This is a genomic window from Arthrobacter sp. zg-Y179 (assembly GCF_020907345.1).
Classification (GTDB): Bacteria; Actinomycetota; Actinomycetes; order Actinomycetales; family Micrococcaceae; genus Arthrobacter_B; species Arthrobacter_B jinronghuae.
Window position 1 is genome coordinate 1 of record NZ_JAJJOB010000013.1, and the last position, 56265, is coordinate 56265.

Below are 56265 nucleotides of genomic sequence, written 5' to 3' on the forward strand. Positions count from 1 at the left end.
CCGGCCGCCCCCCTCAACCCCCCCTGTCAACACGCCCCCCCCCCCCCCCCCCCGGGCCCCCCCCCCCCCCCCCGCTTCTGTGCTGTGGACGGCTATGGTGGTGATCCGTACCGGCATCGGGTGCGGAAGCCGACGTCGGACCGGAGCCATTTCATGGAGCAGAGCCACAACCCGTCCTCTCCCCTGCCGGAGGAGCCGCCCGCGCACGGGGCAGGTTCGGACGGACCGCGGAACACCACGGTCCGGAGCCACGGCGCGGAACTGGCGGTCTATGAGTACGGGACTCCGGATGCCGCAGTACCCAGTATCTTGCTGGTGCACGGGTACCCGGATGACCACCATGTGTTCGACGGCGTAGTGGAACGCCTGGCTGCCGATCGCCACGTCATCACGTACGACACCCGCAACGCCGGCGCCTCCCGTGTGACAGGGAACGCTGCGGACCGCGGGTCCCTGGCGCCCTACCGGCTGGAACTGCTGGTGGAGGACCTCTACGCGGTCCTCGATGCCGCCGGAACAGGAAGCGTGCATCTGGTGGGCCACGACTGGGGCTCCATCCAGGGGTGGGCGGCGATACAGGACCCGCGGGCGCAAGGCAGGATCCTCAGTTACACCAGCGTCTCGGGGCCGGATCTGGGACACTTCCGGCGCTGGTTCCGGACCCGGCTGCGCTCACCCCGCCTGTGGCCGCAGGCCCTTTTCCAGTCGTTGCGGAGCTGGTACGTTGCCGCCTTCCACGTGCCGGTCCTGCCCGACGCGGCTTGGAAGTACCTGTTGACTCCGCGCTACGAGAAGTACGCCGGCCGGAAAATCGGCGACAGCGGAGTTCGGGGCCTGCTGCTTTACCGGGCCAATATGTTCCGCTCGGGCGGCGCGGTACCCGACGGCGGCTATGCCGGCCCGGTGCAGGTGATCGTTCCGCTGAAGGACCCGTTCCTTTCGCCGAAGCTGGTCTCCGGCTTGGAAAGCCGTTTCCCCCGGGTGGAAATCCGCAAGGTGGCTGCCGGGCACTGGTGGCCGGAACACAGCAGCGGGGACTTCGCGGCGATGCTGGACCGGTGGATGGCGGAACATCCCGACGGCGCCGGATAGCCGCCCCTTAACCACCGCAGGCCGCCGGAGGATTCCGACGGCCTGCGGGGCGGTGAGTGGGACTAGTCCGGATTAGCGGCTGCGTTTGCCGCCGCTACCGCTCCCGCCTTCACCCTCCATGTCAATCTGCTCTTTGCTGACCTCTTCGGTGACGGTGGCCTCTTCTGTCACCGTTTCGGTGTCCAGCCGGACACGCTCGACCGGGACTGCTTCCTTTTCCACCACGGGCTCTTCGGCGTGGAGGGTCACCTCGTGTTCCTCCTCGCTGATGGCGGGTCCGTCCATGGCGGAGCCACGGTTGGCGTCCGTGATGGGCTCACGCTCAATCCGGGCTTCCTCGTGGCTGACCGGAACTGTCTTGGTGACGTTCTCAGTAGTGACGTACTTACGCAGGCGGGCCCTGCCGGACTCCCGGCTCTGCTTGCCAACGTGGAGCTGCTCTTCGGAGCGGGTCATGGCGTCGTCCGTAGTGGGACCGGAAGTGTCATGCCCCACCTGGCCGTGGTCCGAACCCCGGCTGCTTTCCGTCCGGCCGGAGGTTCCGCTGCCGCTTCCGCTCGACCTTCCGCTTCCGCTCCCACTGCCGCTTGAGGTTCCGCTTCCGCTTCCACTGCCGCTTGAGGTTCCGCTTCCGCTCGACAGTCCGCTTCCGCTCGAGGTTCCGACCCCGGACCCTGCAGAGCTCCGCTGGCCCGACGTACCGGACGTACCGGACGTGCCGGACGTACCGGACGTGCCAATGGAGTAGTAGCTGTACAGCTCGTCCTGCTCCTGGTCGCTGAGATGTCCGTCCTTGTCCACCCGCGGCGCGTCCTTCACCATTTCCTTGGAGTACGGCACCCGCACAACAGATCCCTCAACCGTGGCTTCCGCCAGGGGGACAAAGCTCTCCTTGGAACCGAAAAGCCCGGTCTTGGTGGTTACCCAGGCCGGCTGGCCCGACTCGTCGTCCAGGTAAATATCCCCTGCCGAGCCGATCTTTTCCCCGTTCGGTCCTTCCACGGTTCCGTGGTTCATAATCGTGTCGATCTGTTCACTGGTGATCACGTTGTTCTCCTGTTTCCGCGCCTCGTGGGCGCATGGTGCTGCCTTAGTTACCGCATCCCCCGCTTCCCCCACGACTTTTCCGCCGGTTTTCTCTGGCGCCGGCGTTCGCCTGGCCGGTCAGTCCCCCAGCCCGGCCTTGTCCACCCGGCGGTGGAAGCGCATGCCGCCGAGCCCGCCGAGGATAGCCCCGATCAGGGCCACTGCTGCGGCCACGACGGCGGCGATGATCGTTGACGCCGTTGCGTTGTCACCGAACATCGGGATCTGGGGGAATCCGTTGAGTTCAACCAGGATGTTGAACTGGTCCCCCGCGATCGCGGCCAGGATGGCTGCCACGATAGCGATGACCACTGCCCAGACCCACACAGCAATGCCCTGCTTCATTCCGTTGAAACGGGCCATTCGTCCCGCAACGTACCCGCCGCAGTAATAGGCCACGAAGAGGATCACCAGCAGAATGATGGTTCCGGTGATCGTGATGGCTGTGGAATCCGGGCTGTCGTCGTTCAACAACACTGCCGCGCCGAGCGCGGTGGCCAGGGCACTCAGCAGCACCGTGGTTCCGATGGCGGTCAGCCAGCCAAAAAACGCCGAGCCGATCTTCACTCCACCGAAGGACGCTTTCTCACGCTCGACCACTCGCCGGCGGCTGGTGTTGTCCACCCCGTCGCCCCGCGTGCCGTCCGGAGTTGGGCCCGTACCGTCTCGGTGCTCTCCGGACCCCTGGCCTGCAGCCTTTCGTCCGCGGTCCCCTGCCGCACCTGCACTTGTGCTCATGAACCTGTCCTTTGCCGTAAGAGCGGCCGGGGATTTCCCTTTTTGGCCACTGGTACAGCCAACGCTAGGCTGAACGGAGAGAAATAAACAGGGTACTTAGTATCCGTGGCCCTTGACAGCCGATCTCCACCCGTCGGCCGTGACCCCTCAAATGCGCCTTCGGGAATTGATCCGGCCCCTCCCGGGTTGTAGCCACCAATACACCGTCAAGATTCATCTAGGAGAAATCATGACAACCCAGCTCGAACCGACTTCCCCGGCCCTCACCGACTGGATCCCCGCCAAGCAGTTCATCGGCGGCGAATGGCGCGACGGCCGTTCGGAGAAGACCCTCACGGACACCAACCCCTTTGATGGTTCGCAGCTGATGACCATGCAGCAGGCCTCCCGCGAAGACCTCAATGACGCGTATGCCGCTGCAGAGGAAGCCCAGAAGGATTGGGCAGCCCGGACCCCGAATGAGCGTCGAGCCGTCATCGCGCGCGCCGCAGAAATCTTCGAGGAACGCCGCGACGAGATCATTGCCTGGCTCAACGCCGAATCCGGCAGCACCATGCTGAAGGCCAACATTGAAGTTGCCTCCGCCGCCTCGATCACCCGCGAGGCAGCCACCTTCCCGCACCGTGTGTCCGGCAAGATCATGGATTCGGATACCCCGAACAAGGAACTGCGCGTCTACCGCGCCCCGCTGGGCGTCGTCGGCGTCATCAGCCCCTGGAACTTCCCGCTTCACCTGTCCCAGCGCTCGGTCGCTCCGGCACTGGCCCTCGGTAACGCCGTCGTCCTCAAGCCTGCCAGCGACACCCCCGTCACCGGCGCCCTCATCATCGCCAAGATCTTTGAAGAGGCAGGACTGCCCGCAGGCGTGCTGAACGCCGTCGTCGGCGCCGGCTCGGAAATCGGTGATGCCTTCGTGGAGCACCCGACCCCGCGGATGATCTCCTTCACCGGCTCGACGCCGGTAGGCAAGAACATCGGCGCCCTGGCCGCGACGGGCGCCACGCTGAAGTACACGGCACTGGAGCTCGGCGGCAACAGCCCGTTCGTGGTTCTCGCCGATGCCGACGTTGACCAGGCAGTCCGCGCCGCAGCCATGGGCAAGTTCCTGCACCAGGGACAGATCTGCATGGCCGTGAACCGGATCATCGTCGAAGACGCCGTTTACGACGAATTCGTCGAGAAGTTCACGGCGCACGTGAAGACGCTGAACGCCGGCGATCCGACCGACCCGAAGAACGTCGTGGGCCCGATCATCAACGCCAAGCAGCTCGAGGGCCTGTTGACCAAGATCGAGACCGCGAAGTCCGAGGGCGCCCGCCTCATGATCGAAGGCGAAATCAACGGCCAGGTACTTTCCCCGACCGTCTTCGCCGACGTCACCAAGGACATGGAGCTGGCCCGCGAGGAGATCTTCGGCCCGATCGCCGGGATCATGCGCGCCAAGGACGCCGAGGATGCGCTGGCTCTGGCCAACGACACCGATCTCGGCCTCTCCAGCGCCGTCTTCACGTCCAACCTGGAAGAGGGCGTCAAGTTTGCCCGCCGCATCAAGGCAGGCATGACGCACGTCAATGACTTCCCGGTGCAGGACGAGGCGCACATCGCCTTCGGCGGCGAGAAGAACTCCGGTCTCGGCCGGTTCAACGGCGAGTGGGCCATCGATGAATTCACCACGGACCACACCATCAGCGTCCAGCACGCTCCGCGGGAATACCCGTTCTAATCCGGTAACGGATACCGGCAGGTAAACGACGACGGCGGCCCGCACCAAATGGTGCGGGCCCCCCTCCTCTTAAGGCTTGGCGAACCGTCACCCCCCCACGCCCCCGGGCGTCTGGCGCACTGTTAGTCTCCCTCCCACAGGCCCGGAAACTCCGCGCCGAACTACTGGGGGAATTGATTGGATTGACCGCTTCTTTTTTCCGCCGAGGCCGCATGTGCGCCTTGGTTCTCGCGTCCGCTGTTTTACTGACTGCCTGCGGCGCGGAGACGTCCTACGAGCCGGCGGCCTCGAAGAGCGCGACGGCCACGCCGTCTGCTTCGGCAACACCATCGGCGGCGGCACCTTCCGCGACACCGTCAGCGACGCCGGTGTCCACGGAAACGCCCGTTCCTGAACCGGCAGCACCGGTCACCGTCACCACCCCCAACGGGCTGCACAGCTTCACCCTTCCGGCCGGATGGTCGGCCGTTCCGACGGAACCGCTGCCCATGCTTGCCCATAGCGTCGGTCTGTCACCGGCGGCCTTCAATATTCTGGACTCAAGCGGGAACCCGGTAGCCAAGTTTGAGAGTGGAGCCGACCTCCACGGGTCCGTAGTACCCAGCCCGGGGCACGTCGTGTACGACGCGCAGGAATTGCCGGGTTACACGAACAAGATTGGCATGCCTGTCTATTTCCAGTTTGAATCCCGTCCGGGCTTCGGAGAAACAGCATCGGGATCTATAGCAGCTACCGGCCGCAAGTACGCTGTCCAGCTTGATGACGACGGCATGCCGGACGCCACCGGCATGGATACCGGAACGGCCCACGGGACGGTTTCCATGTCTGACGGCGACATCAGGTTCGAAGCCCTCATTGATCCCGGAGCCTTCGCGGACGACGCCGCAGCCCAGGCATGGATACAGACGGACATCTACCAGCAACTGAAAGCTATGATGCTTTCGCTGACCTACAACGGCTAGGGACAGAACGACGGCGGCTGCGCACCCTCCAAGGTGCGCAGCTGCCGTCGTCGTTAACGGTTATTCGCCGAACCGGGCCACCAAGCGCCCCAGCACCTGGTTGTTCTTGAGCCGCTCGACTAGGTCTGTGCCGGCTCCGTCTCGGCGGAGGGTATCCGGGAGCCGGGAACCGCCGGGGACGCGGCAGCGGACAGCACCGCAGCGGCAATCGCGTCGGCGTCCTGCAGCGTCCGCGAGCCTTCCGCTGCCGGAGCGCCGGCCTCGGCGGCAATCGCCGTTCCCCACTGGACCGAGGACAGCTGCAGGCCCAGCACAAACAGGTTCTCCACCGGTTCGCCGCTGACACCCACCGCCCGGTAAGGCGGCAAGGTAACGTCCAGCCCGGGAGTCAGCACGGGGGTACCGTCTGCGGACATCATGACTTTCGGCCGGGCCAGGCCGTCGCGGATCAGTCCTGCCAGCAGCGGTGAGACGCTGCGGTCCACCCGGTTGGGTGGCATCATGGCCTCCATCAGGGTGGAGGCGGCATACTCGGTGCCCACCCACGGTGAGGAGGCGGTGAACACGCCGCGGGCCTCGTCCACGTCGAAACGGGGATCGGGGCCGACAAAGTGCACCAGGCCGGCGCGGACCAGTGCGGCGAGCTGTTCGATCCTCTCCGGCGGCGGACCGCTGGCCAGGCCTTCGACGAGCGGTTCGAACCAGCCCCGCAGTTCGCTGAGCCAGGATGCTTCGGCCAGGCCGCCGTCGGCCACCACCGCTTTCAGGAGGCTGCGTCCGGCGTTCAGGGCTCCGATTGCCATCTTCAACGGGTCGTCTTCCCCGGCGGCAGATCCTGCTGCGTCATCCTCCAGATAGGCCAGGACGGCGTTGTCCGCATCCTCGGCCCCGTTGAACGGCCGACGTCCCAGCGGCTGGGCCAGGGCTTCAAGATTGGTGCGGCGATTGGACGGAACGTAGGTATCCAGCACCGCTTCCTTCGCGGCGTCCCACTCCGGTCCCGGAAGGTTCAGTGCCGCTTCCAGCTGGTCAGAGAATTCCGCTGAGGTGCCGTTCAGCTCGGCGGGGGCCACCCGGGCGAGCGTGCTGTAATACGCCCAGACCGCATCACGGTGCAGCAAGGGCCAGAGATCATGGTCGAAACCGGGCAACAGGCCGTCCGCCCGGAGGGCGAGCGCCCGGTCGCGGGTCAGCCAGCGGAGGTGGACTCCGCGGGGAACGTAGGAGTCCAGTTTCGCCTTGGCCCGGTAGGGCGTGCCGCGGCGCGACGCGGCGATCAGCTGCGGTTCCCGGCCCGAGGGTTCGTAGCGCAGGGCGCGGCCGGCAGGCTGCCCGGTGGGCACGTACCGCCCGCCGCGGCCAACGGTGGCCGCAGCCATCACGTCAAAGAAATTCAGGCCCAGACCACGCACCAGCACCGGTTCCCCGGCGGGCAGGCGGGAGAAGTCGACGTCGGCCGGCACTGCCGGCGGAAGGTAGGTCAGGCCGTGGCGTTGGGCGGCGTCCTGCAGCCGCGCCTGTTCCGGGGAAAGCAGTGCGGGCAGGTGCCCCAGGGCCAGCACCACGGCGTCCGTCGCCAGAACCTGCTGGCCTTCCAGCTCGACGATCAGCCGGCCGGCCGCTTCGCGGGAGATGCCCAGCGCTTCGGTGCGGCGGTGTACGAGCTCCACGCCGTCGTCGGCCGCCGTTTTCCGCAGCTGATCGTAAGTCCACTCCAGATACCGCCCGTACAACGGACGGCTGGGGAAATCCGCGGGACCAAGCGCGGCCAGCTCTTGTCGGTCGCCGGCGGAGAGGCTGTCCGCCGCACTGGTACCGGCGCCCATGAGCTCGCGCCACTGGTTGAAGGAGAGTCCTGCAGGCGAGGGCAGCAGGTCACGGACCGTATCCCCCGCCGGGACCACGGTGGGAAACAGCGCCGGGGTGTTCATCAGGAACAGCCGCGACTGATTGGTCCGCCAGACGTGCCCCGGACCCGGGCGAAACGGGTCAATCAGTTCAATGCGCAGGGGCCGGCGCTGCGCAGAAGCACGCCGATTGGTCAGCAGCCGGTCCACTACGGAGAGGCCGCGGGGTCCTGCGCCAATGACAGCTACCCGGAAACTCTGCGTGTGATCCATCCATCTAGAATATCCGGAGCCGGAGCGGCCAGGGTTCGGGCAGGCGGGAACAGTCCGCCGGGCACCCCCGGAAAGCGGCGGTGGCTAGGATGGGCGAATGACATCCCCCAACCTCGACGCCGCCGATTCAGCCCCTACCGACGAGTTCCTCTGGCTGGAGGACATCTACGGAGAGAAGCAGCTGGACTGGGTCCGCTCGGAGAACGCCGTGACCGAAAACCTGCTCTCGCGCACCGGATTCGAGCAGACGGAGGAACGCCTGCTCGAGGTCCTGGATTCCACGGACCGCATCCCCATGGTCGCCAAGCGCGGGGAGCACTATTACAACTTCTGGCGCGACGCGGAGCATCCCAAGGGCCTGTGGCGCCGCACCACGTGGGAGAGCTACACGTCCGCGGACACCGCGTGGGAGGTGCTGCTGGACCTGGACGCGCTCAGCGCCGCCGAAGGGACCGCATGGGTCTGGGGCGGGTCCATGTTCCTGCGCCCCGCCGACGGCGTCTCCTACCGCCGTGCACTGGTGGCCCTCTCCCCCGACGGCGGCGACGCGGCCCGCTACCGGGAGTTCGACGTCGTCGACCGCGCCTTCGTGTCCGGCGGGTTCGACATTCCCGCGGCCAAGAGCCGGATCAGCTGGGCCGGTGAGGACAGCCTGTATGTGGGGACGGACTTCGGCCCGGGTTCCATGACCACCTCCTCCTACCCGCGCACCAGCCGCATCCTGCGCCGCGGGCAGGACCTGTTGGACGCCGAACCCTTCTTCGAAGTTCCTGAAGACCACATGATGGCCGTGGTGCAGCGGGACCAGACGCCCGGCTTCGAACGGGACCTGGCCGTGGACATCATCGATTTCTACAACACCCGCACCTTCCTGCGGGAAGGCAGCGACTGGGTACAGCTCGATGTCCCGCTGGACGTGAACGTGGACGTGCACCGCCAGTGGCTGCTGCTGCGTCCGCGTACCGACTGGGAGCTCGACGGCGTCACCCACCCCGCCGGTTCCCTGCTGGCCGCGTCGCTGGAAGATTTCACCGCCGGAAACCGGAGCGTCCACCGCCTCTTCACCCCGGATGCGTCCACGTCGCTGCAGTCCTGGAGCTGGACCCGGGACCGGCTGCTGCTGAACCTGCTGCGCGATGTCAGCTCCGAAATCCTGGTCCTCACCCCCGAAGACGGCTGGCGGGCGGACATCCTGGACGCCTGCCCGCCGCTGCACTCGGTGGACGCGTACGCCGTGGATGACGAGGATGAGGACGCCGGCAACGACTACTGGTTGATCAGCACCGGGTTCCTCACGCCCTCCACGCTGTCCCGCGGCACCCTCGCCGGTCCCGGCTCCCGGGACGGCCGCCGGGCCGAGGCGGTCAAGACCTCACCCACCATGTTCGACGCTGCGGGGCTGACGGTCGAACAGCACTTCGCCGTGTCCGCGGACGGCACGAAGGTTCCCTACTTCCAGGTGGGCCCGCAGGACTTGGTGCTCGACGGCGGCAACCCCACCCTGCTCAACGGGTACGGCGGATTCGAAGCCTCCCTGACCCCTGCGTACAGCGGGGTCGTGGGCCGCGGCTGGCTGGAGCGGCGCACCACGGATGCCGACGGCGTCGAACGGCACGGCGTCTACGTGCTGGCCAACATCCGCGGCGGCGGGGAATACGGACCCGAATGGCACCGTGCCGCTCTGCAGGAAAACCGGCACCGGGCCTATGAGGACTTCGCCGCCGTGGCGGAGGATCTGGTGGCCCGCGGCGTCACGTCCCGGGAGCATCTGGGCTGCACCGGGCGCAGCAACGGCGGACTGCTGGTGGGCAACATGCTCACCACCTATCCGCATCTGTTCGGTGCTGTTTCCTGCGGGGTGCCGCTGCTGGACATGCGCCGCTACACGAAGCTCTCCGCCGGTTATTCCTGGATTGCCGAATACGGTGATCCGGACGATCCCGCCCAGTGGGAGTTCGTTCAGACGTTCTCCCCCTACCACCTGATCAAGGAAGATGTTTCCTATCCGCCCACGCTGATCTGGACGGCCACCAGCGATGACCGGGTGGGGCCGGTGCAGGCCCGCAAGATGGCTGCCCGGATGAAGGCCATGGGTGCGGACAAGGTCTGGTTCCACGAGGCGCTGGAGGGCGGGCACGCCGGTGCGGCGGACAACCGGCAGTCGGCCCGGATGCACGCCATGTCCTACGAATTCCTCTGGGAAGCGCTCACCGGAAGACTCGGCTGAGGCGTTTTGCCCTAATCGGCAAGTTGCCGGTAGTCTTGTCAGGCTGGCAGCGGAAGTTGCCGGCGTTGCAAGTTGGAGACGTGCCAGAGCGGCCGAATGGGCTTCACTGCTAATGAAGTGTGGGCCTAAAGCCCACCGGGGGTTCAAATCCCCCCGTCTCCGCGCTGAAACCCCCGGGAAACCGGGGGTTTTTTTGCGTCTACCCTAGATTCACCACCGAATCGCTTCAGAAGGGTCTGCGCGTCCATGGAACATGAGAGCATCCGGCTTCACGGATTGCGCGTCACGCTGCGGGATTTCCGGGCCGACGACGTCGACGCCGTGCACGCGTTCGCCTCCAATCCGGTGGTCACGCAGTGGTCAACGTGGGGGCCGAACACCTTGGCCGATACGCAGTCCTTCATCACGGATGCCGCCGCCGAACCTGCCTCCTCAGCGAGGACCCGGTTCACGCTGGCCGTGCTGTTCCAGGGCCGTCTGGTGGGGACGGCGGCTGTGTGGACCACCAGCGCGTCCGACCGCAACGGGGAACTGGGTTACACCCTTGCCCGCGACGTCTGGGGACTGGGCCTCGCCACCGAAGCCGCAGCACTCCTGCTCGGCCATGCCTTTGGTCCGATGGGGCTGATGCGTGTGGAGGCCACCTGCCATCCCGAGAACGCGGGTTCGGTCCGGGTGCTGGAAAAGAACGGCTTCGCCTTCGAAGGCCGGCTCCGGGAGCACCGGCTGGTTGGCGGGAAGCGGCGGGATTCCCTGTTGTTCGCCGCCCTGCTTTCAGACCGGGAGCTTTCAGACCCCGACCTCTCCTACCGGGAGCTTTCAGAGCCCGCGGCGGATAAGCTGACAGCCGGTTCACCAGCTTCCCTACCGTGAAGGAAACATCCATGGAAATGCGACTGCTCGGCAACAGTGGAACCTCGGTCAGCAACTACGCGCTGGGCACCATGACCTTCGGCAACGAATCCGACGAGCGCGCCTCGCACGCCATCCTCGACGATTACGTGCGTGCCGGCGGAAACTTCGTGGACACCGCGGATGTTTACACAACCGGTGCGTCCGAAGAAATCATCGGCCGCTGGCTGCACACCCATCCCACGGAAGCGGCCGACGTCGTCCTGGCCACCAAGGGGCGCTTCCCGATGGGCGCCGGGGCCAACGATCTGGGCACTTCCCGCCGGCACCTGCGCCGCGCGCTGGACGACTCCCTGATGCGGCTGGGCGTGGACCACATAGACCTGTACCAGCTGCATGCCTGGGATCCCTGCACTCCGCTCGAGGAGAGCCTGGGCTTCCTCAACGACGCGATTACCGCGGGAAAGATCAGCTATTACGGGCTTTCCAACTTCACCGGCTGGCAGCTGACCAAGGCCGTCTACGTGGCCCGGGAACACGGCTGGGCACTGCCGGTCACACTCCAGCCGCAGTACAACCTGCTTGAGCGGGAGATCGAATCCGAGATTGTTCCCGCAGCGCTCGACGCCGGACTAGGGTTGCTGCCCTGGTCGCCGCTCGCCGGGGGCTGGCTCACCGGCAAGTATGACCGCGAGACGGTTCCCGCCGGAAACACACGCGTGGGCGACAACCCGACTCGGAAGTTCCAAGGGTGGGACCTGCGCAGCCACAACGAGCGGACCTGGCGGATCCTCGACGAACTGCGGACCGTGGCTGCTGCACACTCCGCCACTCCGGCACAGGTGGCGCTGGCCTGGCTGGCGGACCGTCCCGGAGTGACCTCGGTAATCCTCGGTGCGCGCACCACGGACCAGCTTGCGGACAACCTGGGAGCGGCGTTCCTGGTGCTAACCGATGAGGAAAAGCAGCGCTTGACGGAGTTGAGCGTCCCGCAGGTCGGCAACTACCCGTACGGCCCGGACGGCCGGAACCAGCGGGAGCGCCTGCTTGAGGGCGGCCGGGCCGGGCGGTAACACCTGCTGGGCCCACTGCCCCGGCGGGATCCGGGGCGAAGTAAAGGCCGGGCCGCGCCGGCCCGGCCTTTGGTCTCCTTTAAGGTGCCCCTACGGCTTCAGGAAGTCCTCGGGCCGCAGCTGCTGGGCCCACTTGCTGATTTCTTCTTCCCGGACCGCTTCTGATTCTGCGCCTGCTGCGGGCTTGGCCGCGTCCGGCTTGGCGTCGTCGCGGTTGGCGTCCGGCTTGGCGGCGGACCCGGGATCCGGAATGGGCCGTACATACGGCTGCGGGTGCGCCGCCATGTTCGTGATGGCAGCCCCCGATGCCCGGATGCCGGCGCCGGTGAACATCGCGTAGAGCTTCAGCGCCTTTACCGGCTGGCCCTGTCCGAGGGCGGCATATATCTGCCGGTGCTGATCTGCGCTCAGCAGCGCAGCAGCATCCCTGGCGGCCTGCGGCGACGTGCCGGTTGCCGCGGGCGCGGGACGGGGACGTGCAGGCCGTGCCGGCCGCGCACCGGCCGAACCATCGGCACCGCTGGAAGCGCCTGCCGCCGGCTTGGGGTTGGCGGCGCGGCGCTTCTCAAACCTGCCCCAGAGCGCACTCAAAACAGCGATGGATAGGACGAAGAGAATGATAACCGCAAGCTCCATACCTTGATCCTAGCTTTGCTTTCTTCGGGCCTTAAAACGACAGGTATATTGACGTCCAGCACAATGACGCCCAAATCAACGGAGATGCCATGACGTCCAGCGCCACTTCACTGCCTTCCCTGAAATCCCTGAGTGTCGAAATTCATGACGGCGTGGCCGAAGTGCAGTTGATTGGACCCTCCAAAGGCAACGCCATGGGCCCGGATTTCTGGGCCGAGCTGCCCGCCGTGTTTGACGCGCTCAGCACCGACGACGCCGTCCGGTCCGTCCTGCTCTACGGCTCCGGCGGGAATTTCAGCTACGGCCTGGACCTGCCCGCCATGGCTCCCGTGTTCGCCCCGCTGCTCGCCGCCGGCGGCATGGATGCCAAGCTGCGCGAGGGCTTCCGCCGGCAGATCAAGGACCTCCAGGACGCCGTCACTTCACTGGCCCGCTGCACGAAGCCGGTCATTGCAGCGGTAGATGGTTGGTGCATCGGCGGAGCCATTGACGTTATTGCCGCAGCGGACATCCGCATTTCCTCCCGCACCGCGCGCTTCAGCGTCCGTGAGGTTCGGGTAGCCATCGTGGCGGACCTCGGCTCGCTGCAGCGGTTGCCCGCCATCATCGGTGAAGGCGCCACCCGTCAGCTGGCCCTGACCGGAGAGGATTTCGACGCCGACCGCGCCGCGTCCCTCGGCCTGGTCACGGAATTGGCGGACGACGTCGTCGCGCGCGGACGAGAGCTGGCCGTCCGGATAGCCGCGAATCCCCCGTTGGTGGTGCAGGGCGTCAAGCAGGTTCTGAACCGGCGGACGCAGGGGCAGGTCCAGGACGGGCTGGACTATGTGCAGGTCTGGAACTCCGCGTTCCTGGCCAGCCACGATTTCGGCGAGGCTACCGCTGCCTTCGCTGAACGCCGTCCACCGGTTTACCGCGGCCAGTAGGGACTCCGCAAGGTTGGGGTCTGCTGCCCGGCCGCACCGCGACCGAGAGGGCGGCAACGGCCACCAGCCCCAGCATCACCGGCGCCCCGGGCAGGTCAGGAAACACCGCGAGCGCCACCGCGGCAGCCAGCGCCATGAATCCCATCGCCGCGGTCCTCAGGTCCCGGGTCCGGACCGCAAGCAGCAGCACGGCGGTCCCGAAAACCGGACTGAAGACCAGATCCGGGGTGAAGGGAACGCTGAACATTGCAAGTCCTGCGAGCGCTGCCAGGGCTCCCCGCTGCTGCCGGATCCCCCGCCGGGCCTCGTGCCGCGCAGTGAGCGCCCAGGCGACTGCAAGCAGCGCCGCGGCCAGGATCCCTGAGCCGAAACCGACAAGCAGGGAGCCGAACCAGTTCTGCGGAAGGAAAAGCAGGTTGCCGGCGCCGGCGAGGTGCCAGACCGCGCCCAGCACTGCTCCGGCACCTGTCGCAGCCGACAACCAGCCAGCAGCGATGCGGTCCGCTGCACGTGTTTCTTGTCCGTCCCGCCCCATGGCGATTCCCCATTTCCCAGCAGTAGTCACCGCTTCAGGATCGAGTCTGCAGCATTTACCGTTTTACTGCCCGAGAACGGTAATTTCTGCAGACTCGATTCCGGGGATGAGGTCCACCCGATTGCTTCACCGCCGCCCAGAGTTCCACGGCGTGCACGCTTACCGAATGGCGTCCCTTCTCTTAGCATCTTCCTCGCAGCGGGAACGGCCGTTCCCGCCCGATCCGTGAGGGGAACTCCTGATGGGCTACATCGAAGTTGGCACCGAGAACAGCACTGCCATTCACCTCTACTACGAAGACCAGGGAGCCGGCCAGCCGGTAGTCCTGATCCACGGCTATCCCCTGGACGGCCACAGCTGGGAGCGCCAGACCCGCGAGCTGCTCGCTTCCGGTTACCGTGTCATCACCTACGACCGGCGCGGCTTCGGGCAGTCCAGCAAGGTCGGTTCCGGCTACGACTACAACACCTTCGCGGCGGACCTGAACACAGTGCTGGAGACACTTGATCTGCGGGACGTCATCCTGGTCGGTTTCTCCATGGGCACCGGGGAACTCGCCCGCTACGTCGGCCGGCACGGCCACGAGCGCATAGCCAAGCTCGCGTTCCTCGCCTCACTCGAGCCCTACCTGGTGGCACGGGACGACAACCCCGACGGCGTGCCGCAGGAGGTGTTCGACGGCATCGAAGCCGCCGCCCGGGAAGACCGCTACGCCTGGTACACCAACTTCTACTCCAATTTCTACAACCTGGAGGAGAACCTGGGCAGCCGCGTCAGCCAGGAGGCCGTCACCGCCAGCTGGAACGTGGCCATCTCCAGCGCGCCGGTCGCGGCCTACGCCGTGGTGCCCACCTGGATTGAAGACTTCAGGGCCGACGTCGATGCGGTCCGCGAAAGCGGCAAGCCCGTGATGATCCTGCACGGCACGGCGGACAACGTCCTGCCGATCGACGCCACCGCCCGCCGCTTCCGGAAGTTGGTCCCCGCAGCGGACTACGTGGAGGTCGACGGCGCACCCCACGGCCTGTTGTGGACGCACACCGCCGAGGTCAACAAGGCGCTGCTGGAATTCGCCGCCAAATAACAGGTGGGAAAACAGTGGCGGGACGGGCCGAGACCTGTCCCGCTGCTGTTGTACCGCAGGGCGGCGTCAGGCCTTCAGCGCCAGCACAAACGGCAGCACCGCCTGGGCACCGGCTTCCCTCAGCACGCGTCCGGCTTCGGTGAGGGTCCAGCGACTGTCGGCGAAATCGTCCACCAGCAGCACCGGGCCCGGGTTCGCGGCGAACCAGGCAGCCCCTTCCGGGGGAACCGCGAACTGGTCCCAGACGGAGGCCAGCCGGAAGGCGCTGTTGCCGCCGGGGCCGCCCGTGGGCCCGCCGTGCGGCAGTTGGAGCGTCCCCAGATACGGAATCCGGCCAAGCTCGGAGAGCCCGCTCGCGAGCGAGTCCACCAGCTGCGGCCGGGACCGGGACGGAATGGACACAATGGCCACCGGGCGTTCGGCCCAGCCCCACTGCGCCAGCACCTGCACGCAGCCACGAAGCAGCGCCGGGTCCACGGGCATGTCCTGGGCGCCCGGAGCAAAGATTTCACGCAGCCGTCCGCCCCAGCCCAGGTCGGTCAGCCGAGCCAGGGCCCGCCCGTCGGAAACGGTCCGTTCCGGCTTGATCTTGCCCTTGACCGGCACACCCAGCCGGTCCATGCCCGAGGGATACATTCCACGCGGATCCACCTCCACGCCAACCTTGTCCAGCGCCTGCGCCGCGTTGTCGGTGGCCTCAGCCGCGACGTCGTCGCCGAACCAGCGGCCGGCACAGTTGTCGCAGCGCCCGCAGGGTGCGGCTGCCGGATCGTCGAGCTGCTGGGACAGGAACTGCATGCGGCAGCCGGTGGTGCTCTCGTAATCGAGCATCGCCTGCTGTTCCTTCACCCGGGCAGCGGCAATCCGTTCATAGCGTTCCCGGTCGTAATGCCACGGCTGCCCGGTGCCCCGCCAGCCGCCGGACACCTTTTCGACGGCGCCGTCCACGGACAGGACCTTCAACAGCAGTTCCAGCGGCGAGCGCTTCAGGTTGACCCGGGTCTCCAGGACACCGACGGACAGGACTTCGCCGGAAGCCAGCTCGGAGAGCACCGCGGTGGCCGGTCCTTCCTCCGGCATGGAGGACGTGGCGAAGTACTGCCAGATGTCACGGTCCTCCGCGCCCGGCAGCAGCAGCACATCTGCGTTCGGGGTGCCGCGGCCGGCACGCCCCACCTGCTGGTAGTAGGCCACCGGTGAAGACGGCGCACCCAGGTGGATCACGAAGCCCAGATCAGGTTTGTCGAAGCCCATCCCCAGCGCGCTGGTGGCCACCAGCGCCTTGACCCGGTTCTCCTTCAGGGCGGCTTCGGCCTCTTCCCGGTCCGCGGGGTCGGTGCGCCCGGTGTACGCGAGGACCGGATGTCCGGCCTTCTGCAGCAGCCGGGCGGTGTCTTCGGCGCCGGAGACGGTCAGGGCGTAGATGATGCCGCTGCCGGGCAGGTCGTCCAGGTGCGTCAGCAGCCAGGCCAGCCGAGCCTTGGGGTTGGGCAGCCGCAGGACGCCGAGCCGCAGGGACTTGCGGGCCAGCGGGCCTCGGATGGTGAAGACGTCCTCGCCGCCGGCGGCGAGCTGTTCCTCAATGTCCTTCACCACGCGGCTGTTGGCCGTGGCAGTGGTGGCCAGCACCGGAACCGTCGACGGCAGCCGCTCGATCAGGTGGCGGATGCGGCGGTAGTCCGGACGGAAGTCGTGGCCCCAGTCGGAGATGCAGTGCGCTTCGTCGATCACCAGCAGCCCGGAACGCCGGATCAGCTCGGGCAGGTGCTGTTCGCGGAACCCGGGATTGTTCAACCGTTCCGGGGAAACCAGCAGCACATCCACCTCGTCGGCCTCGAGCTTCGCGGAAATGTCCTGCCACTCCAGCTGGTTGGCGGAGTTGATGGCTACGGCCCGGACCCCGGCCCGCGCGGCGGCGGCCACCTGGTCCCGCATCAGCGCCAGCAGCGGGGAAACAATCAGCGTGGGACCTGCGCCCCGTGCCCGCAGCAGCAGGCTGGCGACGAAGTACACCGCTGACTTGCCCCAGCCGGTGCGCTGGACCACCAGGGCGCGCCGTCCGCCGGCCACCAGGGCCTCAATGGCTTCGAACTGGTCCTGGTGGAACTCCGCGGAGTCATTGCCCACCAGGGCCCGCAGCAGCTCCACCGCCTCGCCGTGCAGCGGACGGGTTGTTTCAGGAGTCATAGAAACAGTCCCAGAAACAGTGCCTTGCGTATCAGTGCTTTCCATACCATCCACTATCCCAGCCCCCTGGAACTGTCCCTGCATCGGATTGGAACTGTGGACAAAAGACCGCCCCGGCGGGCGCCCCTATAGACTGGCCAACGTGAACAATGCATTCGACCTCTCCGCGTCCTTCAAGGCCTACGACGTCCGCGGCGTCGTGGGCGAGACCATCACCCCGCAGATCGTCGAGGCCGTAGGGGCCGCGTTTGTAGACGTCCAGGGCCTGTCCGGACAGACGGTACTGGTTGGCGGTGACATGCGTCCGTCCTCTCCCGAGTTCATCCGCGACTTCGCGCGCGGCGCCACCTCCCGCGGCGCCGATGTGCTCCTGCTGGACCTGATTTCCACCGATGAGCTCTACTACGCCTGCGGAGTGCTGAATGCCGCCGGCGTGACCTTCACCGCCAGCCACAACCCGGCGCAGTACAACGGGATCAAGATGGCCAAGGCCGGCGCCGTGCCCATCTCCTCCGAGACCGGTCTCAAGGAGATCCAGGCCCTCGCCGAGCAGTACCTGAATGACGGCGTCATTCCGGCGGCGGCCGCCAAGGGTTCCATCTCCGTCCGGGACGTCCTGGCCGACTACTCCAAGTACCTGCGCAACCTGGTGGACCTGTCCGGAATCCGGCCGCTGAAGGTAGTGGTGGATGCGGGCAACGGCATGGCGGGCATGACCACCCCCGCAGTGCTCGGCGACAGCATCCTGCCCGGGCTGCCCCTGGACATTGTTCCCCTCTACTTTGAATTGGACGGGTCCTTCCCGAACCACCCGGCCAACCCGCTGGAGCCGGAGAACCTGCGGGACCTGCAGGCCGCCGTCGTCGAACACGGTGCCGACATCGGCCTGGCGTTCGACGGCGACGCCGACCGCTGCTTCGTCATCGACGAAAAGGGCGAGCCGGTCAGCCCGTCCGCCGTCACTGCCCTGGTCGCACGCCGCGAGATTGCCCGCGCCAAGGCTGCCGGCGAAGAGACGCCCGTGATCATCCACAACCTGATCACCTCCCGCGCCGTGCCCGAACTGGTGGCGCACGACGGCGGCCGTGCCGTCCGCACGCGGGTGGGCCACTCCTTCATCAAGGCAGTGATGGCCAGCGAAGGTGCCGTCTTCGGCGGCGAGCACTCCGCGCACTACTACTTCCGCGACTTCTACAACGCCGACACCGGCATGCTCGCCGCGATGCACGTACTCGCTGCCCTGGGCGAGCAGACCCGCAGCCTCTCGGATCTGGCCCGCGAATACGAGCCGTACTTCTCCTCCGGCGAGGTGAACTCCCGGGTCGAGGACGTGCCGGCCGCCGTAGCCCGCGTCCGCGCCGAGTTCGAGCGCGACGGTGTCACGGTCGATACCCTCGACGGCCTGACGTTTACCTCCGACGACGGCGCGTGGTGGTTCAACCTCCGCGCGTCCAACACCGAACCCTTCCTGCGGCTGAACGCTGAAGCAGAGGATCTGCCCACCATGGAGCGGGTCCGCGACCACGTATTGAAACTAGTAAGGAAATAACAAATGGCTGATGTAGAACTGAACGGATCAGAGCCCTCCGCCGAGGTCCAGGAGGACCTGAACTCCCTGCTGGGTACCGCCCTCGGTGTGACGCAGGAGCAGCTTGAGGCGCAGGGTGCGTTCCTGCCGGCCGCGCTCGTGGTGCAGAACGACGGCGAGCTGCGGATGATCGCCGTCGCCCCCGAGGACAGCGACGAGGACCTGGACGCGGACTCGATGATCGATGACCTTTACACGGTGCTGACGGAGCAGAAGGGTGAGAACCGCGCGGTTGCCGTGTTCTCTGACATCCACCTGCCGGAGGAAAACACCGACGCCATCCACATCGTCACCGAGCACTCCGAAGGCGTCTGCATCTCCGCGATCCAGACCTACTCGGAGCAGGACGGCGAGTGGACGTTCAACGAACCCATCTGGGAGGGCGGCGAGCCCATCGTCTGGGCCGACGCTGAGTAACCAGCCCTAGCACTGCAAAAGAGAAGCCCCGCCGGAATTCCGGCGGGGCTTCCCTTTTATCTGCAGGTCAGGCGGTGGCGAAGCGGTCCTTCAGCTCGGCCAGCCGGTCCTTCAGCTCCTGCGGCAGCGTGGGACCGAAGCGGTGGTACCACTCGTCAATGCCGTCCAGCTCGGTGGCCCACTCCTGCGGATCCACGCGGACGGCCTGCTCCACGTCCTCGGGGGTCATGTCCAGGCCGGTGAGGTCAATGGAATCCCCCGTGGGCACAAACCCGATCGGGGTTTCCACCGCGTCCGCCGTGCCTTCGAGGCGTTCAATGACCCACTTGAGCACCCGGGCGTTGTCGCCGAAGCCCGGCCAGGCGAATCCGCCGTCGGCCGTGCGTCGGAACCAGTTCACCAGGAAGATCTTGGGCAGCTTCTCCTGGTTGGCCTTGCCGCTGAGTTCGATCCAGTGCCGCAGGTAGTCCCCGGCGTCGTAGCCCATGAACGGAAGCATGGCCATCGGATCGCGCCGGACCACACCCACCTGTCCGGCGGCGGCTGCGGTGGTTTCGGAGGACAGCGTGGACCCCATGAAGATGCCGCTGGCCCAGTCGCGGGCCTCCGTCACGAGGGGAACGGTGGTCTTGCGGCGCCCGCCGAACAGGATAGCCGAGACCGGAACCCCGTTCGGGGAGTGGTATTCGTCTGCCAGCATGTCGATCTGGTCGATCGGCGTGCAGAAGCGCGAGTTCGGATGTGCTGCCGGGCGGCCGGCGTCGGGCGTCCATTCCTGCCCGAGCCAGTCGATGAGGTGCGCGGGCGCCTCATCCGTCATGCCCTCCCACCAGACACCGCCGTCGTCCGTCAGTGCCACGTTGGTGAAGATGGAGTTGCCCTTGGCGATGGCACGCATGGCATTGGGGTTGGTGCTCCATCCGGTGCCGGGAGCGACGCCGAACAGGCCGGCCTCCGGGTTTACCGCACGCAGTTCACCCTCCTTGCCGAACCGCATCCAGGTGATGTCGTCCCCGAGGGTTTCGACCTTCCAGCCCTCGATGGTCGGATCCAGGAGCGCCAGGTTGGTCTTGCCGCAGGCGGACGGGAAGGCGGCGGAAACGAAGTAGTCCTTCTTCTCCGGGCTGGTGAGCTTGAGGATGAGCATGTGCTCGGCCAGCCAGCCTTCGTCCCGGGCCATGATGGAGGCAATGCGCAGGGCGTAGCACTTCTTGCCCAGCAGGGCGTTGCCGCCGTAGCCCGAACCGTAGGACCAGATGGAGCGGTCCTCGGGGAAGTGCACAATCCATTTCTCGTCGCTGCACGGCCAGGGCACATCGGCTTCGCCTTCGGCCAGCGGGAAGCCGACGGAGTGGAGTGCCGGAACGAAGAACGCGTCCAGCTCCTCCATCTTGCGCAGCACGTCGGTGCCGATGTTGGCCATGATCCGCATGGAGGCGACCACGTACGCACTGTCGGTGATTTCGACGCCGAACTTCGGGTCTTCCGCTGCCAGGTGGCCCATAACGAAGGGCACCACGTACATGGTGCGTCCGCGCATGGAACCGGCGAAGAGCCCGTTGAGCTTGGCACGCATCTCGCCCGGGTCCATCCAGTTGTTGGTGAAGCCGGCGTCTTCGCGCTTTTCGGAGCAGATGAAGGTCTGCTCTTCGACCCGGGCCACGTCCTTGGGATCCGAGAAGGCTGCAAAGGAATTCGGGAAGGTCTCGGGGTTCAGGCGCACCAGGGTGCCGGCGTCCACGAGTTCGTCTGTGAGGGACCGGTTTTCTTCTTCGGAACCGTCGACCCAGTACACGCGGTCAGGCTGCGTCAGCTCGGCTACTTCTTTTACCCACGCAAGGAGGGCCTGGTGGGTGGTGGGTGCAGCAGTACCTCCGGTAGTGCTGTCCAGCGGCTGGCTTGCAGCATTCTCGCCGTTCTCATCGAGAACTAGCTGACGCGCGTCATCGCCCATGACTCTTCCCTTCGTTGGGTCAGTGGTGTGTTTTGATGCTAGTTGTGCCTTTCGGAACGCTTTGCCGGAAAAGATCGCACCTTTACTGCCGCATTCGTGATCGGTCCCACAAATCCAAGAGAATCAGGACCTCCAGCCTACTCCAATGTGACCAACGTCACGTAGACCGGTCTAGTGACGCAGTCGACATGCTTCTCGATTGGTGTTGCCCCCAAAAGCCCGCTATAGTTATCTACGGCCAAACAGCCACGGAAGAACTTGAAAGAAACCGATGAGAATCGGTTTTGATACAATAGTTCTTATGCGTGCGTAGCTCAACGGATAGAGCATCTGACTACGGATCAGAAGGTTGGGGGTTCGAATCCCTTCGCGCGCACCACTCAGACCCGGTCTGATCAGGACAACTGATCGGACCGGGTTTTTTGTTGTCTCTGGCTACCCGTTCCTGCTCTGCGTAGTGTGGTCGGTAAGCAACCGGACCGGCAGTCTGCGCCGGAAGGCCTTTCCCGCAGCGGCCGGCCCCGGAAGGGAGCAGCGGCATGGCGAGTCCAAATTCCACCCAGCTGCCCGGCGTACTCATAGAGCTCGTACTGGAGAGCCCGGACGTCCAGGATTTCCTGAACAGGTCGGCGGTACTGGCCGCCCGCGAATTCTCCGGCCCCGATAGTCCCGTCTCCTGCGCCGTGACGCTCCTGTATAAATCCCGGCCCCGTGTCGTGGCCAGCAGCAGTGAGGAGGCCACGCGCATGGATGAAATCCAGTACTCCTACGGCGATGGACCCTGCCTTACAGCTGCTCACAGCGGGGAGACGGTCCTTGTGGCGGACCTGGCCGCCGAGAACCGCTGGCCGGACTACACGAGCGAGGTTTCCCGTCACGGCCTGGGCTCCCTCCTTGCCGTGCCCATCGTCCTGTCCGGCGACTACCTCAGTGCCCTGAACCTGTACGCAGATCGGGAAAACGCCTTCCCCGAGCCCACGGTGCAGGCGGCTGAGAGTTTTGCCCGGCATGCTGCGGCAGCCGTACGGCTGGCCATCCGGATTACCGACACTGCCTCAAGGGCAGAGGACCTTGTGGCCGCCATGCGTTCCCGCACGACCATCGATATTGCCATCGGCATCATCATGGGACAGAGCCGCTGCTCCCAGCAGCAGGCCTTCGATGTACTGCGTGCGGCCTCCAGCCACCGGAACATGAAGCTGCGCGAGGTGGCTGAAACCGTGGTGGCCTCTGTGAACGGACGCCCGGCGGAAACGCATTTCGAGGGGTAGGACAAGCTACCCGGTTGCCGCGCTCCCGCCGCGGTGCAAGGCTCATGTCCATGACTGAGACTCTGCAGACTGACGTAGTGGTGATTGGCGCAGGTGCCATGGGAGAGAATGCGGCAGACCGCATTGTCCGCGGCGGGTTAAGCGCCGTCCTGGTGGAAGCGGCCCTGGTCGGCGGCGAATGCTCCTACTGGGCCTGCATGCCTTCCAAGGCGCTCCTGCGGCCCGGCACAGCATTGAAAGAGGCACAGTCGCTGGCAGGTTCCCGCGAGGCGGTCACCGGCACGCTGGACGCCGCCGCCGTCCTGGAGCGCCGGAATTCGTTCACCTCCAACTGGGATGATGCAGGCCAGGCCGAGTGGGTCGCCGGCGCCGGCATCGAACTGGTCCGCGGCCGGGCACGGCTCACCGGAGAACGCGAGGTGGAAGTGGCCACCACTGACGGCCGGACCCTGCGTATTTCCGCGCAGCACGCCGTCGTCCTCGCCACCGGCTCCACCCCTTCCGTTCCGCCGATCGAGGGCCTGGACACCACCGATTACTGGGGCACCCGGGATGCCACCTCCGCCACCGGGATCCCCGGCCGCCTTGTCGTGATCGGCGGCGGAGTGTCCGGCGTCGAACTGGCGCAGGCCTACGCGCGTCTGGGCTCGAAGGTAACGCTGCTGGCCCGGCACGACATTCTGGGCTCCTTCCCCGAACCGGTACGTGCGCTGGTGCGGGAAGGACTCGAGGCCGACGGCGTCGACGTGCGCACCTCCGCCTCCCCCGCATCCGTGCGGAAGTCCGACGACGGCGGCGTGGAAGTATCGCTCGAGGGCGGCGACACCGTGAGCGGAGATCGGCTGCTGGTTTCCACCGGCCGCCGTCCTGCCCTGGACGGGCTGGGTCTTGAGGAAATCGGACTGGCCCCGAAGACACTGGACACCGATGATTCCGGCCGGGCGGTGGGCGTCGACGGCGGCTGGCTGTACGTGGTGGGGGACGCTGCGGGGAAAGTGCTGCTCACCCATCAGGGAAAATACGAGGCGCGGGCAACCGGCGACGCGATTGCGGCGCGGGCAAAGCAGGAACCCGGCAGCGCGGAACCGGCTGCCTGGAGCCGGTACACGGCAACTGCAGACCGTTACGCCGTCCCGCAGGTGGTGTTTACCGACCCGGAGGCGGCAATGGTCGGGCGGACTCTCGAGCAGGCCCGGGCCGACGGCGTCAACGCCTCCGAGACATCTCTGGAAATCGCCGTCGCCGGCTCCTCGCTGTATGCGGATAACTACCGCGGCTGGGCACAGATGGTGGTGGACGAGGACCGGAAAGTGCTGGTCGGGGTGACCTTCGTCGGGCCGGGTGTCTCGGAACTGCTGCACGCGGCAACGATTGCCATCACCGGCGAGGTCCCGCTGGACCGGCTCTGGCATGCCGTGCCCGCCTACCCCACCATCAGCGAGGTGTGGCTGCGGCTGTTGGAAAAGTACGGGCTCTAACTTCCGCCCGGTCCTGGTGTGGCAGACCTCTCCGCACCACCATTTGAACTGACCAGTCAGTTTCCCGTAGGTTTGCAGATGCGCCAGCCATGCGTGCCAGGCGCACAGCGACCCTAAGGACCCAAGGCGAAGACCATGCTCAGTGCGGAAACCCTCTATGTGAGGGGGCGCCACAGCGCCCTCCTTCCTCCGACCTCCCTTGAGGCGAATGCCGGAGGGCTGCTCCTGGTCTCCGGCGATGACCAGTCCACCCGTACCGCCCTCGCCCTGGTGCTCGCGGGCAGGATGCGGCCCACCTCCGGCACCCTCGTCTGGGGGCACAGCGCACAGACGGGGCATCTGCGTCGGCACGCGGCACTGATCGATTCGCCGGAGGTCAACGCACCCGAACAGCATTTCCGCGTCCGGGACCTGGTGGCCGAAGACCTTGCGCTGATCCCCCGCCGGAACCGGCCGCGGGGAAATGCTGCGGACTGGCTGTCCGACGAAGGCCTCTCGAATCTGGGTCCCCGGTGGATTGAGGAGCTCGAGCCGGCCGTACGGCTGGATCTGCTGACCCGGCTGGCACTGGCTGATGTCGACGTGGAGCTGCTGGTCTTTGATTCCCCCGACCGCCACGGCGCCGATCCGGAGGCCTGGCTGCCCGCAGTGACCGGCAGCGTGTCCCTACCCTCGCACCTGGTGACGGCCGTTGCGGTGGTGGCGCAGATCCCGCCGGACTGGACCGGTCCCGCCGCCGCTGCGGGGGCCACCGCCGGTATCGCTGAAAAGGTGCCCGCATGACCGCGTTCCGGCTGGCACTCAGCGAACTTCGCCGCATGACCAGCGGCACCCTGCCTAAGCTGGCTATCCTCGCACTCTCCCTGGTCCCCCTGCTTTACGGCGCCGTGTACCTGTACGCCAACTGGGATCCGTACGGAAACCTCGACGGCGTCAAGGCCGCCCTGGTGGTCGACGACGACGGCACCGACACCGCAGACGGCCGGCTCGATGTCGGCGCCACCGTCCGTGGGAACCTGCTGGAGGACGGCACCTTCGACTGGGAGCTGGTGGACAGCGCCGCTGCCGCTGAGCGCGGCGTGAAGGACGGCACGTATGAATTTGCCCTGACCATTCCCGGGGACTTCTCCGCGAACCTGGCCTCGGCGTCGGATCCGGCCACCGCCCGGAAGGCGAACCTGCATGTCACCACCAATGATGCGAACAACTACCTGCTCAGCAGCATCGTGGACAAACTGACCTCGTCCGTCCACGACACCGTGGCGGCCGAAGTCGGCGAGGAAACCGCCAGCCGGCTGCTGACGGGCTTCAGCACAGTGCACGGCCAGCTGGAACGGGCCGCCGACGGCGCCGGGCAGCTCGCCGAGGGTGCAGCGTCCGCGGATTCCGGGGCCGCCGAGCTCGTCACCGGGCTGGAAACCCTGTCCTCCGGGGCGCAGGAATTGGTCTCCGGGCAGGAACAGCTGGCCGCCGGAGCCAACCAGCTGTCAACGGGCGCCGGCGAGCTGTCCGCGGGGGCGGATCAATTGTCCTCAGGTGCCGTCGAGCTTTCCTCGGGTCTGGGCCAGCTCTCCTCCGCCACGGCACAGCTGCCGCAGCAGACACAGCAGCTGGCAGACGGCGCCCGACAGGTGGCCGCCGGGACGGCCGGCCTGGAATCCGCCGTAACCGCTTCGACCGACGCCGCCCGGCAGGGTGTCACCGATGCGGTGACACGGCTGGTGCAGCAGGGCGTCCTGACGCAGGAGCAGGCGGCAGCACTGCAGCACGAGCTGGCCGGAACCCCGGCCGGCAGCGGCGGGCTCGAGCAATTGAAGGCACTCTCGGACGGAGCTGCAGCCGTGTCGGCGGGTGCGGACCAACTGGCGGGCAGCGCCCCGCAGCTCACCTCGGGCATCAGCGCTGCGAACGACGGCGCGTCCAGCCTTTCCGCCGGCGCGGCAGACCTGTCCACCGGAGCGGCCGAACTTTCCTCCGGCGCGGCAGACCTGTCCACCGGAGCACAACAGGCACTGGACGGCACCCGGCAGCTGGCGGCAGGAGCCGACGCCGCCGCCGCCGGTGCGGGCAGCCTCCAGGACGGGGTCGGCGAGCTGCGCGACGGGTCTGCCGAGCTGGCCCGGCAGCTGACAGACGGTGCCGGCGAAATCCCCAACCCAAACGATGAGGAGCGGGCCAACGCCTCAGCGGTAATCGCCGATCCGCTGACCGTCCGAACCGTGGACCAGGCCGAGGCAGGCAGCTACGGCGCCGGGCTGGCACCCTATTTCCTGACGCTGGCCATGTGGGTGGGTATCTTCATGCTCTCGCAGGCCATGCGTCCCATCAGCCGCCGGGCCTTGGCTTCCAATGCCCCGGGCTGGAAGATTGCCCTGGGCGGCTGGCTGCCGTTCCTGGCCGTCTCACTGGTCCAGGCGACCCTGCTGTATGCGGCGGTGCGGTTCGGGCTGGGACTGGACGCCGTCCACCCGATGAGAGCCTGGGGGCTGCTGCTAATGGCTTCCATGGCGTTCTCGGCGTTGATCCAGGGCATCGTGGCGCTCTTGGGTTCAGTCGGCAAGTTCGTGGTGCTGGTGCTGCTGGTGCTGCAGCTGGTCTCCTCCGGCGGTACTTTCCCGTGGCAGACCATCCCGGCGCCCCTGCATCTGGCGCACGACATACTGCCGATGGGCTACACGGTAACCGGGCTGCGGCAACTGCTGTACGGCGGGGAACTTTCGCAGGTCACCGCCGTCGCCGTCGGACTGCTGGCGTACACCGCCGTCGGACTGCTGCTCTCCCTGCTGGCTGCCCGACGGCACCGGCTGTGGACCCTGAAGACGCTGCAGCCGGAGATCAGCATTTAGGCCCGGCGCACCACGAAGTCGGTGATGCGGGCGTCGCGGCCGTCCAGCTCGGCCCACGGCAGCGGGTGTTCCATGACAGTGAGGCCCGACGTCGGATAGCGGGTGGCCATTTCCATGACGGCTTCTTCGTCCGAGTCCGCGGAGGCAAGGCGCATGGCCAGGTCCTGGACGCCGGGAAGGTGGGCGATTACCAGCAGGCTGGTGACCGTTTCCGGAACGTGGTTGATGAGGCTGAGGATCCGCTCCGGCGTCGCCATGTAGAGACCGTCTTCGAGCTTGGCAGTGGGCGCCTTATCCCCGAGTTCCTTGCAGACCCAGGTGCATGTCTGCCGCGCGCGCAGGGCTGACGAGCAGAGGATGAAGTCGGGAATGCTGCCGTGCTCGCGCATCCATTGCCCGGCCAGGGGTGCGTCCCGGTGTCCGCGCCCGGAGAGCGGGCGCTCATGGTCTGCAACGTCGCGGGGCCAGTCCGCCTTGGCATGGCGAAGGAGCTGGAGTTTCTTGAGGTGGTGGCCGGTCATTTGCCAAGTTTAGCCGCGGACGGAGCCCCCGCTCCGTCCGCGGCTGCGGTCCAGGGACCGCGGCTGGCCGCTAGATGCTGTATTCCGGTGCGGCCCAGACAACAACCTCGGGGTGCTCGTAGAAGCGGTACCCCTGCCCGCGGACGGTGCGGACGGTGTTGGCCAGCCGGCCCAGCTTGGACCGCAGCCGCCGGATGTGGACGTCGATGGTGCGTTCGTTCGGCACCTCTTCGGCATTGCGCCACAGGCCTGCCAAAAGCTCTTCACGCCCAACGGTCCTGCTGGCGTTCTCCACCAGGTAGTTCAGGAGCTCGAATTCCTTGAAGGTCAGGTTCAGCGTGTCCCCGTCGAGGTGCACCTCGCGGCGGGACAGGTCGATCAGGACCCCGGAGGGCCGGATAGCTGCCGGAACCGGGGGTGCCGGAACCTGCTGCGGGGCCGGCTGACGCCGGACCGTGGGGTCCCCGAGGGCCTGCCGGACGACGTCGATATCCGAGCCGGTGGCTCCGGCAGGGGCAAGCGCCACGGCTGCATGGCTTTGGGCGCCTGGCACCAGGGCCTGTACGTAGGACCGGATTTCCTGCGCCAGCTTGCTCAGGGACGTGCCGTTGGCCGCGGCGGTTTCTTCATCGAGGCCTACATAAATAACGAATCCACGGGCAGCCGTGTCATTACTGACCGGCTGCGGCCCGGGAATACCGTTCGGGGTGACCACCGGCATGGGGGCGGTCATAGGGCTGGCATCCTGGCCCGGGACGGCGCGTAGCGGACGGGCTCCGGTGCTATTGGAGGCCGGGACGCTATAGGACTGGTTCCCAAACGGCTGCGCGCCGTAGGAGCTGGGGAAACCGCCGACGGCGGTCTGGCGCTGGGAACCTGATCCGGCGCGGTTCTGCGCATTGCGCAGGGAGATGTGGACGTAACCGGATGCTACTGACATGTGGGACCTCATCGTGACTTGACGTCATCACGGCTCGATTGCTGGGGGTGTGCCCGGTCGAGACGGCGCCTATTGTGCCCATAGTTGGGCCTGAGTCTTACCTCGGGATAGGGGTGGTTCCAGAGGTATGCATTCGACAACAGCCAGTCTCCTTCGCGGCCCGGAGACCGCCCGGGAAGACTGCGACTGCTGCTGCCGTGTTGGTGTTCACACTCCGGATTATTGCATGTCACAAAGGGATTCGCGCAAGTAACAAAGGGTCGGTTGTCTCACATAGTGGACGTTATGGGTCGTTTTGTGACGTAGTTCACAAAAAGACACAATGAATAGCTATGCGTAAATATGTATAAGACCTAAATCTATTTCGCTCCACTGCGCGCGCATTGTTCCGCTTTATCGAACGGTGTTTAAAAAAAGGCACCCACTCCGTAAGTGAGCTTACGGAGCAGGTGCCGTCAAGCATGGAAGCTGTTGTCCACATAGTGGACAACAGTTCAGAGCTCTTTTATTGGCGGGGAGCCGGCCTTACAGGCCGCTCCTTCGGACGAGGTGGTTAGACGACGCCGTAAAGCCGGTCGCCGGCATCGCCTAGGCCGGGAACAATGTAGGCGTGCTCGTCGAGGCGCTCGTCGATCGAGGCCAGGACGATGGTGACGTTCGCGTCCTGGAGTTCCTCCTGAAGCACCGAGAGGCCTTCCGGGGCTGCCAGCAGGCAGATGCAGATGACCTCTGCGGCGCCGCGCTGGAACATGAACTTGATCGCTTCGCGCAGCGTTCCGCCGGTGGCCAGCATCGGGTCCAGGACGAAGACCTGGCGGCCGGTGAGGTCATCCGGAAGGCGCTCGGCGTAGGTGATGGCTTCCAGTGTTTCTTCGTTCCGGGCCATACCCAGGAATCCAACCTCGGCCGTGGGGACCAGGCGGGTCATACCTTCGAGCATGCCGAGGCCGGCGCGCAGGATGGGAACCACCAGCGGGGTCGGCTTGACCAGGCCCGTGCCGACGGCGGAGGTGACGGGAGTCTCGATCGGAACCGGCTCCACGCGGACAGTTCGGGTGGCTTCATAGGCCAGCAGGGTGACCAGTTCTTCCGTCAGCTGACGGAAGTTCGGTGACGGGGTGTCCTTGTCGCGGAGAACGGTGAGTTTGTGGGCAACGAGGGGGTGATCCACTACAAGTACGCGCATGCTTCAAAACTACCATTGCCCCCTGCCTCTCTCCGCGTTCGCCCGTGCGCGCGCGGATGGGAGACGATGGCAGGCATGGAGTCCCTTTCCCGAACACACGAAACCTGGATGGGCCTTGCCCTGGCCGAAGCCCGCAAGGCGCTGGAGACAGGCGATGTGCCGATCGGCGCCGTCGTGCTGGGCCCCGACGGCGAGGTGCTGGGAACCGGGCGCAACGAGCGTGAGGCGACAGGGGACCCGACAGGCCACGCCGAGGTGCTGGCCATCCGGAAGGCGGCTGCCGCAGTCGGGGAATGGCGGCTGGAAGGCTGCACCCTGGTGGTGACGCTCGAACCGTGTGCCATGTGCGCCGGCGCGATTGTCCTGGCCCGGGTGCCGAAAGTGGTGTTCGGCGCCTGGGATGAGAAGGCCGGAGCCTCCGGTTCTGTGTTCGACATCCTGCGTGAGCGTCGCCTGAATCACTGGGTTGAGGTGTTTCCCGGCGTGCGCGAGGAGGAATCGGCGCGCCTGCTGCGGGACTTCTTCGGCTCAAAGCGCAACTCCTAGCGTTCCGCGCGGTTCGGTTTGTACGTAGGCTTACTAATCCCGGAACGCTACAACTAAGGAGTTTCCGTTATGGGATCAGAGCAGGATGGACGGGACACCGTCGTCAAGATTCTTGAAAAGGCTCGAATTGCCACGGTGACCACCGTGGATCTGCAGGGAAACCTGGTCAGCCGGCCGTTGCAGCTGCAGGAGGCGGATTCGGACGGCAACCTGTGGTTCTTCACTCCGGACCCCTCCCCCAAGGCCGACGAGGTCCGTGCGAACCCGCACGTGAACGTGGCCATCAGTGATTCCGAGGGCTTCCTGTCCATCAGCGGTACGGCCACGCTGACGAAGGACCAGGGCAAGATTTCCTCCCTGTGGAAGACCTCGGTGGAGGGCTGGTTCGAGCAGGGCCGCGAAGACCCGTCTGTCGCGCTGCTGAAGGTGGACTCGGACACCGCCGAATACTGGGCCTCGGATGAACCGAAGCTCGTCAGCCTGTTCAAGATCGGCAAAGCTGCCGCCACCGGCGGAACTCCCAATATCGGCAAGAACGACGTCGTCGACCTCTAGTTCCAACTGGTCCCCCAGGTCTTGACGGGGCAGCTTTTGGGAGTTGGGCCTTCAACCCGGTAAGGTTGACGCGTTGGTGACGTGTCCGAGCGGCCGAAGGTGCAACACTCGAAATGTTGTTTGGTGTAAAAGCCAACGTGGGTTCAAATCCCACCGTCACCGCCACTGAAAACCCCCGGGAAACCGGGGGTTTTCTGCATTTTCAGGGTCTTCGTGGTGCATCTATCAGGTGTAGAAGAATCGCACGGCGTGAAAGAAGACCGGTGCCGCAAAGCAGAGCGAGTCCAGCCGGTCCATGATGCCGCCGTGACCGGGGATGATGGAGCCGAAGTCCTTGATGCCGCGGTCCCGCTTGATGGCAGACATCACCAGCCCTCCGGCGAAACCCATCACGCAGGAGATGAATGCCAGGAGCGCGGCCATCAACGGGGTGAACGGCGTGACCCACCATAGGGCAGCCCCCAGGGCGGTGGCCGAAAGCACTCCCCCGATGAACCCTTCCCAAGTCTTGTTGGGACTCACGCTCGGCGCGATCGGGTGCTTCCCGAGCGTCTTGCCCCACACGTACTGCAGCACATCGGAGCCCTGCACCACGATCAGCAGGAACAGCAGCAGATGCGCGCCGGTGGCCCCACCAGTCCCAGGCGCCGAGCCTTCAGCCGCATCTCGGCCTGCCTCCATGGCAAACGGAAGCTGCAGCAGCGCCGGGGCGTAACTGATGGCGTAGACGCATACCATCAGCGCCCACTGAATGGCCGCGGTTCGCTGCAGGAACCCGGTGGTCTGCCCGGCGAGTGCATTGCGCGCAGGCAGGAAGAGGAAGGCGTACACCGGGATGAACACACTGAACATGCCGTACCAGTGCTCCCACACAAACCAGTAGTGCACCGCGGGGATGATGAACACCAGCCACACGAGCACTTTGTGATCTCCGCGCCCGGTCGGTGAGATGGTGATGAACTCGCGCAGTGCCAGAAATGACAGCAGCAGAAACAGCACAATGGTCACTGTCTCGCCGGCTGCCAGGACAGCGCCTATCAGTGCGACCATCAACCACCAGGCGTTGATGCGCTGCTTCAGGTTCACGATGGTGCTCGTGATGCCCAAGCGGCGGCCCAGAACCCACGCGACCACGGTCGCTAAAACTAGGACACCGACGACGCCGCCGAGGAGTTTCAGCGACGACGAGTCCAACAAACCCAGTTCCCAGCCGCTCACGGGTTGTCCTGCCGGTCCTGGCTGCGAGGGGCCGAGACGCCGTCGTCCTCTCCAGGGGGAGATTGCGGGCCTTGATGCTTGGCGAGGGCTTCCACGAGAACCTCCCGGGCGCGGGTCAGGAACGTCTGCCTGTCCTCATCGGGATCTAGATGGAGGGGCTCGCAGAAGATGAGAGTCGAGAGGTGAGGCACCGGGATCACCTCACCTTTGGGGAGGATCCGTCCGAGGTTGGCCAGCGTCACGGGGACCACCGGTACCTCAGGGTGGAGACGAGCCAGTTTGTACAGTCCGCCGTGAAACTGGGCGATCGTATCGCCGTCGCCGCGGGTGCCTTCAGGGAAGATAATCAGCGAATCACCGGCGGCCAGCACCTCAGCCATGCCCTCCACCTGTCCCTTGGGGCTGACCCCTGAGTCCGACGTGCGCTGCCGGCGGCTGCTGGAGCCGTGGCGTTCGACCAAATAGGCGTTGAAGATCTGTTCGGCAAAGGCCTTACGCACCCCAGAGCCCCAGTAGTCCTTGGCTGCCACGGGGCGGGCGCGTTGCTGAAGCTCTGGCGGCAGTGCGGCCCAAATGGTGAGGAAGTCCAGATGGCTCGAATGGTTCGCGTAATAGATGGCCTGCCCCGGTAGATCCAGTTCGGATTCTCCGGCTGCAGTCACCACGCGCGCACCGGCGAAGGCGCTGATAAGTTTCGCGAGGCTGCGCCGGGAGGCCCTGCCGACGTTCATGATGGCAAGTCCTTGCTGCGGGCACGCAGCGCAGCGCTGACACGGCGCAGTCGGCGAGCACAGGTGAGCAGGGAGCCTACCGCGATGAGCGCCAGCGTGCCGAACAGTGCCCACCCTTCCGACCAGGGAAGCCATGGTTCGGCGATGCCCACCAGGACCCCGATCATCAGCAACCACATGCGGTGCGGTTTGGCCAAGGGACCGTCGAAGAAGTTTCCCGTGCCGAGGGCTGCTCCGAGGCAGCGGATGTAAGCGGTGAGTACGGCGAGTATCGCCGCAAGGAATCCCAGCGTCACCCCGAAATCGACTCGGTCTGCGGTCACCAGCCCGGCGGTGGCGATGCCTGCCGCCCCCAGGAACAGCACATCGGAGATCCGATCAGGCAGTTCATTGTAGATATCACCCACCGGTGAGCTCATACCCTTTTCCACGGCCAGCATTCCGTCGAGCATGTTCAACAACAAACGCAGCGGTATACAGGCAGCAGCCGCGGCCAGAAGGACAGCACGAATTATGGCGTCGTCGGTATGTGCCGACCAGATCAGCGCAGCGGCGCCCACTGCGGCGAACACCACTGAACCGACCGAAATCTGATTGGGGGTGAGTTTCGCCGCCGCAAGAATATCTGCAGATTTAGCCGCCCATTGGGTGCTGCGCTGCGGGATTTCCCGCCTGTCCGTTCCGTGGCTCATATAAAGTGTCCGTTCATTTGGCCCTTTGTTGTAGCTCATACGCTAATGCGAGCCGAGCGGCGGAAATGGCAGCAACCCGCGATCAATCCCGTGGTTCCACTTCACCATTCATTAGAGTGTAAGCATGAGGCGCAAATCACTCTCCAGGAACGCCCTGCGGGACCACGGAATCGCCGGCGCCTGGGGCTTCGCAGAAGCAACGTTCTTCTTTGTGGTCCCCGATGTGTGGACATCCTGGGTGGGGCTGCGCCGACCGAAACGCGCCCTCGGCACCACGCTCTCAGCCCTCGGCGGCGCAATGGCCGGAGGGGCAGCGACGTACTGGTGGGGCCGCAAGATAGCCGCAAACACCTCGCGTAAGGCGTTGGTGAAAGTTCCGGCGGTTACGGATGCCATGATCAGCGAGGTGGAGCAGGCGATCGCCGAGTCCGGGGCCGCATCTTTGCTGCGGGGCCCCACCCGCGGAATCCCGTACAAGCTCTACGCGCGGGCAGCCGGGCTGCAGCGGACCCCGCTCGTGACCTTTCTTGCCTGGACCGTGCCCGGCCGAATGATCCGGTTCGTGGTGGTGACAGCGGCAGTATCCGGGATTGCCGCTATGGGTCGCCGCCGGTTCCCTGGACTCTCTGAACGGAGCATCTCGACCGTGTTCTGGATCTGCTGGGGTGCGTTCTACGCGGTATTCATTCCGCTGAAGGCTCGTCGCGGGTCAGCCAGCAATCTGCCGGGACCTGATATTCAGCAGTCCCGCGATTTTGAACGCTGAGACCGGACAGCCGTTACTGCGTCTACTCCTCGAGCGCGTCTATCCGTTGATTTCCTCGAAAGACAGGACCTCGGATGCCAGGCCAAGCAGACCCGTCCATTCGCCGCACTCCTGCGTGGTGATGTACACACGCTGATACGGCCCCCGCCATTGCGGCTCCCGGATACCTGCGATCCCGCGGCTTCATCCACAGTGCATTCAATCCGCACATGGTGGCTCTCGTCATATAGGGACGCCATCCGCGGGACCACCATAGTCGCTAAAAGCAACAGCAGGATGGCGGGATATATTAATCGGGCGGAACGCCGCTTTTTCTGCGGTTGTTGTCCATTCTTCTCGGCCGGGCCACCGTCGGCTTGCTCAGGCGAGTGATTTATTTCTTTGTCCTCATCAACAGTTATCCGGAATCAGCGATGGCAGTGAAGCCGTCAGACTATTCCTTCAAACGAGAAGACTTCAGACGTCATGTGCAGACGATCTGAAAGCCAGCAAGAAAATGCCCGGACGCAAAGCGTCCGGGCATTTCTCGTTTTAATCGCAGGTGCGCAGTTACTCGCGGTTCAGCTTGTCCTGAACCGTGCCGGCAACCTTTTCCACGACGTTGGGGATGTCGGTGGTGCCGTAGTAACGGGCATCCGGACGCGTGACGTCCGGCATCGGAGCCGTGGTGGTGGGGCCTTCGTGGTAGCTGAACTCGCCCTTGCCGTCCGGCGTGGGGCCGGAAGCCCAGGAACCCTCGGAGGCGTGCTTGCCGTCGGAGAAGTTCAGGTACTGGTAGGAAACCTCGCGGTGTTCCTTCTTGATCGGGAAGTTGCTCGGAACCGGAAGCAGCTCGTGGCCCTCTTCCTGCAGTTCCTTGGCAGCGGCCGTCCACATGTTCTGGTGCATCGTGTCGCGGGCCAGGAGGAACGCGAGCATATCGCGGACGCCCTTGTCATCGGTCATGTGGTACAGGCGGGCGACGGCGAGGCGTCCCTGCATTTCGATGTTGGCGTTGGACGTGAAGTCGGCGAGCAGGTTGCCGCTGGCAGTCACGTAGCCACCGGTCCACGGGTTGCCGTTGCTGTCCACCGGACGGGCGCCGGCACCGGCAACAATGGCGTGCTGAACATCCATACCGCCGACGACTGCTGCGATCGTCGGATCCGACTGCACGGCGTCGTCGGTGATACCCAGGGGAGCCTTTTCCAGCAGCTGGGCAATCATGATGGCCAGCATTTCCACGTGGCCCATCTCTTCGGCGGCGATGCCGTAGAGCAGGTCGCGGTACTTACCGGGCAGGTGGGAATTCCACGACTGGAATCCGTACTGCATTGCTACGGTGATTTCGCCGTACTGTCCGCCAAGGACTTCCTGAAGCTTGCGGGCGAAAACAGCATCCGGCTTATCGGGTGTCGCCGAGAACTGGAGTTCCTGCTTATGGAAAAACACTATGCACCTCCGCATATCAGGCCCGACATCAGTTGGGTCGCCTCTTATGGCGACCCCGGGGGCCAGTATGTGAAACCTATCCCAACAGGCAAGTTATAAGCAAGCTTAGTAGTTTGACCGAGGCAGGACGGTTTTCCTGTTGGACCTTCTCGACGAAAAACGCCTGCACTGCCCGACTTGCCTTCACCGGGATCCGCCGTTTAGCCTAATACCCGAGGCCCAGCAGTGCGCCGCGGAACTCCTATTTTGGGAATCCTGTGGACCATAAACTGCGTGTACTCGTTCGGCTCGATGTCGACCCTTCCTCCGCCGTCCTTGAAGTGACCGGCTGCCTCACAGCCGACAGCTGGGGTTCCCTGACACCCCTGATCCGGAAAACTGCCGCTCTTGTGCGCGGACACCGGATTACCGTGGACCTGACCGCAGCCCAGCACATCGAACGTGCTGCCCTTCCCCTCCTTCGTGAAAACGTTGCCGGGCGGGACATTGACCTCAGGATCGAGTGTCCGGACATTCTCCCCGAGTGCCCGGCCCTGGTCTCGGCCGCCGGAGGGGCGAAGCAATGAGACTCTTCCGCACCCAGCACGCTTCGGCCTTGTCACTGTTTGATCTGCCGGCAGATCCCTTGGATGTCAGAGCGCTGGCCGCTCTGCCCCAGAGGACTTTGCTAAGCCTGACGGACCGTGTCTATCGGCAACTGGATTCCGAGCATCCCCCCGCCTACGCGCTGGACTGGTACAGCGCATTGGCCGGTGAATGGGCCAGACGGACGGGCGTGGGCGGCCGCCCGGAGGGTCAGACCCATCACGCCTGGACGGAAAACCATGAGGAACCGTGAGGTCAGCCGTGCCCAGTGATCTCCCTCTGGACGAACTTTCCACTCTTATGGCCCGGATGCGTGGGATGCTCCTCACCGAGGAAACCGTGGCCCACGCCGTCGACCTGCTTGCCGAGGCAATGCGGGAAAGCATTCCCGGCACCGTGGGGGCCGGTGTTTCACTGATGGATGAGCAGGGCCGCAGGACCAGCACAGGGTCCACCGACGGGCTGGTGGTCGCTGCCGACGAGCTGCAGTACCGGCTGGGAGACGGGCCTTGCCTGGAAGCCTGGGCCAGTGCTGCCCCCGTGCGGTCGGATGACCTCGCGGCGGAGATCCGCTGGCAGGGATGGAGCGTCCCGGCGGCTGAGCTGGGGTTACGCTCGGTCCTGAGTGTGCCGTTGCTCCACAAGAGGGACATCCTCGGTGCAATGAAGATCTACTCCATGGAGACCGCGGCCTTTAACGAGCACAGCGAGCATCTGCTGACGCTCTTCGCCGGCCCCGCGGCGACACTGCTTGCGAACGTCCAGTCCACCGAAGTGCCGCACCGGGCCAGCAGGGAACTGAAAGACGCCATGGCCAGCCGGGACAGCATCGCGTTGGCCCGCGGTATTCTCATGGAGCGGAACAGGCTTAATACAGAGGAGGCCATGCGTGAGCTGATCATCAGCTCACGGAGCAACGGGCATTCCCTGCGCAGCGTCTCCGAACAAGTCATAATGAGCGTTAGCAACCGAGAGCGCTACTAGGGGCAGACGATGGGTTTCGAGGCTGTTGAGCCGGAGCAACGGCAGTTGCTCAAGAAAGCGCTTGAGGACGCCCGGTTGACAGTGCCCGAAGTGTGGATGAAGTACTTCAGCATCGGAGGCGCAGCCGGCGAATACGAAATCGATGCCTATATCAACGGGTCCCTGTCCCTCCCTCCCTTCCAGCGGGACATCCTCGCCCATGCCGCGAACGAGCTCATCGACCAACTGCCCGCACGTCCGCGTGCGCCGTACAGTGCCGAGGTGACCCAACGCCGTGCAGTTGACGGACGTGAGGTGAACGGCCTGGGCGCCGAAAATGATCCCTCGCAACGGCACCGGAGAAACGCCGGCGAGGACTAGCAGCCTCCCGGCTTCGCCCGCCGTGGCAACGAGCCCGGGCAGCCTTTGTAGGATGAAGCATGGACACCAACGAATCACAGCCCACCATTGCCCAGCTGCGTGCACGGCAGACCGACCTTGTGCTCGCCCTGGCGACTGAGTCCCGCTCCGACCGCCTGCAGCAGTACAGCGATGAACTGGAGTTCCTCGTGAAGTACATCCAGGAACGCGAAGAAGCCGAGGCCGCCGCATCGCACCCCGCCTCTGCCTCCACCCCTTCCCCCGCCGGGGACACCGCTCCCCAGGCCGACGGCGTCGAGCAGCGTGAAGACGGCGTGGTGATTGAGCCTGGCTCCGATCTGGAGGCCGACGTCGACCGCGACAACCGCTAAGCCGGCACCACCCCGGATTCAGTCCTCCCAGAAGCGCCGGACGACGTCGGCAATCTCCTTCGCCTGCCGCCGGCCCGCCGCGACCGAGGGCCGGCGGGTGGAATCGAGCAGCATGTTGGTGCCAAAGGCCTGCAACGCCTGTGCGTCGGCTTCAATCAACAACGGCTTACCGTCCTTGCTGATCGTTTTCAGCGCCTGAGGGAGGGTGGGCCCGAAGGGGCTCTGCGGCGCCTCGAGTCCGCAGGAAACCACCAGCACCTTCCCAAAGCCGGCAGCGACATCGGCATTGGTACCCGAGCGCATACCCCCGTCCATGTAGACCCTCCCGTTGATGTGCACGGGCGGCCACACCGTCGGGACAGTGCAGCTGGCGGTGACCGCCAAACCAAGGTCCACGCCGGAATCGCCGTCGAACACCTTGAAGCTGCCGTCTTCGGCGTCCACCACCGTGACACCCAGCGCCTTTTCGGGCCAGGCCGGGAAAGGAACCAGTGAACGGATGCTGTTCACCCAGGCCTCCTCGGTCAGCTGCGTGTCCGCTTTGAGGGCCAACTGCCCCAGGCGTGCGCGGGCGGCTTTCTCCCCGCCGCCGCCAAAGCCGGCCGCGCCCATGATGTTCATGAACCGCTCGCCGTCGAATGCGTCCGGCTCCTGGTAATCCGCGGCGCCGGCTCCTTCCTCAGCCGTCTCCTGGGCGAGCGCCGCAGCCCGCAGCTGCCCGAAGCGAAGGGCGGTTCCCACCACCGATCCGGCCGATGTACCGACGACGAGGTCTGCCTCATTGAGGTCGATGCCCTGGTCCAGCAGTTCCGCCAGCAGGCCGATCTCCCAGGCGATGCCGGCAACTCCGCCGCCGCCCAACACCACCGCACGCGATTCCAACACGTTGTAACCTCCTGGCTTGCCGCCGTCGAAGTGCTCTTCGTTGTCCACGCAGTGTAAGCCCGGCGCCCGCCCGGTTACCGGACCTCACCGGTTCCGGGCTTGAATGGTTGCATGGCATTAAAAGTTTTGATGGTGGGCCGCAAGCACGAGGACTGGGTTGTTGACGGGATCCGCCGGTACGAAAAGCGGTTGAAGAAGCCCTTCGACCTGACCTGGGTCCCCATTCCGCATTCGGCCCGGGAAGGCGACGCCGCCCGCCGGGAGGAGTCCGAGCGGCTGCTGGCGAAGGTCGGATCCGACTACGTGATCCTGCTGGACGAGCGGGGCAAGGCCATCACCTCGCCGGCGCTGGCGCAGACCCTGCAGAGACCGCTGGATTCCTCGCGCAACGTCACTCTGATCATCGGCGGGGCCTACGGCGTGGACCAGAGTGTCCACGACCGTGCCGACTTTGTCTGGTCCCTCTCCCCCCTGGTGTTCCCCCACCAACTGGTCCGATTGATCCTCGCGGAGCAGGTGTACCGGGCCCAGGAGATCGCCGGCGGACGCCCCTACCACCACGAATAAGGCAGGGGGCGACGGCGGGACTTCCGCTCGGACCCGGTGTGCAGCCGGTGCTGCGGCTGCACGGTAAAGTAGGAGCAGTTTTTCAGCAGTCCGGCAGGCTCCGTGCCGCGGCCGGCGGGACCGGAGAGGGAAGCATGCCGCAGCGCACCGATCCCTTCCGGCTGCTACGCGCCGGAATCGCCACGGCGGTCATTTTCGCGCTGGCCACCGGTGCGCATCTGGCCGGCGGCGGGATACTCCCCGAACCGGTCCTCCTCATAGCCCTGGCCGCCTTCACCCTGGCCGGCGTCAGCATCACCGCCGGGCGCCGGTTCCGGCCCGGCAGCCTCTTCCTGGTCCTCGGCGCCGCGCAGCTCGGACTCCATGAAGCCTTTGACCTCCTGACCTCCGGCGTCCAGTGCCTGCCCGGCGCTTCCACCCACCACGGCGTTGCCGTCGTCTGTCCGGAGGCGGCGCCGCTGCCCGGTGCTGCCCTGTCCGGTTTCCACGCGCTCCAGCACGACGCCGGCCCCGCCCTGTTCCTCGCGCACCTCGCCGCCGTGGCGCTGTCCGCGCTGGTGCTCGCCCGGGGCGAGGACGCCCTGCACGCCACGGCGGCCTGGCTGCGGCCGCTGTTCACGCCGCCGGCCCCGACGAGGTTCCAACCCGTCCGGCCGCAGGCGATTTCCGGTCCCGCCGCCGGGACCCCGCGCGCCCGGTTCTGCTCCGCGCGCCCGTTGCGCGGGCCGCCGTCGTACGCATTGGCCTAATTCCTTTTCCAGTACTTCCCGCCTCCAGCGCGGTTTTTTGGCAATGCGCCACCGAAAGGCTTTTCCATGCGTACCTCCTCCTCCGTCCTCCTTGCCGCCGGCGGCACCGCCGCTCTGATGGCGCTCGGCCTGGCACCGGCAGCCGCCCACGTGCATGTCACCCCCGACACCACCGGCGCGGGCGAGTCCGCCCTGCTGACCTTCGACCTCTCGCACGGCTGCGAAGGCTCCCCGACCACCGCCCTGACCTTCACCCTCCCGGACGAACTGGCGGACGCCACCCCCACGGCCCACCCCGGCTGGGACATCAAGAAGGTCACCGAGGAGCTCGCGGAGCCGCGGACCCTGCCCAACGGGTCACAGGTCAGCTCGCGGACCAGCGAAATTGTTTACACCGCCAAGGAACCGTTGCCCGACGGCGTCCGGGACACCATTACGCTCGGCGTTGACCTGCCCGACGCCGAAGACACCACCCTGGCCTTCCCCGTGCTGCAAAGCTGCGAAAAGGGGGAAACGGACTGGTCCCAGATCCCGACCGATGGCCAGTCCGGCCACGACCTCGACTCCCCGGCGCCTGCGGTCACCATCACCGAAGCGGACGACGACGATGATCACGCCGCCGGCGACGAGCACGGCAGCGCCCACGGCACCACGCCGGAAAGCGCCGATGACCGGGACGACGACGTCGAGGCCGCCGAAGTTGCCGGCTATGTCGGCCTGGGCGCCGGACTGCTGGGCCTTGCGGCAGGCGTCACCGCCCTGATCCGCACCCGCGGGCGCAACCGGGCCTGACCCGCGGAACCTGAGCGGGCGCCGGCAGCTTGTTCCCGGCGCCCGTAACGGTTTTGCGTCATTCCGTCCTGCCGGGCGGGGCGGATTGACGCGCCCCCGCCCGGCAGGAAAGGTGAGAGCATGATCACCATGGCACCTGCCTCCCCCGTCAAAAAGTCCTTCCCGTCCCGCAAGGCGCTAGCCCTGGTGGCTTTGCTGACTCTCTCCGGTTCCGCGTTGGCCGGCTGCGGCGGCTCAGGGGACGACGGCGGCGCGTCAGTGTCCCCGTCGGCATCAGCCAGTGAGACCACACCCTCACCGTCAGCATCCAGCGAACCTGCTCCGGCTCCGGCTTCGTCGCCGGCAGCCACAGGCGGATCAGCGGCCGTTGGCCCCGTTCCCTGCACGGCCGACATGCTTGCCGGCGCTGTGGAGAATGTTCCCGGCGGCGCCGGAGCGGACGGCATCTCCCGTGTCCTGGTGCTGACCAACATCTCCACCGACGGCACCTGCACCGTGGCCGGCTACCCGGGCGTCTCCTACCTCGACGCCGCCGGACAGCAGGTGGGCGCACCGGCCGCCCGGACCGAGGCGGCGGCAGCCGTTCCCGTCACGTTGGCACCAGGCCAGGCAGCGGCCGCCGAACTGCGGGAAACCGTGGCGCAGAAGTACGGAAACTGCCAGGTGCTGGAGACTGCGTCCCTGCTGGTCTATCCGCCGGAGGACACCGCTTCCCTGACCGTCCCCTACTCCTCCACGGGTTGCACCAACGCGGATATCGAGCTGATGCAGGTAGGGATCCTGCAGGCTCGCTGATTTTCGGCCTGCAGCCGAACCCCCGGTGACAGCGGCCAAACTGTCACCGGGGTGCGGAAGAATAGTGCCATGACATCGGCATCTTCGGTGCTAGCCAAGTTCACCCCCGCCACCCGGGAATGGTTCGAGGGTGCCTTCACTGCGCCCACCCCGGCTCAGGTGGGAGCTTGGGATGCGATCTCGGAGCGGGCCAATGCACTGGTGGTCGCACCCACCGGGTCGGGCAAAACACTGGCCGCATTCCTCTGGGCGCTGGACAGCTTTATTGCCTCTGCCGCCGCTGCCGACCCCGAAGGCCTGCCGCCCGCCGAACTGCCGCTTCAGGAACTGCCTGAACCCGCTCCCAAACCGGCGGGGCGAAAGCGTACCCGGGAACCCAAACGCAAAACCAAGGTCCTCTATATCTCCCCATTGAAGGCCCTCGGCGTCGATGTGGAACGCAACCTCCGCTCGCCGTTGATCGGCATTACCCAGACCGCCAAACGGCTGGGCCTGCCGGCGCCGTCCATCACCGTGGGCGTCCGGTCCGGCGACACTCCGCAGAATGAGCGGCGCGCCCTGCTGACGCGGCCGCCGGACATCCTCATCACCACGCCCGAATCCCTGTTCCTGATGCTCACGTCTCAGGCCCGGGAAACCCTGGCCGAAGTGGAAACCGTGATCGTGGACGAGGTCCACGCCGTGGCAGGCACCAAACGCGGCGCCCACCTGGCCGTTACGCTGGCCCGGCTGGATGCCATGCTGGAAAAGCCCGTGCAGCGGATCGGGCTCTCCGCCACAGTGGAGCCGCACGAAACCGTGGCGCGTTTCCTCGGCGGCAATGCCCCGGTGCGGATCGTTGCGCCGAAGTCCCGGAAGAACTGGAACCTCACCGTCACCGTTCCGGTGGAGGACATGACGGATCTGGGCAACGCTCCCACCACCGAGGACACCGTGGAGGGCGGCTACGCTCCGCAGGCAAGCATCTGGCCGCATGTGGAAGAAAAGATTGTCGACCTCATCGAGGCGAACCGATCCACCATCGTGTTTGCCAACTCCCGGCGCCTGGCCGAGCGCATCACTGCCCGCCTGAACGAGATCCATGCCTTCCGGCTGGAGGCTGCACAGGCAGCCACCGGAACGGACGGAACCGCAGCACCCGTGCCCGTCGCCGCCCGCCCGCCGGCCCAGATCATGGCGCAGGCCGGGGTGTCCATGCTGCGGCGCGAGGACCTCGCGGTCGAAGACGACACCCCCGTACTGGCCCGGGCGCACCACGGCTCGGTGTCCCGGGACCAGCGGGCCCTGATCGAAGACGACCTGAAATCCGGCCGGCTGCGCTGCGTGGTGGCCACCAGCTCCCTGGAACTCGGCATCGACATGGGGGCCGTGGACCTGGTGGTGCAGGTCGAATCGCCGCCGTCGGTGGCCAGCGGGCTGCAGCGGGTGGGCCGGGCCGGGCACCAGGTGGGTGAAATCTCCCAGGGCGTGATGTTCCCCAAGCACCGCGGTGACCTGCTGAACTCCGCGGTCACCGCCGAGCGGATGCTGGCCGGGCAGATCGAACCCCTGGCCATTCCGGCCAACCCGCTGGACATCCTCGCCCAGCAGACCGTGGCCGCCGCCGCGCTGGGTTCCATCGATGTGGAGGAATGGTTCGACGTCGTCCGCCAATCCGCACCCTTTGCCGGGCTGCCGCGCTCCGCGTTCGACGCCACCCTCGACCTGCTTTCCGGCCGCTACCCCTCGGACGAGTTCGCCGAGCTGCGGCCCCGGATTGTCTGGGACCGCACCGAAGGCACCATTACCGGCCGGCCCGGAGCGCAGCGCCTCGCCGTCACCTCCGGCGGCACCATCCCGGACCGCGGCCTCTTCGGCGTCTACCTGGTGGGCGATTCCGAGGGCAAGAACAGTCGGCGGGTCGGTGAACTCGATGAGGAGATGGTCTACGAGTCCCGGGTCGGGGACATTTTCGCCCTGGGTGCCACGAGCTGGCGGATCGAGGACATCACCCACGACCGGGTGCTGGTCTCCCCTGCCTTCGGGCAGCCGGGCAAACTGCCGTTCTGGCGCGGGGATACCCTCGGCCGGCCGGTGGAACTGGGCCGCGCGCTGGGGGCGTTCGTCCGCGAGATGGCGGCCGCTGACGATGCAGCGGCCCGGGAACGCCTGACGGCCGTCGGGTTGGATGAGTGGGCCGCAGGGAACCTGATTACGTACCTGCGCGACCAGCAGCAGGCCACCGATGTGGTGCCGAACGATCGGTCGCTGGTGGTGGAACGCTTCCACGACGAACTCGGCGACTGGCGGGTAGTCCTGCACAGCCCGTACGGCATGCCGGTCCATGCACCCTGGGCACTCGCCGTCGGGGCGCGGCTGCACGCCCGTTACGGGCTGGACGGTTCGGCCATGGCATCGGATGACGGCATTGTGCTGCGCGTGCCGCTGATGGAGGACGAACCGCCCGGCGCCGAGCTGTTCCTGTTCGACCCGGAAGAACTGGACTCCATCGTTACCGCCGAGGTGGGCGGGTCGGCGCTGTTCGCCTCGCGGTTCCGCGAGTGTGCGGCGCGTGCGCTGCTGCTGCCGCGGCAGAACCCGTCCAAACGCACCCCGCTCTGGCAGCAGCGGCAGCGGTCGGCGCAGCTGCTGGATGTCGCTAAAAAGTACCCGACGTTCCCGATCCTGCTGGAAACGGTGCGCGAATGCCTGCAGGATGTCTACGATCTGCCCGCGTTGAAAGACATTGCGTCCGGGATTGAGCGGCGCGAGATCCGGCTCGCAGAGACCACCACGCCCTCGCCGTCGCCGTTCGCCCGCTCCATGCTCTTCGGTTACGTGGGCGCTTTCCTGTACGAGGGCGATTCGCCGCTGGCCGAGCGCAAGGCCGCCGCCCTGTCCCTGGATCCCACGCTGCTCAATGAGCTGCTGGGCCGGGCCGAACTGCGCGAACTGCTGGACGCGCGGATCATCGCCCGGATCGAGAGTGAACTCCAGCGGCTGGATCCGGACCGCCATGCCCGCGGGCTGGAAGGCGTGGCGGACCTGCTGCGGCTGCTTGGACCGTTGTCCGTTCCAGAGGTAGCCGCCCGCCTGCAGCCGGTGGAGCTTGCCGTTGACGAGACCGGGACTGCGGTGGAACCGGCTCCTTCCACAGCCACCCCGGAGGACGCCGAAGAGCTGTTGGAGCAACTGGTCCGCGCCAACCGGGCCCTGAAAATCGGCATGGCCGGCAGCACCCGGTATGCGGCCATCGAAGACGCCGCCCGGCTGCGGGACGCCCTCGGAGTTCCGTTGCCGATGGGCGTGCCGCTGGCCTTTATCGAACCCGTTGCGGATCCGCTCGGGGACCTCGTCGGCCGGTATGCACGCACCCACGGACCCTTCACCGCCGCCGAAGCCGCCGCCCGGCTGGGCCTCGGCGTCGCCGTCGTCACCGGCACCCTGCAGCGTCTGGCCGGCGAGGGACGCCTCGCCGAGGGTGAATTCCGCCCCGCTGAAACGCTGCTGCTGGACGCGGCCGCCGGCGTCGATTCCACTCCCCCGGCCACCGTCACCGTTCCCGGCTCTCCCGCCGGCACCGAATGGTGCGACGTCGAGGTGCTGCGGCGGCTGCGGCGCAGTTCGCTCGCGGCCCTGCGTTCCGAGGTGGAGCCGGTGGACCCGGCCACCTACGGTCGGTTCCTGCCGGCCTGGCAGAATGTGGGATCGTCATTGCGCGGGCTGGACGGCGTGGCCACGGTGATCGACCAGCTTTCCGGCGTGCCGATCCCGGCCTCGGCCTGGGAACCGCTGATCCTGGGCTCCCGGGTGCGCGACTACGCCCCGGCCATGCTGGATGAGCTGACCGCCACGGGCGAAGTGGTGTGGTCCGGCAGCGGCTCCCTGCCGGGCAACGACGGCTGGATTGCCCTGCACCTGGCCGAAAACGCACCGCTGACGCTCAACCCCTCCCCTGATTTCGAGCCGGGCGGCCTGCACCAGCGGCTGCTGGAGCTGCTGGGCAACGGCGGCGCGTACTTCTTCCGCCAGCTCGGCGACGGTCTCGCCGCGGACGGCATGGCCGAAACGGATGCGAACATCATTTCCGCCCTCTGGGAACTCGTCTGGGCAGGGCGGATCAGCAATGACACCTTCACCCCGGTGCGGTCCCTGCTGTCCGGCGGGAAAACGGCCCACAAGCAGCGGGCCGCCACCCCGCGTGCCCGCACTGCCCGGATGGGACGTCTTGGACGGGCACCCGGGGCGTCACTGACGGGCAGCTCCATGCGGCTGGCGGCCGGCGGCGGCGCGTCCGCCCCGGCGCTCCGCAACGCCCCGCCCCTGGTCGCCGGGCGGTGGAGCATGCTCCCCGAGGTGGAAACCGACACCACTCTGCATGCCCACGCCACGGCCGAGCTGATGCTGGACCGCTACGGTGTGGTCACCCGCGGCTCCGTGGCCAGCGAAGGCACCCCGGGCGGCTTCGCCCTGCTCTACCGGGTTCTGGCCCGGCTGGAGGAAATGGGCAGGTGCCGGCGCGGCTACTTCATTGAGCAGCTCGGTGCAGCCCAGTTCGCCGTGCCCGCCACGGTGGACCGGCTGCGCTCCTTCTCCGAAGACGCCCAGCTGAAGCAGCCCGAACCGTCCGCCGTCGCACTGGCCGCCACCGATCCGGCGAACCCCTACGGCGCCGCCCTGCCCTGGCCCACCCTGGAGGGTGGACACCGGCCCGGCCGCAAAGCCGGAGCGCTGGTGGTCCTGGTCGACGGCGAGCTGGCGCTGTACGCCGAACGCGGCGGCAAGACACTGCTGACCTTCACCGAGGAGCCGGCCACCTTGGAGCTTTCCGCAGCCGCGCTGGTGCGGATTATCCAACGGGGCGCGGCGGAGAAAATGGCCATCGAGAAGGTCAACGGGACGGATATCCTCGATACGGAGGCTGCGCGGGCACTGACCGCCGCAGGTTTCTACACCACGCCGAAGGGACTGCGCTACCGTGTCTGAGCTGTCGGTCCTGTGCGTAGTCGAGCCGGGGAGGAACCGTGCCTGAGGGCGATACCATCTGGCGGGCGGCGAGGGACCTCAATGCCGTCCTGGCCGGCAAAGAGCTGACCCGGTGCGATATCCGCGTGCCGAAATTCGCCACCACCGATTTCACCGGCTCCGCGGTGCAGGACGTCGTATCCCGCGGCAAGCATCTGCTGATCCGCGGCGGCGATCCCGTGGACGGCTGGATCCTCCACTCCCACCTGAAAATGGAGGGGCTTTGGCACGTTTACGCGCGTGGAGAGAAGTGGCGCCGCCCCGCGTTCAAGGCCCGCTGCATCCTCGAAACGGACACCCACCAGGTGGTCGGATTCGACCTCGGGTTCCTCCGGGTACTGTCCCGCAAAGACGAGGACGACGCCGTCGGCTACCTGGGTCCGGACCTGCTGGGACCGGACTGGGATGCCGAGGAGGCACTGCGCCGGATCAAGGCCCAGCCGGACCGGCCGATCGGCCTGGCACTGCTGGACCAGCGGAACCTCGCCGGCATCGGCAACATCTACCGGTGCGAGCTGTGCTTCCTGGCCGGCATCCACCCGCTGACCCCGGTCTCGGATGTACCGGATCTGCCTCGACTGGTGGACCTGTCCAAGCGGCTCCTGGAGGTCAACAAGGCCCGCTCCCGCCGGATCACCACCGGTGCCATGGGCCGGGACCAGCTCTGGGTCTATAACCGGGAACGGCGGGGCTGCCTGCGCTGCGGCACCAAGGTGGCGCATGAGCTGCTCGGCGACAACGAGATGGAAATGCGGGACCTGTACTACTGCCCGCACTGCCAGCCGTTTCCCTAAATGCCTGCCCGCTCCCCGGCCCCATCGATGGCAGAATGCTTCGCATGGCCAATCCCTCGAACTCCCGCACCGGGGGTCTGCAACTCTCCGCGACGACCATCAGCTCCCCGGACCCGCGGGGACTTGCCGCGTTTTATGCGCGGCTGCTGGAGTGGGAGACGGTCACGTCGGAGCCTGATTGGGCGGTGCTGCAGAATCCGTCCGGCGGCCCCGGTGTGTCTTTCCACATTGACGAAGACTATGTGCGCCCGGTGTGGCCGTCCGCCGAGGGCAACCAGCAGATGATGATGCACCTGGATATCCGGGTGGACGATCTGGACTCCGGTTCCGCCCACGCCATCGAATGCGGAGCCGTGGCTGCCCAGCATCAGCCGCAGGAGGATGTGCGGGTGTTCCTGGACCCGGACGGACATCCTTTCTGCCTTTTTGCACTGACACCACCTGCCCCCAGCTGGAACCGGCCGCTCCGGGCCCAGCCTCCTTACCTCAGCTGCCGGGCGGCCCGCCGGACGGAATCACCGATGCGGTGCAGCCGTTCCGAGTCCAGCTTCCAGGCCTGCCAGTACAGCAGGACATCCCGATGCGCACGCTCATCGAGCAGCACCAACGTCCCGTCCTGGAGCCCGTTACCCAACTGCAGTTCCGGCAGCATGCCCCAACCGAGTCCTGCACGGACCGCCGCCACGAAGGCCTCCGAGGACGGGATAGTGTGCCGGGGCGGTCGGCCGTCGACGCCGCGCTCCTGCAGGAAGCGGCGCTGCAGATCGTCCTTGGCATTGAATTGAACCACCGGCATGGCTGCCCAATCGACACCGTCCTCGCGCGTGAAGCGCTGCTGCAGGTCCGGCGTCGAGACCGGGAGATAGCGCATGGCACCCAATGCCTCGACCCTGCAGCCGTTGACCGGTGTTGGGTCGGCAGTGACGGCGCCGATGACGTCTCCCTGGCGCAACAGCTGCGCGCTGTGGTCCTGGTCTTCGACGTGCAGGTCCAGGGTGCTGTCCGTCCACTCGGCTGCTTCGGAGAGGACGGGGAGAAACCATGTAGCGAGGGAGTCCGCATTGACGGCCACCGGCGTCGGCGTCCGCGGTGAGGTGCCGCCCGAGAGTGCGGAGCGGGCTTCCCCTTCCAGCAGCTGCACCTGCCGTGCCATGCGCAGCAGGACCGCGCCGGCATCCGTCGGGGTGCTGGGCAACCCGCGGCGGACGACAACCTGGCCCACGGAGCTTTCCAGTGCCTTGATGCGCTGGCTCACGGCCGACGGACTAATATGCAGCCGGTCCGCCGCCGCTTCGAAGGTTCCCTCGTCGACGACGGCGGCCAGCGCCCGGAGATGCTCGAAGTTCATGAAGCAAACCTAATGCATGCTTCAAATCTTTCGTTTGTCTGAACGGATGCAGCTGGTTACCGTCGAGGGATGTTGAGTATTTGGGTAACCGGAATGGTCACCGGCCTCGGACTGATCGTGGCCATCGGAGCGCAGAATGCCTTTGTCCTGCGGCAGGGGCTGCGGCGCGAACACATCGGCGTGGTGGTGGCCCTGTGCATCATCAGCGATGCCCTGTTGATCCTGGGCGGCACCGCCGGGATCGGGGCATTGGTGTCCCGGTTCCCGGCGGTCCTGGAAATCCTGCGCTGGGCCGGCGCCGCCTATCTCGCCTGGTGGGGCATCCGATCCCTGATCTCCGCCGCCAGGCCCTCGGTGCTGGAAGCACAGGCACCGAGGGCGAAGGGCACCGTCATCCTGACCACCCTTGCCCTGACGTTCCTGAACCCGCACGTCTATCTGGACACCGTGGTGCTGCTGGGCAGCCTGGCGAACCACTACGGTTCCGATACGCGCTGGGTTTTTGCGGCCGGCGCCGTCGTCGGAAGCGTGCTCTGGTTTACGGCGCTGGGCTACGGTGCGCGCAGCTTATCCACGGTGCTGAACCGGCCGCGCACCTGGCAGATTGTGGACCTGCTGATCGGCGTCGTTATGCTCGTCCTCGCCGTCCGGCTCGTGGTCGGCTGACTCGGCGTAAGCCGCAGATGCGCCTATGCCCGCGCGTGCGTGGCGGTAACCCAGCGCAGCAGCGAGTACAGCAGCTGGGATGCACCGGGCATAAAGCCGGATCCGTGGTGGTAGACCGGATCCATGGTGGTTACCAGCAGCCGGGCGGGCTGGTTCACCTCGTCCACGTACAGCAGCGAACCGGACTCGGCACCGTCCTCTTCCATCACCACCAGCGAACGGGCACCGGGGCGCGGGTGCAGCAGACCGTGGTGATGCCAGGACACGGACCACGGAGTGAGGAATTCCCACATCGGATCCTCCGGCAGCCGCAGCCGGGTGCCGTTGTCCTCGCCGGTGCGCCACATCCAGAACACCGTGGGGCGGAAGCTGTAGCCGACGCCGGGCAGCCACTGTTCGACCTTGTTCTCGCCGAGCACGATCACGGTTTTTGACGGGTCCTGCAGCGCCGCCAGGATCGCCGGAACAAAGCGGGCGAGCTGCCCCTGATGCAGCCGGTCGCTGACAATCACCACTTCCAGGTCCGCGAGTACGGCCGGATCGGCATCCGGAAGATAGACGGATTCCAACCGGTACGGTGCCAGGGCCGGGTCGGCCAGGGTCCGCAGGGGCTGGAACGTGCCGCAGTGCAGCAGCCCGATCCGAGGCGCTGCCTGCCCCGCTTGGCGAGCGGCGGCGGCGGCCGGGCGTGTGCCGGCGGCGGCTGCCGGTACTGCCGGTACTGCCGGCTTCAGCTCAACTGTGTCCCGCACTCCGCCTTCCAGCCACTGCACCAGGTTCGGCCCCAGCACGCGGGTGGAATACTGATCGTCGCTGAAGCTCTCCAGGTCATTGCCGCCGTGGACGAGCACTTCCCCGTTCCCCAAGGTGTAGCTGTAGTCCAGCGGGAGCCGGTACTGGCCGATGCCGGTCACCACGGTCGCGCTCTCGGGCAGGTCCAGGTGATAGCCGCGGCCGTAGAAACCGGCGACGCCGATCTCCTCCAACCGCTCGTAGCTGTGGGTTCCGGGCACTCCGGTGCGGTAGTGCAGGTCCCGGTAGTCAATGCCTGCCCACACCGGATGCGGCCGGACCGGATGCGGCCGGACGTCCTGCGCGCCGCGGAATTCCAGCTTCCGCCAGACCGCCAGCCCGTCGATAAACGGCTTCACCACCTGGCCGTTGACCAGAACCCGGCCGCCGGCGCGGACGAAGCTGGTGAGCGCTTCGCGGTGCCTGCCCAGCAGGAGATGGTCCACCCCGCCGCCAATCACCAGGGCGTCGGCCGAGAGTATCCGGGCGCGGGCGGCGTCGTCGTCGAGGTCGTAGGCGTCCACCTCCTCGAAGGCGCCGCGCCAGGTGGTATCGGTCTGGCCAAGCATCGGCGTTCCGCCGATCAAGCGGATAATCACGGGTGTTCCTTTCCAAAAGGTGTTCGTATTTCCACCGGAGTCGGCCCTGGAGTGGGTGCCCCAACGGCGCCGGGCACCGGGCAGGCGCGGCAGGACGGGCCGAAATCCGGCACGGCGATCACGCGGTCGCCGGATTCCGTGCCCACTGTGGGGGTACAGATCGGCAGTCCGTAGACCTCGGAGAGGGCGGGACCGGTGAGCAGCTCTTCGGTGGGACCCCAGCGGACGTCGTGGCTGCCGACAAACAGCAGTGCGTTGCGGGACACGTGGAGCGCATGGTCGGGATGATGAGTGGTCATGATGACGCCCATGCCCTCCGCGGCCAGTCCGGTGAGCACGCTCAGCACGCGGGACTGGTTGTTCAGGTCCAGTGCAGAAGCCGGTTCGTCCAGGACGAGCAGTTCGCAGCCGGAGGCCACGGCCCGGGCAATGAGCACCAGCTGCCGCTGCCCGCCGGAGAGGGTGGAATAGTCGCGTCCGGCCCAGGCAGCCACGCCTACCCGTTCCATGGCCGCATCGGCGGCGGCGTGGTCCTCGGGGCGCGGAGTCTGATAGGCACGCAGGTGCCGGGTGCAGCCCATCAGTACCATGTCGGCGACGGTGAAGGACGGGCCAGCGCCGTGGTCCTGGGGCACGTACCCGATGCCCGGCGCCCCGTGAACCGTTCCCTCACGCGGGGAAAGCAGCCCGGAGAGGCACTTGAGCAGCGTGGTTTTACCGCGGGCGTTGGGGCCCAGGATGGACAGGATCTCCCCGCGTTCCAAGGAAAAGCCGAGGTTCCGGAAGAGCCACGGGCGCAGCCGGGAATAACGGAAACCGAGGTCGGTGGCCTGCAGCAGGGGCGCGGAGCCGGCGGCCGGGCTGCCCGCCACCGGATGAACCGTGCGGGACAGGGATGCGACGGTCATGAGAGCTCGGCTTTCTTCTGCGAACGGGCCAGCAGCACCACGAAGACGGGGGCGCCGATGATGGCGGTCAAGATGCCCAGCGGCAGTTCACTGCTGCTGATGGAACGGCTGAGGGTGTCGATGAGCATCAGGTAGGTGCCGCCCAGCAGCAACGACGCCGGCAGCAGGATCCGGTGGTCCGGCCCCACCCAGAGCCGGGCGAGGTGCGGCACCACCAGTCCCACCCAGCCGACGGCCCCGGCCACGGCCACGGTGCCGGCCGTCATCAGGGCAACGGCACACAAGAGCACCACCCGGGAGCGCTGCGGGTTCACGCCCAGCGCGGCGGCGTCGTCGTCCCCCAGGGACAACACATTCAGGCGCCAGCGCAGGGCGAGGACTATCGTTGCGCCGATGGCCACCGGGACCAGCGCGGTGAGCACCTTGTCATAGCTGGCCGAGGCGATGGAACCCAGCAGCCAGTGCACAATCGAGGGCAATTCGGAATACGGATCGGCCAGGTAGGTCATAAAGGAGACCAATGCGTTGAAGAACGCCGCCACCACAATCCCGCCCAGGACGATCATCAGCATTGCGTTGTCCCGTCCGCCCAGCCGGCCAAGCAGCAGGACGCCGGCGAGTGCGGCCAGCCCGAACCCGAAGGCACCGCCGACCATCCAGCCACCGGACAGCCCGAGGGTCAGCACCAGCACGCCGCCGAAGGACGCCCCGGCCGTGACGCCGATAATGTCCGGGCTGACCAGCGGATTGCGGAACAGTGCCTGCAGGCAGGCGCCGCCGAGCGAGAGCGCGCCGCCCACCAGGAAGGCCAGCAGCACGCGCGGCAGCCGTACATCCAGGACCACGGTGGCTTCCTGCTCGGTCCAGGTCCGGCGGAGCATCCCTTCGCCGCCGAAGAGTGCGGTGACTTCGTTGAACAGGATGCGCAGGATTTCGTTCGGCGGCACCCAGTACCGGCCGGCGGCCATGGAAACCAGGGCCACCGCGCACAGGATCAGGACGCAGAGCGGCAGGATCAGCCGGCGGCGCGTGGATTTCAGCGCCGACGACGGCGGGGCACCGGCCGACGACGCCGGGCCGGCGGCGCGGGCGGGTGCAGCCGCGCTATGAGAAGCCGCCACCTCAGCCACGGAAGACGTCGTAGCCAACGCTGGCACCGTTCAGGTCCAGCCGCAGGGCGGCATCAATCTGCGCCTCGCTCACGTCGTACCCGTAGAGGTACGCGATCTTTTCCTTCATGGCGGTGCGCAGGGTGTTCTTGGTGCGGCCGGGATGGAACACCTCGGCTGCCCACTGCCACATCAGCGGCGATTCGGCGCAGGGCACCTCCCAGCGGTAACCGCCCAGCGGTGCCTTGTAGACCCGGCGGGTTTTGACGGCAGACACGGAGGCGAGGGACGGATCCGCATAGACCTCCGCCGGGGTGCGGGTATCGAAACCGCCCAGCGTGATGACTTCGGGATCCCACTCGATCAGCTGCTCGGCGCTGACCACGTTCTCGGCCGAAAGGTTCTCCGCCGCCATGTTCTGCCCGCCGGCCAGCTCCATCCAGTAGTGCATGTAGGAGGACTTGTTGGAGGCCGAATAGCCGTCACCGGACTGGCCAAGGTGGACCACCCGCACCGGCTTGGAAACAGCGGCGAGCTCATCCTCCAGCCGCGCGATTTCAGCATGCATCCAGCCCACAATTTCGGTGCCGCGCTCGGGCTTGCCGAGGATGGTGGAGAACAGGGACACCCAGGTTTCCAGGTACTCCTGCGTTCCGTAGAGCAGGCAGACGGTTTTGAAGCCGGCGTTTTCCAGCGGCTCCACAAGTCCGTCGCCCTGGTCCGCCCACTGGAACACCACGTCGGGTTCCAGTTCGGTGATGGTCTCGATGTTGGGCGTGAAGCTCGACGGCGAGATGGTGGTGGTGGTTTTCGATTCCGGGAACATCTCCCCGAACAGGCCCTGCCGGTTTGCCTGCAGAGTGGATTCGTTGATGCCCACGATCTTGCCGTACCCGCCGTCCACCGCGGCCAGCATGGACGGGGAGGGGATGACCGTGGTGGCGATTTTCTGCACCGGGCCATCGAAGGAAACCTCGACGCCGCGCATGTCGGTGACGGTGAAACCGCCGGATCCTGCTGCATTCCCTGCCGCGGCCACGGTGTCACGGCTGGAGCAGGCCCCCAGCGCCAACGCCAGGAAGCCGAGCCCGGCTCCGCCCAGGATATTGCGGCGCGAGGGTCCGGATTTGGGGCGGAGCGGGGAGATTTCGGGTGCAGTCAAGGACGTTCCTATCGCAGGCGAGAGGTAAGGATTACCTAAGCGGACCCCTACATCTGACCACAACCGAAGAGATTAGAGCACGTTTTTATGCCCTAATTACGGTGTGAAATGCATCGCATTGATTCCTAGCCGTCCTACCTTCCAGCAAGGCTAGGATTGGTGGAATGGATACGCCTCAGCGGCCCTCAGGGCAGGACGGCTATTGGTACGGCCCCGATCCGGAGCATCCAAAAGCCCGCGCCGTACTGGATGCAGTGCGCAGCTACCGTGCCGCTGAAACCCTGGTCCGCCGACGCACCCAGGATGCCATGGGGATGAACGAAAACGACCTCCTGGCCATGCGCTGCCTCATGCAGGCCCGGCAGGCCGGCGGGAGCCTCGGCCCCAAGGACCTGAGCAGGCTCCTTGGCATCTCCACCGCCTCCACCACCGCACTTATCGACCGGCTGGAACGCGGCGGGTACGTACGACGGCGCGCCCGCCCCAATGACCGCCGCGCCTGGGAGATCGTCCCCACCGACACATCGGACAGCGACGTCCGCCAGACCGTGGGCGATATGCACCAGCGCATGATGCAGGCCGCGGCAGAGCTGTCGCCGCAGGAAGCCGAGATTGTCATTTCCTTTATGGGCCGCCTGCGTTCCGCCCTGGAGGACCCGAGCCCGGACCCGGGGCACCGGCAGGACTAGCCCCGTCCCACTTGGCGGCTCACGCGGACATTCCCCGCCCGGAAGCTGGACTCAACTGCGCCGCCCACTCTATGGTTAGCCGAACTACTCACTAGGGAAACTAGCTAATAAGCGGGGGCGACATGGACGGGTACCCACCAGCAAGAAGCGTGCCGCCACCTGCCTCGGACGCCTCGGGCTTTAGCGCCCATGTCCTCATCGACGGACGGTTCTGCCTTGATGAGCCCATCGGTCACGGCACCGCTGCCTACGTCTGGCGTGCCACGGATCTTGCCTCCCTGCAGAAGGTGGCCGTAAAGATCTTTTCCGCACCGCTCGGACACGCACCTCAGGGGCATGAAGCCGTCCGGGAAGCGGCCGCACTGCGAGCCGTCGAAAATCCGCACGTGGTTCGGATGATTTCCACGGGCACCATCAGCCACCCCGACACCGGCGTGCAGACGCCGTACCTGGTTCTGGAACTGGTGCGGGGCGCCGATCTGCGGCACAGACCCTCCGGCCTGCTGGAACCTGTGGACGCAGCACTGCTCGGGGCCGAGCTGGCCGCCGGGCTCGCGGGCGTGCACGCTGCGGGGTACATCCACCGGGACGTGAAACCCTCGAACATCCTGGTGGATCCTGCAACCGGCCACGCCAAGATTACCGATCTGGGTATCGCCGTCAGCACCCACAGGGTCGGAGATAAGGAACCGTCCTACGGGAGCCTGCCCTACATGAGTCCCGAGCAGGTGCGGCGCGCGACCCTGACCTCCGCCACGGACATTTACTCGCTGGGACTTGTCCTGCTCGAATGCCTGACGGGAGTCCGCGCCTTCGACCTGCCGCAGGGCGACTCCATGGCGGCCCGGACGGTCCACGGACCGGAGATCCCGCCCGCGCTCCCCGCCGGCTGGCGGTCGCTGCTGTCCGCCATGACTTCCCTCTCTCCGCGCGAACGCCCGAGCGCCGAGCAGTGCCGGGTGGCGCTGGCATCCCTGCAGCACCAGCACGCCCAAGCCGCCGCTGCCTGAACACGGGCACCCGCCCGCACGGACGACGCCGGCCGCTAGGGCAGCTTTCCGGCCATCCGTTCGCGCATCAGACCGCTGGCCTCATTCAGCCCGGTGATCTGAACCTCGGTTCCGCGCCGCCGGTACTTCTCCGTCACGGCGTCGAGCGCTGCCACGGTTGACGCGTCCCAGACGTGGGAACCGCTCAGGTCAATGACCACCTTCGCCGGATCCAGGACGTACTCGAACTGGGAATACAGATCATTCGAGGAGGCGAAGAACAGCTCGCCGTTCACCGTGTAGACCGCGGTGGCATCGGCGTCGTTCCCGGTGACCTTCCGGTCCACGGTGACGAAGTGAGCCACCCTGCGCGCGAACAGCACCATGGCCACCAGCACGCCGACGCCGACGCCGCTGGCCAGGTTGTGGGTCCAGACGGTCACGGCCACGGTGGCCAGCATGACGGCGGTTTCACTCTTGGGCATCATCTTCAGCGTGGACGGGCGGATGCTGTGCCAGTCGAAGCTGGTGACGGCCACGAAGATCATCACAGCCACGAGGGCCGCCATCGGAATCAGGGCCACAATGTCTCCGAGGACAACCACCAGGAGGAGCAGGAAAACACCGGCCAGGAACGTGGAAATCCGGGTTCGGGCACCGGAGCCCTTCACATTGATCATGGTCTGGCCGATCATCGCGCAGCCGCCCATGCCGCCGAAGAACCCGGTGATGAGGT

General features: G+C 66.4%; 52 protein-coding genes, 3 tRNA genes and 1 pseudogene (1 of these 56 only partly in view). 34 read left to right on the plus strand and 22 right to left on the minus strand.

All coding sequences use genetic code 11. The annotated features are described in order from the left end of the window. The first annotated feature begins 153 nt into the window (after positions 1-153). Entirely contained in the window at positions 154-1092 is a 939-nt protein-coding gene (locus LOC56_RS14270) for an alpha/beta fold hydrolase (protein WP_229952946.1), read from the plus strand. A gap of 72 nt (positions 1093-1164) precedes the next feature. Here the strand turns inward: LOC56_RS14270 and LOC56_RS14275 are convergent, their stop codons facing one another. Both LOC56_RS14275 and LOC56_RS14280 read right to left on the minus strand, forming a co-directional pair. Continuing rightward, entirely contained in the window at positions 1165-2139 is a 975-nt protein-coding gene (locus tag LOC56_RS14275; protein ID WP_229952947.1) for a DUF2382 domain-containing protein, read from the minus strand. Positions 2140-2256: 117 nt separating this feature from the next. Further along, positions 2257-2916, minus strand: coding sequence for a hypothetical protein (locus tag LOC56_RS14280; protein WP_229952948.1), 660 nt, complete (start codon positions 2914-2916; stop codon positions 2257-2259). Positions 2917-3145: 229 nt separating this feature from the next. Here LOC56_RS14280 and LOC56_RS14285 point away from each other — a divergent pair, with 229 nt between their 5' ends. After that, a complete protein-coding gene (locus tag LOC56_RS14285) occupies positions 3146-4639 on the plus strand; it encodes an aldehyde dehydrogenase family protein (protein ID WP_229952949.1) in 1494 nt (497 codons plus the stop codon). Between the two features lie 271 nt (positions 4640-4910). On the opposite strand, the gene LOC56_RS14290 is transcribed toward LOC56_RS14285, so the two are convergent. After that, positions 4911-5129, minus strand: coding sequence for a hypothetical protein (locus LOC56_RS14290; RefSeq protein ID WP_229952950.1), 219 nt, complete (start codon positions 5127-5129; stop codon positions 4911-4913). Between LOC56_RS14290 and LOC56_RS14295 the strand changes: the two genes are divergently transcribed. Next, positions 5128-5601 (plus strand): hypothetical protein, encoded by a 474-nt coding sequence (locus tag LOC56_RS14295; RefSeq protein ID WP_229952951.1) that lies wholly within the window; start codon positions 5128-5130, stop codon positions 5599-5601. The two genes, LOC56_RS14290 and LOC56_RS14295, sit on opposite strands and share 2 nt — an antisense overlap. A gap of 119 nt (positions 5602-5720) precedes the next feature. Here LOC56_RS14295 and LOC56_RS14300 read toward each other — a convergent pair whose 3' ends face one another. Continuing rightward, positions 5721-7721: an FAD/NAD(P)-binding protein gene (locus LOC56_RS14300; RefSeq protein WP_229952952.1), complete on the minus strand. Its 2001-nt coding sequence runs from the start codon at positions 7719-7721 to the stop codon at positions 5721-5723. Between the two features lie 97 nt (positions 7722-7818). Here LOC56_RS14300 and LOC56_RS14305 point away from each other — a divergent pair, with 97 nt between their 5' ends. The 4 genes from LOC56_RS14305 to LOC56_RS14320 all read left to right on the plus strand — a co-directional run bounded on the left by LOC56_RS14305 (position 7819) and on the right by LOC56_RS14320 (position 11873). After that, positions 7819-9948 (plus strand): prolyl oligopeptidase family serine peptidase, encoded by a 2130-nt coding sequence (locus LOC56_RS14305; RefSeq protein WP_229952953.1) that lies wholly within the window; start codon positions 7819-7821, stop codon positions 9946-9948. 74 nt (positions 9949-10022) lie between these two features. Beyond that, a tRNA-Ser gene (locus LOC56_RS14310) sits at positions 10023-10110 on the plus strand. An 84-nt stretch (positions 10111-10194) separates the two neighbouring features. Further along, positions 10195-10821 (plus strand): GNAT family N-acetyltransferase, encoded by a 627-nt coding sequence (locus tag LOC56_RS14315; RefSeq protein ID WP_229952954.1) that lies wholly within the window; start codon positions 10195-10197, stop codon positions 10819-10821. Between the two features lie 11 nt (positions 10822-10832). Beyond that, the gene (locus LOC56_RS14320; RefSeq protein WP_229952955.1) at positions 10833-11873 is read left to right on the plus strand and encodes an aldo/keto reductase; all 1041 of its coding nucleotides are present in this window, start codon (positions 10833-10835) and stop codon (positions 11871-11873) included. 90 nt (positions 11874-11963) lie between these two features. Here LOC56_RS14320 and LOC56_RS14325 read toward each other — a convergent pair whose 3' ends face one another. Further along, positions 11964-12509, minus strand: a complete 546-nt coding sequence (locus tag LOC56_RS14325; RefSeq protein ID WP_229952956.1) for a hypothetical protein — start codon at positions 12507-12509, stop codon at positions 11964-11966. A gap of 89 nt (positions 12510-12598) precedes the next feature. Here LOC56_RS14325 and LOC56_RS14330 point away from each other — a divergent pair, with 89 nt between their 5' ends. Then, complete coding sequence (locus tag LOC56_RS14330; protein ID WP_229952957.1) at positions 12599-13435, plus strand: crotonase/enoyl-CoA hydratase family protein; 837 nt, start codon at positions 12599-12601, stop codon at positions 13433-13435. On the opposite strand, the gene LOC56_RS14335 is transcribed toward LOC56_RS14330, so the two are convergent. Next, a complete protein-coding gene (locus tag LOC56_RS14335) occupies positions 13386-14000 on the minus strand; it encodes a hypothetical protein (RefSeq protein WP_229952958.1) in 615 nt (204 codons plus the stop codon). The two genes, LOC56_RS14330 and LOC56_RS14335, sit on opposite strands and share 50 nt — an antisense overlap. Before the next feature lie 211 nt (positions 14001-14211). Between LOC56_RS14335 and LOC56_RS14340 the strand changes: the two genes are divergently transcribed. Continuing rightward, positions 14212-15054 (plus strand): alpha/beta fold hydrolase, encoded by an 843-nt coding sequence (locus tag LOC56_RS14340; RefSeq protein WP_229952959.1) that lies wholly within the window; start codon positions 14212-14214, stop codon positions 15052-15054. Positions 15055-15120: 66 nt separating this feature from the next. On the opposite strand, the gene LOC56_RS14345 is transcribed toward LOC56_RS14340, so the two are convergent. After that, entirely contained in the window at positions 15121-17241 is a 2121-nt protein-coding gene (locus LOC56_RS14345; protein ID WP_229952960.1) for a RecQ family ATP-dependent DNA helicase, read from the minus strand. Positions 17242-17383: 142 nt separating this feature from the next. Here LOC56_RS14345 and LOC56_RS14350 point away from each other — a divergent pair, with 142 nt between their 5' ends. Both LOC56_RS14350 and LOC56_RS14355 read left to right on the plus strand, forming a co-directional pair. Continuing rightward, a complete protein-coding gene (locus LOC56_RS14350) occupies positions 17384-18790 on the plus strand; it encodes a phosphomannomutase/phosphoglucomutase (RefSeq protein ID WP_229952961.1) in 1407 nt (468 codons plus the stop codon). A gap of 3 nt (positions 18791-18793) precedes the next feature. Further along, positions 18794-19246, plus strand: a complete 453-nt coding sequence (locus LOC56_RS14355; protein WP_229952962.1) for a hypothetical protein — start codon at positions 18794-18796, stop codon at positions 19244-19246. 67 nt (positions 19247-19313) lie between these two features. Here LOC56_RS14355 and LOC56_RS14360 read toward each other — a convergent pair whose 3' ends face one another. After that, positions 19314-21200, minus strand: coding sequence for a phosphoenolpyruvate carboxykinase (GTP) (locus LOC56_RS14360; protein ID WP_229952963.1), 1887 nt, complete (start codon positions 21198-21200; stop codon positions 19314-19316). Between the two features lie 303 nt (positions 21201-21503). On the opposite strand from LOC56_RS14360, the gene LOC56_RS14365 reads away from it, so the two are divergent. The 5 genes from LOC56_RS14365 (at position 21504) to LOC56_RS14385 (ending at position 26795) form a co-directional block, all read left to right on the plus strand. Further along, positions 21504-21579, plus strand: a tRNA-Arg gene (locus LOC56_RS14365). A gap of 160 nt (positions 21580-21739) precedes the next feature. Beyond that, entirely contained in the window at positions 21740-22471 is a 732-nt protein-coding gene (locus tag LOC56_RS14370) for a GAF and ANTAR domain-containing protein (RefSeq protein WP_229952964.1), read from the plus strand. A 50-nt stretch (positions 22472-22521) separates the two neighbouring features. Beyond that, a complete protein-coding gene (locus LOC56_RS14375; protein ID WP_229952965.1) occupies positions 22522-23949 on the plus strand; it encodes a dihydrolipoyl dehydrogenase family protein in 1428 nt (475 codons plus the stop codon). A gap of 135 nt (positions 23950-24084) precedes the next feature. Continuing rightward, positions 24085-24732, plus strand: a complete 648-nt coding sequence (locus tag LOC56_RS14380; protein ID WP_229952966.1) for an ABC transporter ATP-binding protein — start codon at positions 24085-24087, stop codon at positions 24730-24732. Then, on the plus strand, positions 24729-26795 hold the full coding sequence (locus tag LOC56_RS14385) for a YhgE/Pip domain-containing protein (protein ID WP_229952967.1): 2067 nt from the start codon (positions 24729-24731) through the stop codon (positions 26793-26795). Before LOC56_RS14380 ends, LOC56_RS14385 begins: the two co-directional genes overlap by 4 nt. On the opposite strand, the gene LOC56_RS14390 is transcribed toward LOC56_RS14385, so the two are convergent. From LOC56_RS14390 to upp, 3 genes are all read right to left on the minus strand, one after another. Next, the gene (locus LOC56_RS14390) at positions 26792-27316 is read right to left on the minus strand and encodes a SixA phosphatase family protein (protein ID WP_229952968.1); all 525 of its coding nucleotides are present in this window, start codon (positions 27314-27316) and stop codon (positions 26792-26794) included. The genes LOC56_RS14385 and LOC56_RS14390 overlap by 4 nt on opposite strands. A 70-nt stretch (positions 27317-27386) precedes the next feature. Further along, on the minus strand, positions 27387-28256 hold the full coding sequence (locus LOC56_RS14395) for a winged helix-turn-helix domain-containing protein (RefSeq protein ID WP_229952969.1): 870 nt from the start codon (positions 28254-28256) through the stop codon (positions 27387-27389). Between the two features lie 553 nt (positions 28257-28809). Continuing rightward, entirely contained in the window at positions 28810-29442 is a 633-nt protein-coding gene (gene upp, locus LOC56_RS14400; RefSeq protein WP_229952970.1) for a uracil phosphoribosyltransferase, read from the minus strand. A 75-nt stretch (positions 29443-29517) separates the two neighbouring features. Here upp and tadA point away from each other — a divergent pair, with 75 nt between their 5' ends. The 3 genes from tadA (at position 29518) to LOC56_RS14415 (ending at position 30708) form a co-directional block, all read left to right on the plus strand. After that, positions 29518-29988, plus strand: coding sequence for a tRNA adenosine(34) deaminase TadA (tadA, locus tag LOC56_RS14405; RefSeq protein ID WP_229952971.1), 471 nt, complete (start codon positions 29518-29520; stop codon positions 29986-29988). 69 nt (positions 29989-30057) lie between these two features. After that, positions 30058-30543 (plus strand): pyridoxamine 5'-phosphate oxidase family protein, encoded by a 486-nt coding sequence (locus LOC56_RS14410; protein ID WP_229952972.1) that lies wholly within the window; start codon positions 30058-30060, stop codon positions 30541-30543. 75 nt (positions 30544-30618) lie between these two features. After that, a tRNA-Ser gene (locus LOC56_RS14415) sits at positions 30619-30708 on the plus strand. Positions 30709-30768: 60 nt separating this feature from the next. Here the strand turns inward: LOC56_RS14415 and LOC56_RS14420 are convergent. From LOC56_RS14420 to LOC56_RS14430, 3 genes are read right to left on the minus strand one after another with little or no spacing between them, the layout of a single operon-like run. Beyond that, positions 30769-31761, minus strand: a complete 993-nt coding sequence (locus tag LOC56_RS14420) for a phosphatidate cytidylyltransferase (RefSeq protein ID WP_229952973.1) — start codon at positions 31759-31761, stop codon at positions 30769-30771. Further along, positions 31758-32492, minus strand: coding sequence for a lysophospholipid acyltransferase family protein (locus tag LOC56_RS14425; RefSeq protein ID WP_229952974.1), 735 nt, complete (start codon positions 32490-32492; stop codon positions 31758-31760). Before LOC56_RS14425 ends, LOC56_RS14420 begins: the two co-directional genes overlap by 4 nt. Then, on the minus strand, positions 32489-33223 hold the full coding sequence (locus LOC56_RS14430; protein ID WP_229952975.1) for a CDP-alcohol phosphatidyltransferase family protein: 735 nt from the start codon (positions 33221-33223) through the stop codon (positions 32489-32491). The genes LOC56_RS14425 and LOC56_RS14430 overlap by 4 nt, the downstream gene beginning before the upstream one ends. An 85-nt stretch (positions 33224-33308) precedes the next feature. Here LOC56_RS14430 and LOC56_RS14435 point away from each other — a divergent pair, with 85 nt between their 5' ends. Then, entirely contained in the window at positions 33309-33950 is a 642-nt protein-coding gene (locus LOC56_RS14435) for a hypothetical protein (protein ID WP_229952976.1), read from the plus strand. A 549-nt stretch (positions 33951-34499) separates the two neighbouring features. Here the strand turns inward: LOC56_RS14435 and LOC56_RS14440 are convergent. Then, positions 34500-35381, minus strand: coding sequence for a manganese catalase family protein (locus LOC56_RS14440; RefSeq protein WP_146364083.1), 882 nt, complete (start codon positions 35379-35381; stop codon positions 34500-34502). A 257-nt stretch (positions 35382-35638) separates the two neighbouring features. On the opposite strand from LOC56_RS14440, the gene LOC56_RS14445 reads away from it, so the two are divergent. The 4 genes from LOC56_RS14445 (at position 35639) to LOC56_RS14460 (ending at position 37681) form a co-directional block, all read left to right on the plus strand. Further along, positions 35639-35947, plus strand: a complete 309-nt coding sequence (locus LOC56_RS14445; RefSeq protein WP_229952977.1) for a hypothetical protein — start codon at positions 35639-35641, stop codon at positions 35945-35947. A 280-nt stretch (positions 35948-36227) separates the two neighbouring features. Then, a complete protein-coding gene (locus LOC56_RS14450) occupies positions 36228-36950 on the plus strand; it encodes a GAF domain-containing protein (protein ID WP_229952978.1) in 723 nt (240 codons plus the stop codon). A 75-nt stretch (positions 36951-37025) separates the two neighbouring features. Beyond that, positions 37026-37310 carry a hypothetical protein gene (locus LOC56_RS14455; protein ID WP_231703880.1) on the plus strand — a complete coding sequence of 95 codons (285 nt, stop codon included), beginning with the start codon at positions 37026-37028 and terminating at the stop codon, positions 37308-37310. A gap of 59 nt (positions 37311-37369) precedes the next feature. Continuing rightward, positions 37370-37681, plus strand: coding sequence for a hypothetical protein (locus tag LOC56_RS14460; RefSeq protein WP_229952979.1), 312 nt, complete (start codon positions 37370-37372; stop codon positions 37679-37681). Positions 37682-37699: 18 nt separating this feature from the next. On the opposite strand, the gene LOC56_RS14465 is transcribed toward LOC56_RS14460, so the two are convergent. Beyond that, a complete protein-coding gene (locus LOC56_RS14465) occupies positions 37700-38614 on the minus strand; it encodes a patatin-like phospholipase family protein (protein WP_229952980.1) in 915 nt (304 codons plus the stop codon). A 63-nt stretch (positions 38615-38677) separates the two neighbouring features. Here LOC56_RS14465 and LOC56_RS14470 point away from each other — a divergent pair, with 63 nt between their 5' ends. The 7 genes and pseudogenes from LOC56_RS14470 to LOC56_RS14500 all read left to right on the plus strand — a co-directional run. Further along, a complete protein-coding gene (locus LOC56_RS14470) occupies positions 38678-39133 on the plus strand; it encodes a 23S rRNA (pseudouridine(1915)-N(3))-methyltransferase RlmH (RefSeq protein WP_229952981.1) in 456 nt (151 codons plus the stop codon). A gap of 134 nt (positions 39134-39267) precedes the next feature. Continuing rightward, positions 39268-39882 carry a hypothetical protein gene (locus LOC56_RS14475; protein WP_229952982.1) on the plus strand — a complete coding sequence of 205 codons (615 nt, stop codon included), beginning with the start codon at positions 39268-39270 and terminating at the stop codon, positions 39880-39882. A gap of 66 nt (positions 39883-39948) precedes the next feature. Continuing rightward, positions 39949-40674, plus strand: coding sequence for a YcnI family copper-binding membrane protein (locus tag LOC56_RS14480; RefSeq protein ID WP_229952983.1), 726 nt, complete (start codon positions 39949-39951; stop codon positions 40672-40674). Between the two features lie 120 nt (positions 40675-40794). Next, positions 40795-41469: a DUF4232 domain-containing protein gene (locus tag LOC56_RS14485; protein ID WP_229952984.1), complete on the plus strand. Its 675-nt coding sequence runs from the start codon at positions 40795-40797 to the stop codon at positions 41467-41469. A gap of 69 nt (positions 41470-41538) precedes the next feature. Further along, on the plus strand, positions 41539-46434 hold the full coding sequence (locus LOC56_RS14490) for an ATP-dependent helicase (protein ID WP_229952985.1): 4896 nt from the start codon (positions 41539-41541) through the stop codon (positions 46432-46434). A 38-nt stretch (positions 46435-46472) separates the two neighbouring features. Continuing rightward, the gene (locus LOC56_RS14495) at positions 46473-47267 is read left to right on the plus strand and encodes an Fpg/Nei family DNA glycosylase (RefSeq protein WP_229952986.1); all 795 of its coding nucleotides are present in this window, start codon (positions 46473-46475) and stop codon (positions 47265-47267) included. A gap of 44 nt (positions 47268-47311) precedes the next feature. Next, positions 47312-47635: pseudogene (locus LOC56_RS14500) on the plus strand (VOC family protein); the annotation flags it as partial. Positions 47636-47748: 113 nt separating this feature from the next. Here the strand turns inward: LOC56_RS14500 and LOC56_RS14505 are convergent. Then, positions 47749-48615, minus strand: a complete 867-nt coding sequence (locus LOC56_RS14505) for a LysR family transcriptional regulator ArgP (protein WP_229952987.1) — start codon at positions 48613-48615, stop codon at positions 47749-47751. A gap of 93 nt (positions 48616-48708) precedes the next feature. Here LOC56_RS14505 and LOC56_RS14510 point away from each other — a divergent pair, with 93 nt between their 5' ends. Further along, positions 48709-49281 (plus strand): LysE/ArgO family amino acid transporter, encoded by a 573-nt coding sequence (locus LOC56_RS14510; RefSeq protein ID WP_442860112.1) that lies wholly within the window; start codon positions 48709-48711, stop codon positions 49279-49281. Between the two features lie 23 nt (positions 49282-49304). On the opposite strand, the gene LOC56_RS14515 is transcribed toward LOC56_RS14510, so the two are convergent. From LOC56_RS14515 to LOC56_RS14530, 4 genes are read right to left on the minus strand one after another with little or no spacing between them, the layout of a single operon-like run. Next, a complete protein-coding gene (locus LOC56_RS14515) occupies positions 49305-50672 on the minus strand; it encodes a hypothetical protein (protein WP_229952989.1) in 1368 nt (455 codons plus the stop codon). Then, on the minus strand, positions 50669-51580 hold the full coding sequence (locus LOC56_RS14520; RefSeq protein ID WP_229952990.1) for an ABC transporter ATP-binding protein: 912 nt from the start codon (positions 51578-51580) through the stop codon (positions 50669-50671). The genes LOC56_RS14515 and LOC56_RS14520 overlap by 4 nt, the downstream gene beginning before the upstream one ends. Further along, positions 51577-52728: a FecCD family ABC transporter permease gene (locus LOC56_RS14525; protein ID WP_229952991.1), complete on the minus strand. Its 1152-nt coding sequence runs from the start codon at positions 52726-52728 to the stop codon at positions 51577-51579. The genes LOC56_RS14520 and LOC56_RS14525 overlap by 4 nt, the downstream gene beginning before the upstream one ends. Continuing rightward, positions 52703-53851: an ABC transporter substrate-binding protein gene (locus LOC56_RS14530; RefSeq protein ID WP_229952992.1), complete on the minus strand. Its 1149-nt coding sequence runs from the start codon at positions 53849-53851 to the stop codon at positions 52703-52705. The genes LOC56_RS14525 and LOC56_RS14530 overlap by 26 nt, the downstream gene beginning before the upstream one ends. A 164-nt stretch (positions 53852-54015) precedes the next feature. Between LOC56_RS14530 and LOC56_RS14535 the strand changes: the two genes are divergently transcribed. Then, on the plus strand, positions 54016-54540 hold the full coding sequence (locus LOC56_RS14535) for a MarR family winged helix-turn-helix transcriptional regulator (protein WP_229952993.1): 525 nt from the start codon (positions 54016-54018) through the stop codon (positions 54538-54540). Between the two features lie 149 nt (positions 54541-54689). Beyond that, a complete protein-coding gene (locus LOC56_RS14540) occupies positions 54690-55550 on the plus strand; it encodes a serine/threonine-protein kinase (RefSeq protein WP_229952994.1) in 861 nt (286 codons plus the stop codon). A gap of 35 nt (positions 55551-55585) precedes the next feature. On the opposite strand, the gene LOC56_RS14545 is transcribed toward LOC56_RS14540, so the two are convergent. Next, positions 55586-56265 carry the final stretch of a SulP family inorganic anion transporter gene (locus LOC56_RS14545; protein ID WP_229953092.1) on the minus strand. It continues 802 nt past the right edge of the window, so 680 of the gene's 1482 nt are visible here — the last part of the coding sequence; its start codon lies beyond the right edge, outside the window — the gene reads right to left on this strand; the stop codon is at positions 55586-55588.

Bases quoted from the DNA above. Each gene is read 5' to 3' on its own strand.
- LOC56_RS14270 (WP_229952946.1), top strand. From the start codon at position 154: ATGGAGCAGAGCCACAACCCGTCCTCTCCCCTGCCGGAGGAGCCGCCC.
- LOC56_RS14280 (WP_229952948.1), bottom strand. From the start codon at position 2,916: ATGAGCACAAGTGCAGGTGCGGCAGGGGACCGCGGACGAAAGGCTGCA.
- LOC56_RS14285 (WP_229952949.1), top strand. From the start codon at position 3,146: ATGACAACCCAGCTCGAACCGACTTCCCCGGCCCTCACCGACTGGATC.
- LOC56_RS14295 (WP_229952951.1), top strand. From the start codon at position 5,128: ATGCTTGCCCATAGCGTCGGTCTGTCACCGGCGGCCTTCAATATTCTG.
- LOC56_RS14290 (WP_229952950.1), bottom strand. From the start codon at position 5,129: ATGGGCAGCGGTTCCGTCGGAACGGCCGACCATCCGGCCGGAAGGGTG.
- LOC56_RS14300 (WP_229952952.1), bottom strand. From the start codon at position 7,721: ATGGATCACACGCAGAGTTTCCGGGTAGCTGTCATTGGCGCAGGACCC.
- LOC56_RS14305 (WP_229952953.1), top strand. From the start codon at position 7,819: ATGACATCCCCCAACCTCGACGCCGCCGATTCAGCCCCTACCGACGAG.
- LOC56_RS14315 (WP_229952954.1), top strand. From the start codon at position 10,195: ATGGAACATGAGAGCATCCGGCTTCACGGATTGCGCGTCACGCTGCGG.
- LOC56_RS14320 (WP_229952955.1), top strand. From the start codon at position 10,833: ATGGAAATGCGACTGCTCGGCAACAGTGGAACCTCGGTCAGCAACTAC.
- LOC56_RS14325 (WP_229952956.1), bottom strand. From the start codon at position 12,509: ATGGAGCTTGCGGTTATCATTCTCTTCGTCCTATCCATCGCTGTTTTG.
- LOC56_RS14330 (WP_229952957.1), top strand. From the start codon at position 12,599: ATGACGTCCAGCGCCACTTCACTGCCTTCCCTGAAATCCCTGAGTGTC.
- LOC56_RS14340 (WP_229952959.1), top strand. From the start codon at position 14,212: ATGGGCTACATCGAAGTTGGCACCGAGAACAGCACTGCCATTCACCTC.
- LOC56_RS14345 (WP_229952960.1), bottom strand. From the start codon at position 17,241: ATGACTCCTGAAACAACCCGTCCGCTGCACGGCGAGGCGGTGGAGCTG.
- LOC56_RS14355 (WP_229952962.1), top strand. From the start codon at position 18,794: ATGGCTGATGTAGAACTGAACGGATCAGAGCCCTCCGCCGAGGTCCAG.
- LOC56_RS14360 (WP_229952963.1), bottom strand. From the start codon at position 21,200: ATGGGCGATGACGCGCGTCAGCTAGTTCTCGATGAGAACGGCGAGAAT.
- LOC56_RS14370 (WP_229952964.1), top strand. From the start codon at position 21,740: ATGGCGAGTCCAAATTCCACCCAGCTGCCCGGCGTACTCATAGAGCTC.
- LOC56_RS14375 (WP_229952965.1), top strand. From the start codon at position 22,522: ATGACTGAGACTCTGCAGACTGACGTAGTGGTGATTGGCGCAGGTGCC.
- LOC56_RS14380 (WP_229952966.1), top strand. From the start codon at position 24,085: ATGCTCAGTGCGGAAACCCTCTATGTGAGGGGGCGCCACAGCGCCCTC.
- LOC56_RS14385 (WP_229952967.1), top strand. From the start codon at position 24,729: ATGACCGCGTTCCGGCTGGCACTCAGCGAACTTCGCCGCATGACCAGC.
- LOC56_RS14390 (WP_229952968.1), bottom strand. From the start codon at position 27,316: ATGACCGGCCACCACCTCAAGAAACTCCAGCTCCTTCGCCATGCCAAG.
- LOC56_RS14395 (WP_229952969.1), bottom strand. From the start codon at position 28,256: ATGTCAGTAGCATCCGGTTACGTCCACATCTCCCTGCGCAATGCGCAG.
- upp (WP_229952970.1), bottom strand. From the start codon at position 29,442: ATGCGCGTACTTGTAGTGGATCACCCCCTCGTTGCCCACAAACTCACC.
- tadA (WP_229952971.1), top strand. From the start codon at position 29,518: ATGGAGTCCCTTTCCCGAACACACGAAACCTGGATGGGCCTTGCCCTG.
- LOC56_RS14410 (WP_229952972.1), top strand. From the start codon at position 30,058: ATGGGATCAGAGCAGGATGGACGGGACACCGTCGTCAAGATTCTTGAA.
- LOC56_RS14425 (WP_229952974.1), bottom strand. From the start codon at position 32,492: ATGAACGTCGGCAGGGCCTCCCGGCGCAGCCTCGCGAAACTTATCAGC.
- LOC56_RS14430 (WP_229952975.1), bottom strand. From the start codon at position 33,223: ATGAGCTACAACAAAGGGCCAAATGAACGGACACTTTATATGAGCCAC.
- LOC56_RS14435 (WP_229952976.1), top strand. From the start codon at position 33,309: ATGAGGCGCAAATCACTCTCCAGGAACGCCCTGCGGGACCACGGAATC.
- LOC56_RS14460 (WP_229952979.1), top strand. From the start codon at position 37,370: ATGGACACCAACGAATCACAGCCCACCATTGCCCAGCTGCGTGCACGG.
- LOC56_RS14470 (WP_229952981.1), top strand. From the start codon at position 38,678: ATGGCATTAAAAGTTTTGATGGTGGGCCGCAAGCACGAGGACTGGGTT.
- LOC56_RS14475 (WP_229952982.1), top strand. From the start codon at position 39,268: ATGCCGCAGCGCACCGATCCCTTCCGGCTGCTACGCGCCGGAATCGCC.
- LOC56_RS14480 (WP_229952983.1), top strand. From the start codon at position 39,949: ATGCGTACCTCCTCCTCCGTCCTCCTTGCCGCCGGCGGCACCGCCGCT.
- LOC56_RS14485 (WP_229952984.1), top strand. From the start codon at position 40,795: ATGATCACCATGGCACCTGCCTCCCCCGTCAAAAAGTCCTTCCCGTCC.
- LOC56_RS14490 (WP_229952985.1), top strand. From the start codon at position 41,539: ATGACATCGGCATCTTCGGTGCTAGCCAAGTTCACCCCCGCCACCCGG.
- LOC56_RS14505 (WP_229952987.1), bottom strand. From the start codon at position 48,615: ATGAACTTCGAGCATCTCCGGGCGCTGGCCGCCGTCGTCGACGAGGGA.
- LOC56_RS14510 (WP_442860112.1), top strand. From the start codon at position 48,709: ATGGTCACCGGCCTCGGACTGATCGTGGCCATCGGAGCGCAGAATGCC.
- LOC56_RS14520 (WP_229952990.1), bottom strand. From the start codon at position 51,580: ATGACCGTCGCATCCCTGTCCCGCACGGTTCATCCGGTGGCGGGCAGC.
- LOC56_RS14535 (WP_229952993.1), top strand. From the start codon at position 54,016: ATGGATACGCCTCAGCGGCCCTCAGGGCAGGACGGCTATTGGTACGGC.